General features: G+C 68.2%; 64 protein-coding genes and 1 pseudogene (2 of these 65 running past the window's edge). 20 read left to right on the top strand and 45 right to left on the bottom strand.

Annotated features, from left to right (window positions below; all coding sequences use genetic code 11):
* Positions 1-160: the start of a dioxygenase family protein gene (locus ACZ6DT_RS02985; RefSeq protein ID WP_465587712.1), read on the bottom strand. The gene continues 641 nt to the left of window position 1, outside the view; only the first 160 of its 801 coding nucleotides appear in the window; the start codon lies at positions 158-160; its stop codon lies off the left edge, out of view.
* A gap of 57 nt (positions 161-217) precedes the next feature.
* Positions 218-586 carry a MarR family transcriptional regulator gene (locus ACZ6DT_RS02980; protein ID WP_465587710.1) on the bottom strand — a complete coding sequence of 123 codons (369 nt, stop codon included), beginning with the start codon at positions 584-586 and terminating at the stop codon, positions 218-220.
* Between the two features lie 64 nt (positions 587-650).
* Here ACZ6DT_RS02980 and ACZ6DT_RS02975 point away from each other — a divergent pair, with 64 nt between their 5' ends.
* On the top strand, positions 651-1,112 hold the full coding sequence (locus tag ACZ6DT_RS02975; RefSeq protein WP_465587707.1) for a MarR family winged helix-turn-helix transcriptional regulator: 462 nt from the start codon (positions 651-653) through the stop codon (positions 1,110-1,112).
* A gap of 128 nt (positions 1,113-1,240) precedes the next feature.
* Here the strand turns inward: ACZ6DT_RS02975 and ACZ6DT_RS02970 are convergent, their stop codons facing one another.
* Entirely contained in the window at positions 1,241-2,419 is a 1,179-nt protein-coding gene (locus ACZ6DT_RS02970; protein WP_465587704.1) for a serine hydrolase domain-containing protein, read from the bottom strand.
* Positions 2,420-2,484: 65 nt separating this feature from the next.
* Here ACZ6DT_RS02970 and ACZ6DT_RS02965 point away from each other — a divergent pair, with 65 nt between their 5' ends.
* Complete coding sequence (locus ACZ6DT_RS02965) at positions 2,485-3,366, top strand: aminoglycoside phosphotransferase family protein (RefSeq protein ID WP_465587701.1); 882 nt, start codon at positions 2,485-2,487, stop codon at positions 3,364-3,366.
* On the opposite strand, the gene ACZ6DT_RS02960 is transcribed toward ACZ6DT_RS02965, so the two are convergent.
* Positions 3,358-4,038 carry a TetR/AcrR family transcriptional regulator gene (locus ACZ6DT_RS02960; RefSeq protein ID WP_465588807.1) on the bottom strand — a complete coding sequence of 227 codons (681 nt, stop codon included), beginning with the start codon at positions 4,036-4,038 and terminating at the stop codon, positions 3,358-3,360. The two genes, ACZ6DT_RS02965 and ACZ6DT_RS02960, sit on opposite strands and share 9 nt — an antisense overlap.
* A 70-nt stretch (positions 4,039-4,108) precedes the next feature.
* Between ACZ6DT_RS02960 and ACZ6DT_RS02955 the strand changes: the two genes are divergently transcribed.
* On the top strand, positions 4,109-5,224 hold the full coding sequence (locus tag ACZ6DT_RS02955) for an FAD-dependent oxidoreductase (protein ID WP_465587698.1): 1,116 nt from the start codon (positions 4,109-4,111) through the stop codon (positions 5,222-5,224).
* Between the two features lie 194 nt (positions 5,225-5,418).
* Here ACZ6DT_RS02955 and dnaB read toward each other — a convergent pair whose 3' ends face one another.
* The 12 genes from dnaB to ACZ6DT_RS02895 form a co-directional block, all read right to left on the bottom strand.
* On the bottom strand, positions 5,419-6,828 hold the full coding sequence (gene dnaB / locus ACZ6DT_RS02950) for a replicative DNA helicase (RefSeq protein ID WP_465588804.1): 1,410 nt from the start codon (positions 6,826-6,828) through the stop codon (positions 5,419-5,421).
* Between the two features lie 475 nt (positions 6,829-7,303).
* Positions 7,304-8,101 (bottom strand): ESX secretion-associated protein EspG, encoded by a 798-nt coding sequence (locus tag ACZ6DT_RS02945; RefSeq protein WP_465587695.1) that lies wholly within the window; start codon positions 8,099-8,101, stop codon positions 7,304-7,306.
* A gap of 97 nt (positions 8,102-8,198) precedes the next feature.
* Positions 8,199-9,584, bottom strand: a complete 1,386-nt coding sequence (locus ACZ6DT_RS02940; protein WP_465587693.1) for a PPE domain-containing protein — start codon at positions 9,582-9,584, stop codon at positions 8,199-8,201.
* A gap of 3 nt (positions 9,585-9,587) precedes the next feature.
* Positions 9,588-10,181 carry a DUF3558 domain-containing protein gene (locus tag ACZ6DT_RS02935; protein ID WP_465587690.1) on the bottom strand — a complete coding sequence of 198 codons (594 nt, stop codon included), beginning with the start codon at positions 10,179-10,181 and terminating at the stop codon, positions 9,588-9,590.
* Positions 10,181-10,585, bottom strand: a complete 405-nt coding sequence (locus tag ACZ6DT_RS02930) for a hypothetical protein (protein WP_465587687.1) — start codon at positions 10,583-10,585, stop codon at positions 10,181-10,183. The genes ACZ6DT_RS02935 and ACZ6DT_RS02930 overlap by 1 nt, the downstream gene beginning before the upstream one ends.
* 163 nt (positions 10,586-10,748) lie before the next feature.
* On the bottom strand, positions 10,749-11,204 hold the full coding sequence (gene rplI, locus ACZ6DT_RS02925) for a 50S ribosomal protein L9 (protein ID WP_276365379.1): 456 nt from the start codon (positions 11,202-11,204) through the stop codon (positions 10,749-10,751).
* Positions 11,205-11,216: 12 nt separating this feature from the next.
* Positions 11,217-11,465 carry a 30S ribosomal protein S18 gene (gene rpsR / locus ACZ6DT_RS02920; protein ID WP_005168122.1) on the bottom strand — a complete coding sequence of 83 codons (249 nt, stop codon included), beginning with the start codon at positions 11,463-11,465 and terminating at the stop codon, positions 11,217-11,219.
* A gap of 77 nt (positions 11,466-11,542) precedes the next feature.
* Positions 11,543-12,058, bottom strand: a complete 516-nt coding sequence (locus ACZ6DT_RS02915; RefSeq protein WP_465488208.1) for a single-stranded DNA-binding protein — start codon at positions 12,056-12,058, stop codon at positions 11,543-11,545.
* A gap of 16 nt (positions 12,059-12,074) precedes the next feature.
* Positions 12,075-12,395 (bottom strand): 30S ribosomal protein S6, encoded by a 321-nt coding sequence (rpsF, locus tag ACZ6DT_RS02910; RefSeq protein ID WP_177242327.1) that lies wholly within the window; start codon positions 12,393-12,395, stop codon positions 12,075-12,077.
* Between the two features lie 102 nt (positions 12,396-12,497).
* On the bottom strand, positions 12,498-13,388 hold the full coding sequence (locus ACZ6DT_RS02905) for a hypothetical protein (RefSeq protein ID WP_465587683.1): 891 nt from the start codon (positions 13,386-13,388) through the stop codon (positions 12,498-12,500).
* Between the two features lie 101 nt (positions 13,389-13,489).
* Positions 13,490-14,377: a hypothetical protein gene (locus tag ACZ6DT_RS02900; RefSeq protein WP_465587681.1), complete on the bottom strand. Its 888-nt coding sequence runs from the start codon at positions 14,375-14,377 to the stop codon at positions 13,490-13,492.
* Positions 14,378-14,501: 124 nt separating this feature from the next.
* Complete coding sequence (locus ACZ6DT_RS02895) at positions 14,502-15,347, bottom strand: hypothetical protein (RefSeq protein ID WP_465587678.1); 846 nt, start codon at positions 15,345-15,347, stop codon at positions 14,502-14,504.
* Between the two features lie 174 nt (positions 15,348-15,521).
* Between ACZ6DT_RS02895 and ACZ6DT_RS02890 the strand changes: the two genes are divergently transcribed.
* From ACZ6DT_RS02890 to ACZ6DT_RS02880, 3 genes are all read left to right on the top strand, one after another.
* Positions 15,522-16,301, top strand: coding sequence for a deoxyribonuclease IV (locus ACZ6DT_RS02890; protein WP_465587675.1), 780 nt, complete (start codon positions 15,522-15,524; stop codon positions 16,299-16,301).
* A gap of 143 nt (positions 16,302-16,444) precedes the next feature.
* Entirely contained in the window at positions 16,445-16,954 is a 510-nt protein-coding gene (locus tag ACZ6DT_RS02885) for a hypothetical protein (RefSeq protein WP_465587672.1), read from the top strand.
* Positions 16,955-16,998: 44 nt separating this feature from the next.
* Positions 16,999-17,334: a hypothetical protein gene (locus ACZ6DT_RS02880; RefSeq protein WP_465587669.1), complete on the top strand. Its 336-nt coding sequence runs from the start codon at positions 16,999-17,001 to the stop codon at positions 17,332-17,334.
* On the opposite strand, the gene ACZ6DT_RS02875 is transcribed toward ACZ6DT_RS02880, so the two are convergent.
* Together ACZ6DT_RS02875 and ACZ6DT_RS02870 are read right to left on the bottom strand one after the other, a co-directional pair.
* Entirely contained in the window at positions 17,291-18,838 is a 1,548-nt protein-coding gene (locus ACZ6DT_RS02875) for a glycosyltransferase family 87 protein (RefSeq protein ID WP_465587666.1), read from the bottom strand. The two genes, ACZ6DT_RS02880 and ACZ6DT_RS02875, sit on opposite strands and share 44 nt — an antisense overlap.
* Positions 18,839-18,944: 106 nt before the next feature.
* On the bottom strand, positions 18,945-20,024 hold the full coding sequence (locus ACZ6DT_RS02870) for an ROK family transcriptional regulator (protein ID WP_465587663.1): 1,080 nt from the start codon (positions 20,022-20,024) through the stop codon (positions 18,945-18,947).
* Positions 20,025-20,079: 55 nt separating this feature from the next.
* On the opposite strand from ACZ6DT_RS02870, the gene ACZ6DT_RS02865 reads away from it, so the two are divergent.
* Positions 20,080-21,129 carry a Gfo/Idh/MocA family oxidoreductase gene (locus tag ACZ6DT_RS02865; protein ID WP_465587660.1) on the top strand — a complete coding sequence of 350 codons (1,050 nt, stop codon included), beginning with the start codon at positions 20,080-20,082 and terminating at the stop codon, positions 21,127-21,129.
* A 70-nt stretch (positions 21,130-21,199) separates the two neighbouring features.
* On the opposite strand, the gene ACZ6DT_RS02860 is transcribed toward ACZ6DT_RS02865, so the two are convergent.
* From ACZ6DT_RS02860 to ACZ6DT_RS02850, 3 genes are all read right to left on the bottom strand, one after another.
* Positions 21,200-23,740 carry a transglycosylase domain-containing protein gene (locus ACZ6DT_RS02860; RefSeq protein ID WP_465587658.1) on the bottom strand — a complete coding sequence of 847 codons (2,541 nt, stop codon included), beginning with the start codon at positions 23,738-23,740 and terminating at the stop codon, positions 21,200-21,202.
* A gap of 160 nt (positions 23,741-23,900) precedes the next feature.
* Positions 23,901-26,270 (bottom strand): transglycosylase domain-containing protein, encoded by a 2,370-nt coding sequence (locus ACZ6DT_RS02855; RefSeq protein ID WP_465588801.1) that lies wholly within the window; start codon positions 26,268-26,270, stop codon positions 23,901-23,903.
* Positions 26,271-26,784: 514 nt separating this feature from the next.
* Positions 26,785-27,198, bottom strand: a complete 414-nt coding sequence (locus ACZ6DT_RS02850; RefSeq protein ID WP_465587656.1) for a DUF5318 domain-containing protein — start codon at positions 27,196-27,198, stop codon at positions 26,785-26,787.
* Between the two features lie 248 nt (positions 27,199-27,446).
* On the opposite strand from ACZ6DT_RS02850, the gene ACZ6DT_RS02845 reads away from it, so the two are divergent.
* A complete protein-coding gene (locus tag ACZ6DT_RS02845) occupies positions 27,447-27,992 on the top strand; it encodes a PadR family transcriptional regulator (protein ID WP_005168208.1) in 546 nt (181 codons plus the stop codon).
* A gap of 63 nt (positions 27,993-28,055) precedes the next feature.
* Positions 28,056-29,138, top strand: a complete 1,083-nt coding sequence (locus tag ACZ6DT_RS02840; RefSeq protein ID WP_465587653.1) for an inositol-3-phosphate synthase — start codon at positions 28,056-28,058, stop codon at positions 29,136-29,138.
* Positions 29,139-29,246: 108 nt separating this feature from the next.
* Here ACZ6DT_RS02840 and ACZ6DT_RS02835 read toward each other — a convergent pair.
* Positions 29,247-29,495 (bottom strand): annotated as a pseudogene (locus ACZ6DT_RS02835) (HAD family hydrolase); the annotation flags it as partial.
* A 41-nt stretch (positions 29,496-29,536) separates the two neighbouring features.
* Between ACZ6DT_RS02835 and ACZ6DT_RS02830 the strand changes: the two are divergent.
* The 3 genes from ACZ6DT_RS02830 to ACZ6DT_RS02820 all read left to right on the top strand — a co-directional run bounded on the left by ACZ6DT_RS02830 (position 29,537) and on the right by ACZ6DT_RS02820 (position 31,800).
* A complete protein-coding gene (locus tag ACZ6DT_RS02830; protein ID WP_465587650.1) occupies positions 29,537-31,039 on the top strand; it encodes a recombinase family protein in 1,503 nt (500 codons plus the stop codon).
* Between the two features lie 24 nt (positions 31,040-31,063).
* Positions 31,064-31,231, top strand: coding sequence for a hypothetical protein (locus tag ACZ6DT_RS02825; RefSeq protein ID WP_465587647.1), 168 nt, complete (start codon positions 31,064-31,066; stop codon positions 31,229-31,231).
* Positions 31,232-31,341: 110 nt separating this feature from the next.
* On the top strand, positions 31,342-31,800 hold the full coding sequence (locus tag ACZ6DT_RS02820) for an NUDIX hydrolase (protein WP_465587644.1): 459 nt from the start codon (positions 31,342-31,344) through the stop codon (positions 31,798-31,800).
* 3 nt (positions 31,801-31,803) lie between these two features.
* Here the strand turns inward: ACZ6DT_RS02820 and ACZ6DT_RS02815 are convergent, their stop codons facing one another.
* The gene (locus ACZ6DT_RS02815; RefSeq protein ID WP_465587642.1) at positions 31,804-33,144 is read right to left on the bottom strand and encodes an XRE family transcriptional regulator; all 1,341 of its coding nucleotides are present in this window, start codon (positions 33,142-33,144) and stop codon (positions 31,804-31,806) included.
* Between the two features lie 342 nt (positions 33,145-33,486).
* Between ACZ6DT_RS02815 and ACZ6DT_RS02810 the strand changes: the two genes are divergently transcribed.
* From ACZ6DT_RS02810 to ACZ6DT_RS02780, 7 genes are all read left to right on the top strand, one after another.
* Complete coding sequence (locus ACZ6DT_RS02810; protein ID WP_465587639.1) at positions 33,487-34,101, top strand: hypothetical protein; 615 nt, start codon at positions 33,487-33,489, stop codon at positions 34,099-34,101.
* Complete coding sequence (locus tag ACZ6DT_RS02805) at positions 34,088-34,456, top strand: hypothetical protein (protein WP_465587637.1); 369 nt, start codon at positions 34,088-34,090, stop codon at positions 34,454-34,456. The genes ACZ6DT_RS02810 and ACZ6DT_RS02805 overlap by 14 nt, the downstream gene beginning before the upstream one ends.
* A gap of 30 nt (positions 34,457-34,486) precedes the next feature.
* A complete protein-coding gene (locus tag ACZ6DT_RS02800; protein WP_465587635.1) occupies positions 34,487-34,870 on the top strand; it encodes a hypothetical protein in 384 nt (127 codons plus the stop codon).
* 143 nt (positions 34,871-35,013) lie between these two features.
* Entirely contained in the window at positions 35,014-35,763 is a 750-nt protein-coding gene (locus ACZ6DT_RS02795; RefSeq protein WP_465587633.1) for a DNA glycosylase family protein, read from the top strand.
* The gene (locus ACZ6DT_RS02790; protein WP_465587630.1) at positions 35,741-37,204 is read left to right on the top strand and encodes a B12-binding domain-containing radical SAM protein; all 1,464 of its coding nucleotides are present in this window, start codon (positions 35,741-35,743) and stop codon (positions 37,202-37,204) included. The genes ACZ6DT_RS02795 and ACZ6DT_RS02790 overlap by 23 nt, the downstream gene beginning before the upstream one ends.
* Positions 37,201-37,842, top strand: coding sequence for a dTMP kinase (gene tmk, locus ACZ6DT_RS02785; protein ID WP_465587628.1), 642 nt, complete (start codon positions 37,201-37,203; stop codon positions 37,840-37,842). Before ACZ6DT_RS02790 ends, tmk begins: the two co-directional genes overlap by 4 nt.
* 102 nt (positions 37,843-37,944) lie before the next feature.
* Positions 37,945-38,376, top strand: coding sequence for an NUDIX hydrolase (locus ACZ6DT_RS02780; RefSeq protein WP_465587625.1), 432 nt, complete (start codon positions 37,945-37,947; stop codon positions 38,374-38,376).
* An 8-nt stretch (positions 38,377-38,384) separates the two neighbouring features.
* Here ACZ6DT_RS02780 and ACZ6DT_RS02775 read toward each other — a convergent pair whose 3' ends face one another.
* The 17 genes from ACZ6DT_RS02775 to ACZ6DT_RS02695 form a co-directional block, all read right to left on the bottom strand.
* Positions 38,385-39,002: a hypothetical protein gene (locus tag ACZ6DT_RS02775; RefSeq protein WP_465587622.1), complete on the bottom strand. Its 618-nt coding sequence runs from the start codon at positions 39,000-39,002 to the stop codon at positions 38,385-38,387.
* Positions 39,002-40,045 carry a hypothetical protein gene (locus ACZ6DT_RS02770; protein ID WP_465587620.1) on the bottom strand — a complete coding sequence of 348 codons (1,044 nt, stop codon included), beginning with the start codon at positions 40,043-40,045 and terminating at the stop codon, positions 39,002-39,004. The genes ACZ6DT_RS02775 and ACZ6DT_RS02770 overlap by 1 nt, the downstream gene beginning before the upstream one ends.
* Positions 40,046-40,058: 13 nt before the next feature.
* The gene (locus tag ACZ6DT_RS02765; RefSeq protein ID WP_465587617.1) at positions 40,059-40,361 is read right to left on the bottom strand and encodes a hypothetical protein; all 303 of its coding nucleotides are present in this window, start codon (positions 40,359-40,361) and stop codon (positions 40,059-40,061) included.
* A complete protein-coding gene (locus tag ACZ6DT_RS02760) occupies positions 40,348-40,698 on the bottom strand; it encodes a hypothetical protein (protein ID WP_465587615.1) in 351 nt (116 codons plus the stop codon). Before ACZ6DT_RS02760 ends, ACZ6DT_RS02765 begins: the two co-directional genes overlap by 14 nt.
* 3 nt (positions 40,699-40,701) lie before the next feature.
* Positions 40,702-41,010, bottom strand: coding sequence for a hypothetical protein (locus ACZ6DT_RS02755; RefSeq protein ID WP_465587614.1), 309 nt, complete (start codon positions 41,008-41,010; stop codon positions 40,702-40,704).
* Positions 41,011-41,012: 2 nt separating this feature from the next.
* Entirely contained in the window at positions 41,013-42,026 is a 1,014-nt protein-coding gene (locus tag ACZ6DT_RS02750) for a glycoside hydrolase family 25 protein (RefSeq protein WP_465587611.1), read from the bottom strand.
* Between the two features lie 4 nt (positions 42,027-42,030).
* The gene (locus ACZ6DT_RS02745) at positions 42,031-42,417 is read right to left on the bottom strand and encodes a hypothetical protein (protein WP_465587609.1); all 387 of its coding nucleotides are present in this window, start codon (positions 42,415-42,417) and stop codon (positions 42,031-42,033) included.
* Positions 42,418-42,487: 70 nt separating this feature from the next.
* Complete coding sequence (locus ACZ6DT_RS02740) at positions 42,488-43,237, bottom strand: hypothetical protein (RefSeq protein ID WP_465587606.1); 750 nt, start codon at positions 43,235-43,237, stop codon at positions 42,488-42,490.
* A complete protein-coding gene (locus ACZ6DT_RS02735; RefSeq protein ID WP_465587604.1) occupies positions 43,237-44,370 on the bottom strand; it encodes a hypothetical protein in 1,134 nt (377 codons plus the stop codon). Before ACZ6DT_RS02735 ends, ACZ6DT_RS02740 begins: the two co-directional genes overlap by 1 nt.
* Positions 44,370-45,569, bottom strand: coding sequence for a hypothetical protein (locus tag ACZ6DT_RS02730; RefSeq protein WP_465587601.1), 1,200 nt, complete (start codon positions 45,567-45,569; stop codon positions 44,370-44,372). The genes ACZ6DT_RS02735 and ACZ6DT_RS02730 overlap by 1 nt, the downstream gene beginning before the upstream one ends.
* A gap of 15 nt (positions 45,570-45,584) precedes the next feature.
* Positions 45,585-46,469 (bottom strand): phage tail family protein, encoded by an 885-nt coding sequence (locus ACZ6DT_RS02725; protein WP_465587598.1) that lies wholly within the window; start codon positions 46,467-46,469, stop codon positions 45,585-45,587.
* On the bottom strand, positions 46,469-48,865 hold the full coding sequence (locus ACZ6DT_RS02720) for a phage tail protein (protein WP_465587596.1): 2,397 nt from the start codon (positions 48,863-48,865) through the stop codon (positions 46,469-46,471). Before ACZ6DT_RS02720 ends, ACZ6DT_RS02725 begins: the two co-directional genes overlap by 1 nt.
* A gap of 184 nt (positions 48,866-49,049) precedes the next feature.
* A complete protein-coding gene (locus tag ACZ6DT_RS02715) occupies positions 49,050-49,595 on the bottom strand; it encodes a DUF7426 family protein (RefSeq protein ID WP_465587593.1) in 546 nt (181 codons plus the stop codon).
* Positions 49,595-50,116, bottom strand: coding sequence for a phage tail tube protein (locus ACZ6DT_RS02710; protein ID WP_465587591.1), 522 nt, complete (start codon positions 50,114-50,116; stop codon positions 49,595-49,597). Before ACZ6DT_RS02710 ends, ACZ6DT_RS02715 begins: the two co-directional genes overlap by 1 nt.
* A gap of 18 nt (positions 50,117-50,134) precedes the next feature.
* Positions 50,135-50,647, bottom strand: a complete 513-nt coding sequence (locus ACZ6DT_RS02705) for a hypothetical protein (RefSeq protein ID WP_465587589.1) — start codon at positions 50,645-50,647, stop codon at positions 50,135-50,137.
* Positions 50,648-50,671: 24 nt separating this feature from the next.
* Positions 50,672-51,100, bottom strand: a complete 429-nt coding sequence (locus ACZ6DT_RS02700; protein WP_465587586.1) for a minor capsid protein — start codon at positions 51,098-51,100, stop codon at positions 50,672-50,674.
* Positions 51,097-51,441 (bottom strand): hypothetical protein, encoded by a 345-nt coding sequence (locus ACZ6DT_RS02695; protein ID WP_465587583.1) that lies wholly within the window; start codon positions 51,439-51,441, stop codon positions 51,097-51,099. The genes ACZ6DT_RS02700 and ACZ6DT_RS02695 overlap by 4 nt, the downstream gene beginning before the upstream one ends.
* Before the next feature lie 114 nt (positions 51,442-51,555).
* On the opposite strand from ACZ6DT_RS02695, the gene ACZ6DT_RS02690 reads away from it, so the two are divergent.
* Positions 51,556-51,804 carry a hypothetical protein gene (locus ACZ6DT_RS02690; RefSeq protein WP_465587580.1) on the top strand — a complete coding sequence of 83 codons (249 nt, stop codon included), beginning with the start codon at positions 51,556-51,558 and terminating at the stop codon, positions 51,802-51,804.
* A gap of 40 nt (positions 51,805-51,844) precedes the next feature.
* On the opposite strand, the gene ACZ6DT_RS02685 is transcribed toward ACZ6DT_RS02690, so the two are convergent.
* The 5 genes from ACZ6DT_RS02685 to ACZ6DT_RS02665 form a co-directional block, all read right to left on the bottom strand.
* Positions 51,845-52,174: a hypothetical protein gene (locus tag ACZ6DT_RS02685; RefSeq protein ID WP_465587577.1), complete on the bottom strand. Its 330-nt coding sequence runs from the start codon at positions 52,172-52,174 to the stop codon at positions 51,845-51,847.
* Positions 52,165-52,590, bottom strand: coding sequence for a head-tail connector protein (locus ACZ6DT_RS02680; protein WP_465587575.1), 426 nt, complete (start codon positions 52,588-52,590; stop codon positions 52,165-52,167). The genes ACZ6DT_RS02685 and ACZ6DT_RS02680 overlap by 10 nt, the downstream gene beginning before the upstream one ends.
* 70 nt (positions 52,591-52,660) lie before the next feature.
* Positions 52,661-52,885 (bottom strand): hypothetical protein, encoded by a 225-nt coding sequence (locus tag ACZ6DT_RS02675; RefSeq protein WP_465587572.1) that lies wholly within the window; start codon positions 52,883-52,885, stop codon positions 52,661-52,663.
* On the bottom strand, positions 52,885-53,889 hold the full coding sequence (locus tag ACZ6DT_RS02670; protein ID WP_465587569.1) for a major capsid protein: 1,005 nt from the start codon (positions 53,887-53,889) through the stop codon (positions 52,885-52,887). Before ACZ6DT_RS02670 ends, ACZ6DT_RS02675 begins: the two co-directional genes overlap by 1 nt.
* A gap of 17 nt (positions 53,890-53,906) precedes the next feature.
* Positions 53,907-54,468 carry the 3' portion of a hypothetical protein gene (locus ACZ6DT_RS02665; protein ID WP_465587566.1) on the bottom strand. 116 nt of this gene lie beyond the right edge of the window, so 562 of the gene's 678 nt are visible here — the last part of the coding sequence; the start codon falls outside the window, past its right edge; it ends in the stop codon at positions 53,907-53,909.

The following is a 54,468-nucleotide window of genomic DNA, read 5'->3' as shown; positions in this document are numbered from 1 at the left end:
TGGCGCCGAGGGTCAGCGGTGCCTCTTCCCAGTGCGCGGAGACGACGAGGATCGCCTTCGGCTTTTCGAGATCCGCGGACCAGCCGGCGAGCTGGCGGGTCCAGGTGGCGTCGTCGGCGAGCGGCGGCGCGCCGTGGCTGAGGTAGAGCACCGGCGTCATGTCAGCTCCAGGTGTTTGAACTTTCAACTACCAGGATAGACGACACCCTGTTCCGCCTTATTCCCGCGCGAGGTTCGCCGCCATCCGTTCGAGCACGCCGACCGTCGTCCGGTAGTCGTCGTCGCTGATGCCTTCGGTCGCGCGTGAGCGGAACTCGCCGACCCTGGCCTTCAGGCGGAGATGCGCCTCCCGGCCAGCGTCGGTGAGGGCTCCTTCGGCGTCGACCCAGCCGCGAGTGCGCAGGTCGGTGACGGTTTTCGCCAGCTCTCCGAACGGCGACAGCGCCTCGTCGACAGAGGCTCCATCGTCGATCGTGTTCAGCACCTGCCAGTGGCGACGGGTCAGTGCTTCGGTGGTGAGGACCTCCTCCAGGGAGGATTCGAGGGCGTGGTGAAGGTGGGCGAACCAGAATCCGATGGGCTTCATGGATACTCCTTCATGTAGACGGCAACTACATGTAAAGATACATGCACTTGGGTGAGGACGGGCAATGACGGACGCCGTGGCCGACGTGGAACGCGCGATGATCGCCATCCGGCGGAGCCAGGCGAGGCGATCGCTGTCGAAACTCGCCCGCGACCGCGCCGAAACGATGCCGGACCAGGCGATACAGGGACTCCTCGACGCCGTCGAGGCGGCGGAGGAGAGGGGCGAACCGGGCACTGTCACCAGCCTCGCCTCGGCGCTGACCGTCGACCAGCCGCGCGCGAGCCGTCTGGTCGCACGCGCGGTCGAGGACGGTTTTCTCCGGCGCGAAGCCGATCAGCGTGATGGTCGCCGCGCCGTCCTCGTGCTCACCGACGCCGGCCGCGCCGAAGTGACGCGTATGCACGAATTCCGCCGCTCGGTGTTCGCCGAGGCGATGGCGGACTGGCCGGACGAAGACCGCCACGAGTTCGCCCGGCTGCTGACCGCGTTCGTCCGGGACTACGGCGCGCTCGGCGCGAAGTAGTCGACAGGTTGCCGTCGGGGTCGCGGAACAACAGCGACCGGTTCCCCCACGGCATCCTGTTCGGCCGCTTCGTCGACGACCTCACTTCACGGCCGGCGGTCCTCGACGAGGAGACGGCCCCATAGTGCTCACTTGCCGCAGAACACCGTCTTGAGCAGCTTGTTCAGCGCTGCCGGGTACGACGGCACCGGGTCCTTCTCGGAATCGCCCGCGGTGATCGACGCGGTCAGCGTCTTGCTGCCGTCCGGTGTGCTGTACATCAGCGATCCGTAGCCGTTGAGGCCACCGTTGTGGTTGAGGACGGTGCCGACGCAGCCCGGCCCCAAGTCCTGTGTGAACTGCCCCAGACCGTAGAAGCCGTAGAGGCTTTCGCTGCCGGGGTGCGTCTCGCGCATCTCGGCCATCAGCCCCGCCGGGAGGAGCTTTCCGCTCTGCAGCGCGGAAAAGTACGTCTGGAGATCCTTGGTCGTCGAGATCATGTCACCGGCGCTGGAGATCCAGGACGGGTTCTGACGCGTGACGTCGATCGTCTTCCACTGGCCGGCGTTTTCATAGCGGTAGTACGCGTGGGCGTACGGCTTGGGCATCCCCGCCCACGCTCCCGGCGACAAGGTGTCACGCAGCTTGAGCGGCCGCAGGATCCGCCGGTCCAGCTCCTCGGCGAAGGGGCGGCCGGTGAGCTTCTCGACCAGCAGCCTGGCCACCACGTAGTTGGTGTTGGAGTAGCTCCAGCCCGCCCCGGGCTCGAAGACCGCGGGCTTGGCCACCGCCAACCGCACCAGTTCTTCCGGCCGGTAGGTGTGGAACCGCTTGTCCACCCACTCCTGGCCCGCCCACGGAATCCCCGGCGTGACCGTCCCGTCCGGGTGGTACTGGCCGGTGTGGTTGAACAGCCCGCTGGTGTGCTGCAGCAGCATCCGCACGGTGATCCGCGAGTCCAGCCCGAACCGCGGCAGGAACCCGGCGACCGGGGTGTCGAGCCCGATCCTGCCCTCGGCCACCAGTTGCAGCACCAGGGTCGCGGTGAAGTTCTTCGACGTACTGCCGACGCGGAAGTGACCGTCGGTCGGCGGTTTCGCGGTCCCGCCCAGCTCGCGCACCCCGGCACTGCCGGTCCATTCACCCCGCTCGTCACGGACGCGCAGCTGCATCCCGCCGAACCCGGCGTCGACGAACTCCTGGACGGCGCGCCGCAGCTCCGGCCGGTCCTGCCCGGCGGAAGCCGTCGGCACGGCCAGTCCCGTCAGCAGTGCGGCGGCCAGCGCGGTGAGGCCGATGCGGCGGAAGGTCTTCAAGGTCTTGTTCATGGTGCCCACGTTGGCGGACCGCGCTGACACGGGACGGTCACGGCACTGACATGGGAGTCTCGACCATGGACGAATTCAGGTTCGAACAGGCTCTCGTGCGGGCCTTGCTGCGAAAACAGCATCCGGATCTCGCGGAGCTCGAACTCCGCGACGTCGACGGTGGCTGGGACAACCAGCAGTGGCGCCTCGGGCCGGAGCTGGGAGTCCGGCTGCCGCGCACCGAGCGTGCTCCCGGCCTCCTGCGCAACGAGCAGAAGTGGCTGCCCGTGCTGGCCGATCGCCTGCCGCTGCCGACGCCCGTCCCGGTGCGCGTCGGTGAACCATCGGCCCTGTTCGAGCACCCCTGGACGATCACCCGCTGGGTTGAGGGTGAGCCCGCGGATCAAACGCCGATCAGCCGCCACGACGCGGCCGAGATCCTCGCGGGTTTCCTCAAGGCGCTGCATCGGGACGCACCGGCGGAAGCCCCGGTCAACCCCACCCGCGGCATCCCGCTCGCCGCGATGCGCGACGGTTTCGACCAGGGGCTGGAGTTCATCGACGGCGATGCGGACATCGAGGCCGCCAGGGAAATCTGGGAGAAGGCAGTCGCTGCGCCCGCTTGGCACGAGGCACCGGCCTGGCTGCACGGCGATCTCCATCCCGCGAACGTGATCGTGCGGGAGGGGACGCTCTCCGGGGTGATCGACTTCGGCGAGCTGTGCGCGGGTGATCCCGCGACGGACCTGTCGGCGGCCTGGATCCTGCTTCCCCCGGGCGCGGCGAGCCGGTTCTTCGACGCCTACGAGGTCGCGGACGAGGCCACCGTCGCACGGGCTCGCGGCTGGGCGGTCCTGCGCGCACTGCACCTGATCGGCATCGGACACAACGGCAGGCTCGGCCTCCCCGGCGGCAAACCGGCTTGGGAACCGGCGGGTCGGGCGGCGCTCGAACGCGCTTCAGCTTGAGAGGCGGGCTTCGATGCCGTCCAGCAGAAATTCGAGGCCGATCCGAAAGGTCTCGTCGGCGTCCAGGTGGACGGCGTCGCGCACCACCGCGGCCAGCGCGGGGAGCTCGCCGGTGGCGAAGGACCGCTCCAGATAGGGCCCGAGCGCGGCCTGCCAGCGCTTCTCGTCCATGCCGGTGGCGCGTTCCGCGCGCCGCTCGGCGATCTCCCGGCGTACCGCGCCGATCGTGTACGCGTTGACGGCGGAGACCACCGGCATGACGGCGTCCACGCCGAGGTCGCCCAGCGCGGACATCACGGCCTCCCCACTGGCCAGCGCGTGCGGGCCGAGCTGGGGGCGGCCACCCAGGAGATCGGCGAGCCATTCGTGCTCGTGAACGGTGCGCCGCATGGCTTCGGCGTGCGACCGCAACACCTTCCGCCAGCCGTTTCCGGCGGGCCGGATCTCGGCGTGGGCGGCGTCGACCATCAGGTCGAGCAGCTCTTCCTTGCTCGCGATGTAGCCGTACAGCCGCATCGGGCCGACGTCCAGCGCGGTGGCGATCTTGCGCAACGAGACCGCGTCCAGCCCGTCCGCGTCGGCGAGCTCGATCGCCGCTCGCACGATCCGCTCCCGGCTCAGCGGGGCCAGGGCCGGCCGATCCGGCGGCTCCGGCCGCTCCCACACCACCATGCCGAGGACAATACAACGCATCGTTCGATACGGTGTATTGACCAATACGGTGTATCGAAGGAGGACGACCATGTCCATCGTCATCGTCGGGGCGGGCCTCGGCGGCCTCACGCTCGCTCGCGTTCTGCACGTCAACGGCATCGACGCCGTCGTCTACGAACGGGAACCGTCACGCGACGCGCGTGGCCAGGGCGGCATGCTCGACATCCATGCCGACACCGGTCAACGGGCGCTTCGTGAGGCCGGGCTGAGCGACGCCTTCCACACGATCGCCCGCCGCGAGGGGCAGGACATGACGCTTCTGGAGCCGGACGGCACCCTGCTGGTGCAGGAGGACACACCCGACGACGCGCCGTTCGCGCGACCCGAAGTCGACCGGGCCGAGCTGCGGGACCTGCTGCTGGACTCGCTCCCCGAAGACACCGTGCGCTGGGGGAACGCGTTCGCGTCCGCCACCGGCGGCGTGCTGCACTTTGTCGACGGGACCAGTGCGGCGTACGACCTGCTGGTCGGCGCCGACGGCGCGAACTCCCGGGTCCGGGCGCTGCTCACCGATGCCCGCCCGGCGCATCTCGGCCACAATCTCGTCGAGCTCTGTATCTCCGACATCGATCGGACCCATCCCGACCTCGCGGCGATGGTCGGGCGCGGCACCTACTGGGCGCTCGGCGACGGGAAATCCCTGGCCGCGCAGCGCAACGGCGACGGATGCGTCCGCGTCGGCCTGAGCTTCCACAACACCGCCGAGGACTGGCTCGCCACGAGCGGGATCCCCTTCGACGACCCGGCCGCCGCCCGGACACGGCTGATCGAGGAACTCGACGGCTGGGACGCCCGCTTCACCGCGCTCATCGCGGCCTGCGACGACATGGTCGTGCCCCGGCCGATCGCCGCCCTTCCGGTGGGCCTGACCTGGCAGGCGAATCCCGGCGTCACGCTGCTCGGCGACGCAGCGCACCTGATGCCGCCGGTGGGGGAAGGCGCCAACATGGCCCTGCTGGACGGCGCTCTGCTCGGCCTCGCACTGGCCGCGCACCCCGACGACTTCCCGACCGCCGTCAAGGACTACGAACACGAGATGTTCGAGCGCACGAGCGCCGCCGCCCGGATGTCCGCACGGGTCCACGAACTCCTGACGGCGCCGGATGCCGGGCAGAAGATGCTCGCGTTCTTCCAGCCGGAGTGAGGCCGGGGAAGCACGCTGTGCGCTGAACCGCTGTCGCGGTGAGCCTCACGGTGAGCGGAGTGAAGGCATGGACCCGGGTCGGCCGCGTTCGACACCGCGCCGGGCAGCGTCTCACGATCACCTCATGAATGAGATCGAGATGAAGTCATCCACGAGAAAAAGTGCTCAACCGGGAAACCCCGCAAGCCCGTTCGCTAGTCGTGCGAAAGGTCGACGAAGCGGCTGTAGTGCAGCTGGTGCGCGACGGTGATCGTCGCCGTCGGCCCGGCACGGTGCTTCGCGATGATCAGGTCCGCCTCGCCGGCACGCGGGTCGTCCCGCTCCCAGGCGTCGGGGCGGTTGACCAGGATGACGAGGTCGGCGTCCTGCTCCAGCGAACCGGACTCACGGAGGTCGGACAGCATCGGGCGTTTGTCGGTCCGCTGCTCGGGACCACGGTTCAGCTGGCTGATCGCGATCACCGGGACCTCGATCTCCTTGGCCAGCAGCTTCATCTGCCGCGAGAACTCCGAGACCTCCTGCTGCCGCGACTCGACGCGTTTGCCCGAGGTCATCAGCTGGAGATAGTCGAGGACGACGAGCTTGAGATCGTTGCGCTGCTTGAGCCGCCTGGCCTTCGCGCGGATCTCCATCATCGTCATGTTCGGCGAGTCGTCGACGAACAGCGGCGCCTCGGAGACCTCGCTCATCCGGCGCGCGAGCCGCGTCCAGTCGTCGTCGGACATCTTGCCACCGCGCATATCCGCCAGGCGGATCCGGGCCTCGGCCGAGAGCATGCGCATGACGATCTCGGTCCTGCTCATTTCCAGCGAGAAGATCACGCTGGTCAGACCGTGTTTGATGGACGCCGAACGCGCGAAATCCAGGCCCAGTGTCGATTTTCCTACCCCGGGACGCGCCGCGACGATGATCATCTGGCCGGGGTGCAGGCCGTTGGTCAGATCGTCGAAGTCGGCGAAGCCGGTGGGGATGCCCTGTGACTGCCCGCCGCGCGAGGCGATCGCGTCGATCTCGTCCATGGTCGGCTGGAGCAGTTCTTCCAGCGCGACGTAGTCCTCGCTGGTGCGCCGTTCGGTGACGTCGTAGATCGCGGCCTGCGCGCGATCGACGACCTCGTCGATGTTCGCGCCGTCGGCCGCGGCCGCGCCGTAGCCGTACTGCACGATCCGCGTGCCCGCTTCGACCAGGCGCCGCAGCACCGCCTTCTCGGAGACGATCTCGGCGTAGTACCCGGCGTTCGCCGCCGTGGGCACCGTCGCGATCAGGGTGTGCAGGTACGGGGCGCCGCCGACCCGGCCCAGTTCGCCGCGGCGTTCCAGTTCGGCGGAGACGGTGATCGGGTCGGCGGGTTCGCCGCGTCCGTAGAGGTCGAGGACGACGTCGTAGATCGCCTGATGCGCGGGCCGGTAGAAGTCGTCGGGCCCGAGGGCTTCGATGACGTCGGCGACGGCGTCCTTCGACAGCAGCATGCCGCCGAGCACGGACTGCTCGGCCGCGATGTCCTGCGGAGGCTGGCGGTCGTATTCGCCGCCACGCGGACCGGGGTCGCCGGGACCCGGGTCGGATTCCGTGTACATCGGATTGCGGTCGTCGGTCAGCGCCACCGCTGCTGCCACCTCCTCAAGACATCGAACACGCGTTCGATTATGCCAGAATTTCCCCGGTCGGTCCGCCCGCGTCCACCGGCCGCCCTCCCTCGGCTCCCGGCGCTCCCCTGTGCACTTCTCCTGCCGGACGACCACCACGGTGCGTACTGGCCCGGCGGGCACGGTAGGCCCCCCGAAAGGACCAGCGCAATTTCGCCTGGGGACCGCCCTGTGGATAACCTGGGGATGACTGGGGGCATCTCTTCACAGGTAGCCCAAAGCCTGTGTACAACTTGTGGGCAACGAGGGAATGGTCTGACAAAAGTGCTGGTCAGCGCCTGTGGAGACACTGTGGAGAACTTTATTCAACTCCATCCGGCGTGTCGGGTAAAACTCGTCGTTCGGCGTGTCGCACGCGGCCGCACAGGAGTGCCCTGTGGATGAATGCCACGGAGAGTGGAGGGATGACCCATCGGGTCGGTAGCGGTGGATTTCAGGACGCGAACAACCTGCCCTGTGCGCTCCGTAGTCGTTCTGCGAGAACCTGCTGGTCGGCGGGGGTGAAGGCGATCCTCGGCTCGCCACTTCCCGGTACCTCTTCGGTCAGCCACCGGCCTTCGGTCGTATCGATGTAGTTCACCGGGCGTTCGATCCGCTGTCGCGCGCCGCTCCGGCCCCGAGCCGCGACGTAGAGGCTGCCGCTCCCCAAACGGCGTAACGCGAGGATGCGGCGAAGCTCGTCGGCCTCCTGGCTTCCGGCACTCTGCCGTCCGCTGCGAAGCACCTCGAAGCCTTCGTCCTGCGCCGTCGACGACGCCCGCGAGGCCTCGACCTGACTCTTCGGGACGGCGATCGGGCGGCCGCGTCCCGGCACGAGCTTCGGGATCTGGTCGAGGAACTCGGTGAGCAGTTCTTCGGTGCGCACCGACGCGAGCGCGATGCCGTCGTGCTCGCTGTGCCGGGCGAGCACGAACCCCTCGCCGCCGGCGCTCCCCGCGAGCAGGGTGAAGCTCAGCGCCTTGCCCTCGAACCCGCCGTCGATCCAGCCGTAGTACTCGAGCGACGGCCTGGCGATCGCTTCGAGCGTCGCCTTGAAGCCCGGGTGCAGCCCCCGCGCGCCGAAGAGGCCCTGGCTCGCCAGCTCCTCGTTGGTCCGCTCGTCCTCGGCCCGCTGCGCTTCCTCGTCGTACCAGGTCGGCGTTTCCGACAGGATCGTATGCGGTTCGCCGCCCCGTCGGCGGATCAGCGTGATGAGGGTGCCGGTCGTGATCGTGACCTGCTTGTCCAGCACCGGAACTGCCCCCTAGTCGTTCTTGTTCGTCCAACCCGGAACAAGACAAGCCGGGCGCGGCCCCAATCTTGGCACGCGCCCGGCTCGCTCGTGCCGACTACTCGCCGATCACCGGCGGTGCGGTGAGTTCGTCGGTCCCGAAGATCTCGTTGGGATCGTCGCCGACGAGGAATTTGGCGCTGCGTTCCTCGTCCTCGGCGCCCTTGCCCTTGGCGCCACCGGCTCCCATACCGCCCATGCCGCCCATCATTCCGCCGGCGCCGCGACCCGCTCCGGCGCCGGAACCGGAACCGGCGCCACCGGCTCCCGTACCGGCGCCGCCCATCGCACCCGCGTTGCCGGGCAGGGCCGCGCCGCTCCCGCCACCGGGACCGAATCCGGGACCGAAGCCGCCGTCCGGACCGAAACCGCCCGCACCGGGGATGTCGGTGCCGCCGAAGCCTGCGCCACCGCCTCCCCCGCCACCGGGGCCGAAACCGCCGCCACCGGCGCCGGGGATCTTCGGTGGGGTGTAGCCGGAGGCGCTCGTCCCGTCGTCCCAGGACGGCGGCTTGTAGTTGCTGCCGGGGATGTTCGGGTTGTACTGCCCGCCGGGCAGGTTGGAACCCGGAAAGCCGGAACCCGGCAGGTTCGAGCCGGGCAGGTTCGAGCCGGGCAGGTTCGACCCCGGCAGGTTGCTGCCCGGGAAGTTCGACCCTGGCGGGTTCGAACCCGGCGTGCCGATGCCCGGCATGTTCGAACCGGGGACGCTCGGCATCCCGCCGGGCGGCATCGAACCGGGCGGCGTCGAGATGCCCGGCATACCGTGGTGCCCGTTCCGGTCGCCCTGACCGTTCCCGTTGCCGTCCTTGTCCCTGTCCTTGCCGTCGCCACCGCCGCCGTTGACGTCGACGTTCGTGTTCTGCCCCTCCATCTTGTTGTAGGTGGGCATCTTCTTGCCGTTCTCGGAACTGGCCTTGAAGTACTCGTTGAACGCGTCGACGTTCGCTTGACCCTTTTGGTTGTAGTCCCGGATCGCGCGGTCGGTGTCGGTGGTCCACGGGGTGATGGAGTTGAGCAGGTTGTTCTTCGGCGGGTCCTGCGAAACCGGCTGCACCTTCGCCTTCACCGTGGTGAACGCGGTGTTCTGCTCGCCGAGGTACTTGTCGGAGTCCACCAGCTTCTTGCCGGAGTCCTCCATCCAGGTCCGCAGCGGATGCGCGCCGGACTGCTGCGCGGCTTCGGCGCTCTTACCGGTCCAGGCGGCGTCCATCTCCTTCGACAGGTTGTCGATGGTGGTCAGCCTGTCCTGGTAGCCGGCCTTGAGCCGGGTCGCCGCGGCCTGCCCCTCCTGGATCGACCCGGTACCGGGACCGGTGACGATCTTCTCCCAGATGTTGTAGCAGTCGATCTTGCGATCGCCGCCCGACGCTTCGAAGTCGCCGGATTTCGTGGTCGCCAGGTTGTAGGCCGAATACCCGGCGATGATCGGCAGCAGGAACACGCGTCAGCCCTCCTTCAACGTCTCGATCATCGCTTCCCCCACTTTGAGCGCGACCGGGCACGGATCGCTCGCGCCGGGCCCGTTGTCGTACTGCACCAGGATGTTCACGGCCAGCTGGTCGGTCACGCCGACGAAAAGGCCGCATTTGCCGTTCTTGCGGCCGTCGAGCGCCGCGGCGTACACCGCCGGGTACCCGGCGACCTCGGTCGGCTCGAAGTACTCGTCGTTGGCCTTTGTGTCGTAGACGTCGCTGAGGCCGTTCTTGTTCGCGAGCACCGGGCTGATCTCGATCTGGTTCAGCCGGTCGTCGGCGGCGAAGATCGAGCAGCCGGGTCCGACGCTCGTCGTCCGCGGCTCGCCTTCGCCGAGACCGAGCTCGGACCGCTTCGCCGCGGAAAGCGCGGAACAGGCGTCGCTCTCGATCGACGAGGTCTTCAACGGGCTCGACACCTTAGGCGCGGAGCCGGACGAACCGCTCGACGCGCTGGGAGAGCCGGTCGTGTAGGACGGCTCCGACGAGGCGGTGCCGTTCTTGGTGCCCGAACAGCCGGCGACCAGCGCGCCCGCGGCCAGGAGGAGAACGAGGGAACGTCGCATCACACGGCCTTGTGCTTGTTGAGCGAAGCCTGCGTTTCGGCCTCGTTCGTGGCGATCTTCTGTTTCGCGGCGGTCAGCTGGTCGATGTAGTTCTTGACGTAGTCCTGCATCTTCTGGTTCTGCTCCAGGAAGGCCTTGCCCGAGGGGTTGGCGAGCTTCTCCCAGTCGCCGCTCGCGAACTCCTTGCCGGGCGCCTTGACGTTCGCCATCAGGTTCGCGTCGTTGAAGTCCCGCTTGAGCTCGATCTGCAGGTCCGTCCACTTCTTGATGATGGCGTCGATCTTGTCCTTGTCGAAGGTGAACCCGCCACCGCCTCCGCCCGACGACGGCTGGTCAGGATTGGCCGGCGCGGACACCGTGACCTTCTCCTGCCGGTTCTGCTCGGCGTTGCTGTCGTAAGCCATTGGTTCCAGATCCCCTTTTGAGTCCCCGTGCCTCGACGTCGAGTCTCGATACCGCCCCGACCCCCGTCAATCCTAAGACGTGACCCGGCCGGCTGGGGTTCCGCGCAAAGCAAAGGGCGGGACCTCTCCGTGATGGAGACGTCCCGCCCTTGCCGAAGCGGTGTTACTTGGCCTTGACCTCGAGCCGCACGTCGACGCGCACGTCGGGGTGCAGGCGGGCGCCGACCGAGTGCTTGCCCACGGTCTTGATGTGGTCCTTCAGCTCGATGACGCGCTTGTCGAGCAGCGGGCCACCCGCGGCCTTGATCGCGTCCACGATCTCGGCGGTGGTGATCGAACCGAAGAGCTTCTTCGAGCCCTCGGCCGCCTTGCCGCTCAGCTGGACGGCGCCGAGGCCCTCCAGGGTCGCCTTGATCTCCTTGGCGTGGTCGAGGTCGCGGATGCGACGGCTCTCCTGCGCCCGCTTGATCGTGCGCACGTTCTTCTCCGCGCCCTTGGTGGCCACGATGGCGTAGCCGCGGGGGAGCAGGTAGTTGCGCGCGTAGCCGTCCTTGACCTCGACGATGTCGCCGGGCCCACCGAGGTTGGCGACGTCGGTGGTGAGAATGATCTTCGCCATTGACGTGCCTCCTTAGCGTGCGGTCGAGGTGTAGGGCAGCAGCGCCATTTCGCGGGAGTTCTTGACCGCGATGGCGATGTCACGCTGGTGCTGGCTGCAGTTGCCGGTCACCCGGCGGGCACGGATCTTCCCGCGGTCGGAGATGTACTTCCGAAGCAGGTTGGTGTCCTTGTAGTCGATGTTCTCCGGGCGGCCCTTCTTCTCGGCCTTGCAGAACACGCAGACCTTCTTCTTGGGCTTGCGGATGGGTGGCTTGGCCACGGTATTTCTCCTGGATTTCTACGTAGTGGTTGTCTCGAGGCGTCTCGCGGAGCTCTCGCCCGCGGTGGATCGCCTGATCAGAAGGGCGGCTCGTCGGAGAATCCGCCGCCGCCGCCACCGCCGCCACCGGCGGGCGGGGCGGAACCCCACGGGTCGTCGGCGGGCGGGCCGGACTGGCCGCCACCGCCGCCGCCACCGAAGCCGCCGCCTCCACCGCCACCGGTGCCACGGCTGACCTTGTTCACCTTGGCGGTGGCGTAACGCAGCGACGGGCCGATCTCATCGACCTCGAGCTCGACGACGGTGCGCTTCTCGCCTTCCTTGGTCTCGAAAGACCGCTGCTTGAGGCGCCCCTGCACGACGACACGCGCGCCACGCGTCAGCGACTCGGCGACGTTCTCGGCCGCCTGACGCCAAATGTTGCAGCGCAGGAACAGGGCCTCGCCGTCCTTCCACTCACCGGACTGCTTGTCCAGTGTGCGCGGGGTGGACGCGACCGTGAAGTTCGCGACCGCCGCACCGGAGGGGGTGAAGCGAAGCTCCGGGTCGGACGTGAGATTGCCGATCACCGTGATGACGGTGTCTCCAGCCATCGGGAAGTCCTTCGGCTCAGGCCTTGGCGGCGACGGGCTTGGCCGGCTTGATCTCGCGGCGCATGACCTTGGTGCGGAGCACGGTCTCCTGCAGCGAGAGCTGACGGTCCAGCTCCTTGACCGCTTCCGACGTCGAGTTCAGGTCGAGGAGCGCGTAGATGCCCTCGGCGTGCTTCTTGATCTCGTAGGACAGCCGGCGGCGTCCCCAGACGTCGACCTTCTCCACGCTTCCGCCCGAAGTACGGATCACGTTGAGGAAGGTGTCCAGGGTCGGGGCCACCGTACGCTCGTCGAGCGTGGGGTCCAGGATGACCATTACCTCGTAATGGCGTGACACAACCACTCACCTCCTATGGGCTCGCGGCCACGGACTGTCCGTGGCAGGAGGGTTTGTCCAGGTAAGCGTACCTGGCGGCGTTGTACCGGTCCCGAAGGGGCGTCAGGAGACGCGGCGCAGGACCCAGGTGCGGACCAGCGCAGCGGTCACGCCGGCGAGCACGAGCACCGCGAGCAGCATCGGCAGCTGGACGTCGCCACCGGGCAGGCCGTCGGTCGCGAGCGCCTCGGCGTTGCCCGCGTTGCGGACGTCGGGACCCTGTCCGGCCTGGCCGTCGGTGCCGTACTGCGGGGCACCCTCGCCGGGAAGCGGGCTGTTGGCCGGGTAACGCACGCCCGGCGCCACCGCGACACCCGGCTGCGCGACCGGCAGGCCGCCGTAGTCGCGCGGCGGGGCGTAGCCGGTGCCGTTGCCGTTGCCGCCGCTGGGCAGCAGGTTCGTGCCCGCCGGGGCGCCGTTGGTGCCGCCGCCGTTGCCGCCCTGCTGCGGGGCGATGGTGCCCGGCGCCGGCAGGGTGGGGGCGACGTAGTTCGTCGCGACCGTGGTCAGACCGCAGCTGCCGGTGACCTTGTGCGCGATGGAGTCGAGGGTCTTCTCCGGGTTGAGCCCGAGGCCCCAGGACTTGGTGTTCTTGACCGCCTGCCGCACGGCCGCGCCGATCGTCTTGCCCTCGACCGCGCCGCCCGCGGCGTTCGGGACCGTGCCGACGCTGATGGTGTTGACCTTGGCGATGTCGTTCGCGGCGACGTCGTAGAGGGCCAGCGTGCCCGCTTCCCTCGCCCCGGCGCGCACCAGTTCCTTGACCGAGGTGCCGGTGATCGCGACGGTGTCGCCGATGCCGCCGTTGACGGTGCCGCTGCACGCGTTCGCCAGCGTAGTGGCCGCCGCCGAGGCGGTGCCCGCCGTCAGGAGCGCGCCACCGGTGACCATGGTCGCGAGTGCGGTGACGGTGAGCGCCTTGCGGGTGGTCTGCCAGATGGTGTTCTTCCGCACGAGCGCGATCCTCCGGGTCAGTGGGGGCGTGTGGCAGTGCAGGGGGATTCACTGCAACGGGGATAACGAGGGAGTGACCAGAAAGATACTAGGCGGTAGGACTAACTTGAAGCGGCCATTCGGCGTAGGACCCAGGTGCGGACGAGGCCGGCGCTGACTCCGGAGAGTGCCAGAACGGCGATCAGCAGCGGCAGTTTCCCGTCCTGAGTGAATCCGTCGCTCACGTTCGGTAATGCTTCGGCCTGTCCCGCGGCCTGGACGTCCGGATTCCCGTTCTCGTTTTCGGTCGTGACGCCGAACTGCGGCGCGTAACCCGGGATCTGGCCGCCGTACCGGAGGCCGGGCGACGGGCTGAAGAGACCGGCCGTCGCCATCGGGATGGAGCTGTAATCGCGCATCGGGGCGTAGCCCGTGTTGACGCCCCACGGCAGGCCGCCGAAGTTCGGGGTGAAGGTGCCGGGCAGCAACGGGCTGTTCACCGCCGGGATGCCGCCGGTCGGAGTGCCGCCCGGCGCCGGAGCACCGGGTCCGCCCGTCTGCGGGCCGCCGCTGCCGGGTGTTCCGGGGGCGGGTTTCCCTGGCTGGGGCTGGGTTCCGGGGGCGGGCTTGCCGCCGCCGGTCAGTGCGTCGTGGGTGCCGGTGACGGCGCCGTTCAGCGCTTCCGCGGCGGGTTCGCCGACGACCGGGACCGGCGCGACGACGGCGTTCACCACGGTCACCGTCACCTTGCAGACCGTGCCGAGCAGCGCGTTGATCGTGCCTGTGAGCACCCCGGAGACCGGGCCCGCCTGGCCGAGGTTGAGGGGAATGCCGAGCAGCGGCGTCTTGCCGAGAATCGTGTCACCGGGCTTCGCGGTCACCGATCCGCCGCAGGGCGCGGTCTTGGTCTCGGCGGCGGCGGCCGTGCCGGGCATGGCGAGGGCGGCCGAGCCCGCGAGAATGAAGGCCGACGCACCCAGGGCGGTCGCCCTCCGTGTCCGTTCGCGCATGCCTTCGACTCCTCCCTCATCGGGGTCACCTACCGGCACAACGACACTAAGGGAGACGAGTAACGCCCGCTCACTCGAAGGAGTCAGGCATTCGAGTGGAAGCGGGCGTCACCGAGGGTGAGAATCAGGCGGGCTTACCCCGCAGCCAAGCACGGACCAGGGCCGCGGCGACGACGGCCAGCGCCAGCACCGCGAGCAGCAGCGGCAGCTTGGCCGGGGCGGCAGGCGCCTGCACGGCCTGCGCGCTGCCGGTGTCCTTCTCGTCGACGGTGGGCGGCGGCACCTCGCCGGGGACGATCTCGGTGATCACCGGCGCCTGGACGAAGCTGCCGGGGAGCAGCGCCGCGTTGCTGAGCACGCCGGCGATCGAGTCGCCACCGATGCCGGTGGAGGAACCCGGACCGGTCTGGATCGGGAGTTCGCTGTCCGGGCCGCCGGGCTGACCCGGCCCCGGCCCCGGTCCCGGCCCCGGCTTCGGGGGTTCCGGCGTCGGGGGTTGGGGTTCCGGCTTGGGTGGTTCCGGGTTCGGCGGTTCGGGCTTGGGCGGTTCGGGGATTTCCGGGATCGGCAGCTCGTCGGCGACACCTTGCGTCAGGTTGCCGACGGCGTTCACCGCGCCCTGCGCGGGCTTGCAGACACCCTGCGCGACGAGGTCGCCGACCGCGTTGTCGGTCAGGCCGGTCGTCTTGACCAAGTCACCGACGGGCAGTGAAAGCAGCGGCTTCCGGCCCTCGGCTGTCTTGGCCTTCGAGGCCAGGCCGACCGTCAGTGTCTCGGGCGAACCGAGCGGTGCCGCCGCGTCGAGAACGAGGCCGTTGCCGGACTTTCCGTTCTGCAGCGTCGCATCGCATTCGCCGGACAGGGTCGGATGCGGTTCCTCGGTGGCCGTCGCGGTCATCGGGAACGCGAGTCCGGCCGTGACCGAAAGCGCGAATCCCCAAGCCGTGATCCGCCCGGCAGTCTTCCCCATCGAGTTCGTCCTCCGCCCCTCAAGACCCAACGCGATTTAACGGAACGCGCTCACGCTACCCCACGAGCGTGACCGACCGGGGTGCGCCGGGAGGAATCACCCGGGGGTAATTCCGCCTTCCTCCCCACCACCGCCCTCAACGGAGGAGCTTCGCTCCGCGTAGATTCCTCCAACATGAAAATCGGTGCTCATGTCCGCGACGACGAACCGCTGACCGCGGTCGCCGAGCGCGAAGCCGAAGTCCTCCAGTTCTTCCTTTCCGATCCGCAGGGCTGGAAGGCTCCCAAACCCCACCCGCACGGCGAAGCGATCAAGGAATCGCCGGTCGAGGTGTTCATCCACTCGCCTTATCTGATCAATGTGGCGTCGATGAACAATCGCATCCGCATCCCGTCGCGGAAGAACGTCACCCAGCACGCGAACGGCGCCGCCGAAATCGGCGCGAAAGGGCTCGTCGTGCACGGCGGCCACGTCGGTTCGGGCGAAGACGTCGAAGAAGGCCTTGTCAACTGGCGCAAGCTTTTCGAGCGTGAACAGGAAAAGGGCGGCTTCGCCGTGCCGATCCTGATCGAGAACACCGCGGGCGGCGACAACGCGATGACCCGCGACCTCGACACGATCGCCCGGCTGTGGGACAAGGTCGGCGAATTCGGCGCGGGTTTCTGTTTCGACACCTGTCACGCGTACGCGGCGGGCTGGGACTTGACTGAGGCGGTCAAGAAGGTCAAGGCCATCACCGGCCGGATCGACCTGGTGCACCTCAACAACTCGCGTGACGAGTTCGGTTCCACCCGGGACCGGCACGCGAACGTCGTCGGTGGCGACGGCACGATCGATCCCGAGGTGCTGGCCGCCGTCGCGGCCGAGGCGGGCGCGCCCGTGATCGTCGAGACCCCGGCCGACGGTCAGGCCGCGGACATCGCCTACGTACGGGAGCGCGTCGCCTCCGCCTGACCCCCACTACCGCATTCAGTCCTCTGGATGCGTGCGGTGGTACTCAGGCGGGAGGTCGTTCCCTCCCCGGCGGGAGGGCCGGGCCCGCCGATCGCGAAAGGCTCGACCTCGACCGGGAAACACCCGGTGCCGAAGGGGAAGCCATGAACATCAAGTCGAAGATCGCCGCGGTCGCCGTGCTCGCCGTCGCCGCGGGAACGCTGGGGGCGACGCAGGCGAACGCGGCGCCGGGGCCGGGAGCGACCGTCGTCGGATCGGCGGGCGGACCGCTGACGTTCCCCGGTTACGAGGGTGAGCCGGTCCGATTCGATTTCGCCGCTTTCGGGGAACCGGGGAAATCGTCGGGCCGGTTCCGCGTCAATCACCTGGCCAAGGACGGGAAGCTCGTCGCCGATTTCGACGGCAAGGTCGACTGCGTCTCACGTGACGGCGACCTCGCCGTCTTGACCGGCGTGATCGAACGCGCCGACATCCCCGGGTTCCCGGTGAACCTGGTCGGCCGCCGCGTCGGCTTCTCGGTACGGGACGTGCCGCGCGGCCACGACCGGATCGGCTGGAGCTGGGCGTACGGCTCGTTCGAACAGGACGTCCTGCCCTGCACCGGGCCGGTGCCGTTCTTCGAAACGAGCACGGGCGGCTACCTCGTGCGCTGAATCGGCTTGACCCTCACGCCACGGGAGGGTCGAACCTGGGTCGCATGAAGAATCGGACCGGGTACCGGGCGGAGGACGGCGAGCACGTCGGCTACGTCGTCCCCGCGCCGGAAACCCGTTGGCAGGCACTGACCGTTTTCGGCTACCCGCTCGGCGGGCCCGCCGCTTTCGACGACTCCGTCGCGTTGCTGGAGGCCCAGGGGCCGGCCGTGCTCGCCGAGCGCTGGTCGGTCAAACGCGGCGAGGACTGGTTCGCCTGCCGCCTGGTCGAAACGTCGCCCGAGGCCGTCGTCGTGCGAATCGACGACTTCGGGGCCGAGGACTTCGGCGCGTACGTCAGGCTGGAACGTCCTGGGCCTGACGTGTTGAAGCGCGTTTGACAGTGCGCGTATCGGGAGCGCCGTCGAGGAAACCGCCGATCGGATCGTCGTCCCCGGCGGCGCGGACCGGGTCTCTGCGCGGCTGGTAGATCTCCCGGATCACCAGCGCGCAGAGGCCGACCACCGCGAGGTCGCGGACGACGACGGCGCCGAGGAACCAGTCTTCGGGCAGTCCTTTGTTGTCGACGCCGAGGTAGTACATCATCCGCGGCGCCCAGACGAGCGCGTCGAGGATCATCCAGCCGAGCAGCAGCCGCCAGCGCGGGATCGCGAGCACCGCCAGCGGCACCAGCCACAGCGAGTACTGCGGGCTCCACACCTTGTTGGTCAGCAGGAACGCGGCCACCACGAGGAACGCGAGCTGGCCGAGCCGCGGACGGCGCGGCGCCTTCAGCGCGACGTACCCGATGCCGGCGCAGGCGGCGGCGAACAGCACCGCGACGACGGCGTTGAGCACGACCGGTGTCTGGCCCGCGGTGAGTTTCCCGTCGAAACCGGCCCAGCCGGAGAGGTGGGAGATCACGTTGTAGAGCGAGTCCGGGTCCATCGGGCGCATCGTGTTGAGGCGGAAGAACTCCCACCAGCCGGTCGGCGCGGCGAGCGCGAACGGGACGTTGACCACCACGAACGTCGCGACGGCGAGCCCGGCGGCCAGCGCCCACTGTCTGACCTTGCCCGCGCGCAGGCACAGGAAGAACAGCGGGATGAGCAGGAAAAGCGGGTACAGCTTCGCCGCCGCGCCGAGGCCGAGCAGGAAGCCCGCGACCTCGGGCCGTCGCCGGGCCCAGGCGAGCAGCGCGGTCGCGGTGAAGGCGGTCGCGATGGCGTCGAAGTTGGTGAAGACGTGTACCAGCACCAGCGGCGAGATCGCGACCAGTGCGGCGTCCCACGGACGGCGTTTCAGCGATCGGCCGGTCGCCCACACCGTGACGAGCCACGCCAGCGCGAGCCAGAGCGCCGAGATGTCGAAGTAGACGGCCACCGGGAGCGCGCCGGGTAGCCAGCCCGATTCCGCGACCGAAAGCCAGGCCTCGGTGAGCTTCGCGTTGATCCACTGGAACAGCCCGGTCGCGACCGGGTACTCCATGTACCGCGTGGTCTCCTTCGCCGTCCCCGCGTCTTCGGTCCACGAAGTCACGTACGGGAAGGTGTCCGGATCGTTCAGCCGCTCGGAACTGTAGAGCGGGATGATGTCCGAGTAACACATCGCGACGAACGGGCGGCCTGCCCGCCAGTCGAGCTGATGGGTCCCGGAATCATCGGTGTACTGCTGGATGCAGGACGCCTTGCCGAACCACGAGAGCAGCAGCGCGAGACAGGCCAGCAGCAGCCCGACCCGCTGCGGCGACCAGAACCAGTGCCGTCCCACGGCCGCGTGCTCGCCGAGCGGGCCGCCGATCGGCCGGGTGGCCGCGGCCACGAGCGGTTCGTTCCAGCTCGGGATGACCCGCTCGCCGGGGGTGAGGGAGAGCGGAGCCTCGGGCTGGGTCGTCTGGTCGGACACCTGGCGGATGTTAGCGCCTGTCCGGGTGACCGCCCGGTGATGTCGCCGCTCGGCGGCTTCGGGCCTGCCTGTGCCGAGGCAGGTGACTCGTGTGTCGTCCGTCTGATCACGCGAAAACGCCGTCGCCGCTGTCGTAGAACCCGCCCAGCACCTCGGCGGCCGCGCCGAACGCGACGACGTCGTCGCCCATCTCGTCGAGATCGACCTGGATTCGTTGCCAGTGCGGCAACGGCAGGAGTTCCCGCAGTCGCGCGGCGACCGTGTCGCGGTACAACTCGGGTTCCGCGCGGATCGAACGTCCGGTCAGCACGATCCGTTCGAGGTCGAGCACCTGGACGAGGTCGGCGAGCCCGATCCCCAGCAGTTCCGCCGCTTCCTCCGTGGTCGCCGCCGCGTTGTGCAGCACTTCGACGCAGCCGCGGCGGCCGCACGCGCAGGGTGGTCCGTCGAAGGCGAGCGTGGTGTGCCCGAACTCGCCCGCGTTGGTCCGCGGCCCGCGGTACAGCCTGCCGTCGATCAGCAGGCCGACGCCGATCCCGGTGCCGACGAGCACGACGGCGGTCGCGGTCTGGTCGCCGCCGGTCCACTGCTGGGCGAAGGCGGCGGCGTTGGTGTTCTTGTCGAGCCGCACGGGCAATCCGGTGCGCTTCGCGAGCAGGTCGCGCAGGGGGACGTGGTGCCAGCCCGGCATGTTCGTGGCGTCGCGGACCACTCCTTCGCGGTGGTCGAGCGGGCCGACGGAGCCGACGCCGAGGCCGAGGACGCGTTCACGCTCGACACCGTCGAGCAGCGCTTCGGTCGCTTCGCCCAGGGCGGAAACTGCCTGGTCGGGGGTGAATCCGGGTGACAGTGGCCCGCCGCGCGACGCGACGATCTTCCCGGTCAGGTCGGTCCTGAGCACTCGGAACGAGTCCCGGTCGAGCTGGGCGCCGAGCGCGTACCGGGCGTCCGCTCGGACGCGCAGCAGTGTGCGCGGTTTGCCGACCCCGGACGCGGGCTGGCGTTCTTCCTCCAGCAGGCCGGCTTCGAGCAGTTCGGGGACGATCTTCGAGACGGCCTGCTGCGTGAGCCGGGTGCGTTCGGCGAGTTCGACCCGGCTGAGGCCACCCGCGCGCAGAATGTGCGTGAGCAGCAGCGCCCGGTTGTGCTGGCGCAGGCCGCGCAGATTGACCCCGGTCTCCGGCATAGCGCGCATCCTGCCATGACTGGCCGATTACGCAACAGTGTTGTTTAATGGCCTCATGGCTGACTTGCGAGTGGGGATCTTCGGATACGGCACCGGCGGGCGCGTCTTCCACGCCCCGTTGGTCAACGCGACACCGGGGCTGACCCCGGCCGCCATCGTCACCTCGAACCCGGACAGGGTGGCGCAGGCAGGCGCCGATCATCCGGACGCCGACGTGCTGCCGGACGCGGACGCGTTGTTCGCGAAGGCCGGCGAGCTGGACCTGGTCGTCGTCAGCACGCCGAACCGCACGCACGTCCCGCTCGCGCTTTGGGCGATCGAGGCAGGACTGCCCGTCGTCGTCGACAAGCCCTTCGCGCCGACAGCGGCCGAGGCTGCGAAGGTCGTCGAAGCGGCGAAGGCCAAGGGCGTCGGCCTCACGGTGTTCCAGAACCGGCGGTTCGACTCGGACTTCCTCACCATCCGGAAGGTCCTCGACGCGGGCCGCCTCGGCGACGTCTTCCGCTTCGAGTCGCGCTACGACCGCTGGGTGCCGAAGCCGCGGGAAAACTGGCGCGAGCTCGGCGATCCCGCCGAGGCGGGTGGGCTGCTTTACGACCTCGGCGCGCATATCGTCGACCAGGCACTGCACCTGTTCGGCCCGGTCGCCGAGGTCTACGCGGAGGTCGACAAGCGCCGTGCCGGGGTGTCGGTCGACGACGACGTCTTCGTCGCCGTCCAGCACACCAACGGCGTGCGCTCGCACCTGTGGGCGTCCGCGCTCGCGGGGACCCGGAACCCGCGATTCCGCGTGCTCGGCGACAAGGCGACCTTCACCAAGTACGGCCTCGACGTCCAGGAACCGCAGATCAAGGACGGGCTGCGCCCGGGCGACCCCGGCTGGGGCGTCGAACCGTCGTCGGACGCCGGCGTGCTCGGTGTGAACGACGACGTCGAAACCGTGCCCACCGAGGTCGGCCGCTACGAGGACTTCTACGCGCAGGTGCGTGACGCGCTGCTCGGCAAGGGTGCTTTCCCGGTCGATCCCGCCTCCGCCGTCGAGGCGCTCCGGGTCATCGAAGCCGCTCACCTTTCCGGTGCCGAACGGCGCGTCGTCACCCTCTAGGCTCTCGCAAGTACATGAAGGCCCCCTTCGTTGCGTCTAGCGCAAGGAAGGGGGCCTTCATGTACTTCGGCTATTCGTTGTCGCCTCTGCCGCCCCCGCGGCCGGGACCGTTGTTGCCGCCTTCTTCGCCGCCGTTGTTCTCACTGGACGGAGGTGGGTTCCGCGAGCTGGGCGGCTGTTCTTCCTCGTTCCGCGAAGACGAAGGCGCGGTCGACGGTCCGGTCGACGGCGTGCCGGTCTCGGTCGAACCCTCGTCCTCGCCCGGCGGGGTCTGCGTCGACGGGACGGTGTTGTTGTCGTCCCCGCCGATGATCTTGACCTTGCCGAAGCGCTCTCCCGGTTTCCCGTTCAGGTACAGGGAGATGAACTTCTGCCAGATCGGCCCGGCGATCGTCGAACCGAAGATCGCCTTGCCGTTCTTGCCCTTCAGCGGCTTGTCACCGTCGCCGCCGACCCACACCGCGGCCGAGATCGACGGCGTGTAGCCGACCATCCAGGTCTGCGAGTTGGAGTCCTTCGCCGACGCGGGCTCGCCGGGCCGGTAGGTGTGCTGCTGGGTTCCCGTCTTGCCCGCGCACTCATGGCCGTTGGGGCACTTGAGCTTCGAGAACGGGATGACACCCTTGAGCGATTCGGTGACGTTACCGGCGATCTGCTTGCTCTTGTCGGCGTCGCCGGAGAAGGCGGGCTTCGCCTCTTCCGGAGCGGAGTACGCGGCTTCGTCCTGCGAGTTGGTCACCTTGGCGACGAAGTGCCTGGTCCGCCGCTGGCCATCGCCCGCGAAGGTCGCGTACGCGGCGGCCATGTCCTCCGGGCTGACGGCCGTCTTGCCACCACCGAGCGCGATGTTGTTGTCGGCGAACAGTTCGGAGGCGCCCTCGGGGGCGGGTTTGATCCCGGCGTCCTTGGCGGCCTGTGCCACCGGCGCTGGCTTGGTCACGTTCACGACCATGTCGTAGAACACCGTGTTCGCGGAGCGCTGCATTGCTTCGGACACCGTGCACTGCGCCGAACACGAGCTGCCGGGACCGGCGTTCCGGATCGTCTGTTTCCCGAACTGCCGGTTGTTGGAGCCGTCGAACGTCGAGTTGATGCCGCCCTTGCCCAGCTGCAGGTACGCGGTGAGGTCGAACGGCTTCATCGACGATCCGGGGTTCTGCGGCGTATTCGCCCAGTCGCGGCCCTTTTGGTCTTTGCCGTCGGGCCCCTTCACGATGGACGGGCCACCGTAGTACGCCTTCACCCCGCCGGTCTTGGGGTCGATCGCGACGAGCGCGTTGAGCAGGTTCTCGTCGGTCTGGCCCTTCATCCCTTCGGCCACCGCCTGCTCGGCCGCGGCCTGCGCCTTCGGGTCGATGGTCGTGTAGACCTTGTAGCCGCGCCGGTAGTAGACGTCGGCGGTGATGCCGTTCGCGGCGAGCTCGTCCTTGACCTTGTCGCGGATGAACGGGTTGACCACGCCGGCCTGCTCCTTGTCGGCCTGCGGCACCGGCGTCGGGAACTGCAGGTTCGCGCGGTCCGCGGCGGAGAGGAAACCGTTCTGCACCATGCGGTTCAGCGCCACGTTCCAGCGTTCGTTCGCGACCTTCTCGTTCTCCGAACGGCCCGGCTGCTGGATGAGGCCCGCGAGCAGCGCCGCCTCGGACGCGTTCAGCTCACCGGCGGGCTTGGCGAAGAACGCCTGCGCGGCCGATTCGATCCCGTACGCGCCACGACCGAAGTAGATGATGTTCAGATACGCCGAGATGATGTCCTTCTTATCGTACGTCTGGTTCATTTTGAAGGATTTGGCGAGCTCGGCCCATTTACGGGCGAGCGACGATTCGTCGTCCCCGCTGGCGACCTTGATGTACTGCTGGGAAATGGTCGAACCACCGCCCTTGCCCGCGGTCACCTGGTTGTAGACCGCGCGCAGGATGCCGCCGACGTCGAAGCCCGAGTTCGTCTCGAAGGAGGCGTCCTCGGTGGCGATGACGGCCTTCTTGACGATGTCCGGGATCTGCTCCGGCGTCAGGATCTGCCGGTTGCCGCCCTTGGGGACGTCCTTGCCCATCTCGGTGTTGTCGGCGTAGTAGTACGTCACCGCCTGGCCCTGCGTGGCCGCGATGGCCTGCGGCGACGGGACGTCGACGGCGAAGTAGGTGATCACGAACGCGATCGCCGGGATGACGACGAACAGGCCGAACAGCGCGAGCAGCACTCGCCGGATGCGTCTCCACCGGCGCTTCTTGCGCTGCGCCGGGGTGAGGATCGGCTTCCCGTTCTCGTCGGTCTCCGGGGCGTACTGCTCGTCCTCGTACGGCTCTTCATAGCCACGACCGCCATGATCGACGGTGCCGTTGTGCTCGTGATGGGTGATGAGGTCCGGCTCGTGCTGCGGCGCGACCGGTGGCCGCTGCGAACGCCGCGGCGGCGGTGGGGGCGGCTGCTGCTGAGGCCCGCCCTGCCGTTGCCACGGTGCCTGCCCTGGGCCCTGCCGACCGGGTCCCTGCTGCTGCCCGTATCCCGGAGGCGGTCCGGCGGGGCGGCGGGGCGGTCCGGCCGGGCGTTGCGGACGACGTGCGGGGTCAGGGTCCTGACCTGGCCATCCGCCGTGGGGATCGTCGTTCACTGGACGTCCTCCGAACCTTCCGTGGGTGAGCGCGGTCCTGCGGTCGCAGGTCTCCTTGTAGTCAAGACGTATGGGATCGGTTCAGGTTCACCGGCGCGAAGAAAAAAGGTGTGCCGGGCGACCGCCCGGCACACCTTCGTTCATGCGTTCCACCCGGTCATCACGGGTCTTCGGCGTTCGGGAACAGCGGATCCGTAGTCCCCGGCCCCGGCCTCGTCGGTTTGGTGGGCTTGGTCGGCTTCGTCGGCCAGCCACCGGTTTCCGTCGTCTCCGTCGGCGTGGTGGGCGTCGTCGTCGGAGTCGGGGTGGTCGTGGGCGTCTCGGGCGGCGTCGACGTCTCCGGCGGCTTTTGGGCCGTCGTGCGCGGCACGTAGCGCGCGTCCTTGCCGATCGGTCTGACGCTCTCGAACTTCTCCGACGGCTTGCCGGTCATGTACCGGGACATGAAGTCTTCCCAGATCGGACCGGCGATCGTCCGGCCGTAGATCGGCTTGCCGCTTTTGTCGTGCAGCGGCTTGTTGCCGTCGCCGCCGACCCACACCGAGGTCGAGATGCTCGGCGTGTAGCCCACCATCCAGGTCTGCGCGTTGCGGTCGCGGTAACTCGCCGGGTCGGTTTCCTTGAAGTCGTACTGCTGCGTCCCGGTCTTGCCCGCGCACTCGTGACCCTTCGGGCATTTGAGCCTCGAGTACGGGATGACCTCTTCGAGCGCGTCGGTGACGTTGCCGGCGATCTGCTTGCTCTTGTCGGCGTCGTCACTGAAGGCGGGTGCTCCCTTGGGAGCCGTTTCGTCGAACTCGACCTCGTCCTCGGAGTTGGTCAGCTTCGCGACGAAGTGCTGCTTCTGCCGGACACCTTCACCGGCGAACGTGGCGAAACCGGCCGCCATGTCCTCCGCGGTGGTGACCGTGCCACCACCGCCGAGCGCGATGTTGATGTCGGGGCTCAACTTCGCCTTGCCACCGTCGGCCTCCACCATCACGCCGGCTTCCTTCGCGGCCTTCGCCACCGGGTCGACCTTCGTCTCATTGCGGACCATGTCGTAGAACACGGTGTTCGCGGAGACCTTCATCGCCTCGGCGACCGTGCACTGGGTGCCGCAGTTGGAGCTCTCGCCCGCGTTCCGGATCGTGCGACCGTCGAACTTGCGGTTGTTGGAGCCGTCGAAGGTCTCGCCGAGCCCCTTGCCCATCTTGAGGAACGCGGTCAGGTCGAAGGCCTTGAACGCCGATCCGGGGTTGTGCGGCACGTTCGCCCAGTCGATGGCCTGGACGTCCTGGCCCTGCGCGTTCTTCGTCCAGTCCGGGCCACCCCAGTACGCGACCACGCCGCCGGTCTTGGGGTCTATCGCGACCAGCGCGTTCAGGATGTTCTCGTCCGTCTGGCCCTTCATCCCCTCGGCGACGGACTCCTCGGCCATCTTCTGCGCCTTGGGGTCGATCGTCGTGGTGACCTTGAAGCCACCCTGATGCAGGCGGTCCTGGTCGTAGCCGCGGGCTTCGAGTTCGTCGATCACGCGGTTGCGGATGTGCAGGCTCAGCGTCCCGGCGTCGTCGGCCTTCGCCTGCGCTTTCGGGATCGGCTTCGGGAACTGCGCGGCGGCGCGTTCACCCGGGTCGAGCCACTTGTTCGCCACCATCTGGTCCATCACGAAGTTCCAGCGTCGCTGCGCGTACGCGTCGTTCTCGGACTTGCTCGGGCCCTGGATCAGGCCACCGAGCAGAGCGGCCTCGGTGGAGGTGAGCTCTTTCGCGGGCTTCTTGAAGTAGGCCTGGGCGGCCGCTTCGATGCCGTTCGCGCCGCGGCCGAAGTAGATGGTGTTGAGGTAGGCGGTGATGATCTCCTCTTTGGACATCTGGTTGTTCATCTTGAAGGATTTGGCCAGCTCGGTCCATTTACGGGTGAGCGTCGGCGCCTCGTTGGCGGTGGCCTTCTTGATGTACTGCTGGGAGATCGTCGAACCGCCGCCCTGGCCGCCGGTGACGTTGTTGTAGACCGCGCGCAGGATGCCGCCGACGTCGAAGCCGGAGTTGGTTTCGAACGACGAGTCCTCGGCGGCGTACACGGCCTTCTTGACCGAATCCGGGATATCGCCGGGCTTCAGCAGGTACCGGCTGCCGCCGCTGGCGGGCGCGATCTTGCCCATCGGGCTGCCGTCGGCGTACATCAACGTGATCGGCTGGCTCTGCAGGCTCGCGACGCTTTCCTGCGTCGGGACGTCCACCAGGAAGTAGGTGATGACGAAGGCGATCGCGGGCACCACGACGAACAGGCCGAACATCGCGTAGAGGACGCGGCGGATGATCCGCCAGCGTCGCTTCTTGCGCTGCTTCGGCGTGAGGACCTTCTTGTCGTCCTCTTCGTCTTCGGCGGGCGCCCCGTCGTCCACGTCGTAGGGGTCATCGCCCTCGGCGCCGAGGGCGGCGCTTTCGTGACGATCGTCATACGGGTCTTCGGTGCCGTTGTGCGCGTGATGCGTGATGAGGTCCGGCTCACGCTCGTACTGCTCGGGTTCGACCGGCCGGACCAGCGCGGTCGGCTGATCGGCGGGAGCCGGGGGACGGCGGTTGCCGGGCGGAGGCGGCGGCGGGCGGTGGCCGGCCGCGCCCTGAGGGGAATGCCGGTCACCGGCGGGGCCTCCGGCAGGCACCGGCGGCGGGGGTCCCTGCCTGCGCGGGGGCATGCCGTTGGGGCGGCGCGGGGCCGCGGGACGGCGCGGTTCGCCCGCGTCGTTGTCGGACGGCCACTCGGGCCCGCCGCCGTCACCACCCGGCCACCGCGGTTTCGGCGGGTTCGGCTGATTCGCTGAGCGTGGCGGGGTCGAGCGGGGAGTGCCGTTGGGAGGTGTCCGGCGCTGGGGACGGCGCTGGGGTTCTTCGCTCGGCCAGCCGGGTTCGTCGGCTTCGCCCGGCCATTGGGCACGGCGAGGTGCATCAGGCTCCTGGCCTGGCCAGGAGCGGTTGCGGTCGTCGTTCACGAATGGGCCTCCCAGACCGGCGCTTCGGGGAACGCCGCTCTGTGCTCAACTGCGTTTTCGATACCTGTCACCGACCCGCTGTCCTCTGCGACCGGGTCCGTGGCCGGGTGGTTCCCGGATCTCCTGTTCCGAGGACGTAGGAGCGCACCAGGTGGTTCCAGTGACAGCTCCCGCAGACCTCGACCTCGTAGACGGTGAACTCCGCGAAGAGCCCATCCATCCGCATCAGTTCTTCGGGCGTCTTGGCCGATCCGGCGGCGTGCTTGAGCTCGTCGCCGTACACCCAGGACACCAGGGTCAGTTCCTCCCGATGACAGACCGGGCAGTCCTGCTCACCTGGTCGTCCGTGGAATTTCGCGGCCCGCAGGAGGTACGGGCCCGCGTCGCAGACGTCGTATGTGCCGACCCGTCCGGAGTGGACGCCCTTCAGCAGCGAGCGCCGCTGTAAGGCGTAGTCCACGACCTGCCGCTGGTTTCGCACGTCAACAGAGTACGGGCTCTTGCTGTGTGGTCCACGCCCTGTTGTCGGCGGGACGGTCCGTGCGCGCTCGGACACGCCGAAGATTAGATAACTCTCCGATGAATTTCGGCCGGATTTCCGGCTACCCGATCGGGGTTAGCTACGCCACTTCGATGTATCGGCGCGATATAGTGGGCCGGTAGGTTGACCGAGCCGGTCTCGGTGGCCAACGCGACCGGTCGCGGTTTGTTCCCGGAAGGGGGTGCGGTGTGCTCGAGCTCGCGATCTTGGGGCTGTTGCACGAGACCCCCATGCACGGTTACGTGCTGCGCAAACGTTTGCATGAGACGCTCGGGATGTTCCGGACGTTCTCGTACGGCTCGCTGTATCCGACCTTGCGTCGGCTGCTCCGCGCCGGTTACCTCGTCGAGGAACTCGAAGAGGTGGAAGACCGGGCATGGGCACGCCGGGGCAAGCGCGTGTACAAGCTCACCGCCGAGGGCAAGGAACGGTTCGCCGAACTGCTCGGTGACGCCGGGCCGCAGACGTGGGACGACGAGGGCTTCGGCGTCCACCTGGCGTTCTTTTCGAGGACACCGGCCGACGTCAGGATGCGAATCCTGGAAGGCCGTCGTCGTCGGGTCGAGGAACGCCGAGAAGGGCTTCGGACGGCAATGGCGCGTGCCGAGGAGAAGATCGACCGCTACACCCGTGAACTGCACCGGCTCGGGCTGGAGTCCAGTGAGCGGGAGGTGCGCTGGCTCAACGAGCTCATCGCGCACGAACAGGCCGAGCAGCGTGGACCGGAGACCTGAGGCGCTCTGGAGTGCTCGCTGCGCACTACCTACAACTGTTGAACTAATGAAGGAGAAACCGGCATGGGCGAGAACCGCCGCGTTCGGGTGGCCATCGTGGGCGTCGGCAACTGCGCGGCCTCGCTGGTCCAGGGCGTTCAGTACTACCGCGACGCGGATGCCGGCACGCGCGTGCCCGGTCTGATGCATGTCGCGTTCGGCGAGTACCACGTCCGCGACATCGAGTTCGTCGCCGCGTTCGACGTGGACGCCAAGAAGGTCAGCCGCGACCTGTCCGAGGCGATCTTCGCCAGCGAGAACAACACCATCAAGATCGCCGACGTGCCGCCGCTGGGCGTCACCGTGCAGCGCGGCCACACCTACGACGGACTCGGCCGCTTCTATCGCGAGACCATCGAGGAGTCCGACGAGACCCCGGTCGACATCGTCGCGGCACTGCGCGAGGCCGAGGTCGACGTGCTCGTCTCGTACCTGCCGGTGGGTTCCGAAGAGGCCGACAAGTTCTACGCACAGGCGTGCATCGACGCCGGTGTGGCGTTCGTCAACGCGCTGCCGGTGTTCATCGCCTCCGACCCCGAGTGGGCGGAGAAGTTCCGCGCGGCCGGTGTCCCGATCGTCGGCGACGACATCAAGTCCCAGGTCGGCGCCACCATCACCCACCGTGTGCTGGCGAAGCTGTTCGAAGACCGCGGCGTCCAGCTCGACCGGACGATGCAGCTCAACGTGGGCGGGAACATGGACTTCCTGAACATGAAGGAGCTGGAGCGGCTCGAGTCGAAGAAGATCTCGAAGACCCAGTCGGTCACGTCGCAGGTCGACCGCGAACTCGGCAAGGGCAACGTCCACATCGGGCCGTCCGACTACGTGCAGTGGCTCGACGACCGCAAGTGGGCCTACGTCCGGCTCGAGGGCCGCGCCTTCGGCGACGTGCCGCTGAACCTGGAGTACAAGCTCGAGGTGTGGGACTCGCCGAACTCGGCGGGCATCATCATCGACGCCGTGCGCGCCGCGAAGATCGCGAAGGACCGCGGCATCGGCGGCCCCATCCTGTCGGCTTCCTCGTACTTCATGAAGTCGCCGCCGGAGCAGTACGACGACGCCACCGCCCGCGACGAGGTGGAGAAGTTCATCGCCGGCGAGGCGTGACCCTCCAGTAGCGCGCCATGAACGGTCCGTTACTTGCAAATTTCGCAAGGAACGGACCGTTCCTTGCATCGGAAGGCAGGGTCACGCGACCGGCGACCGACCCCGCCTTCAGGCCTTCGCGTCCTGAAGGGCCGCCGGCAGGTCCGTGATCGACCCGACCACCGTCGTCTCCGCCAGCACCGCCGGATCCGGCGGAAAGTGCGGATTCGGCACCGCGTACACCGTCATCCCCGCGGCCAGCGCCGCGCGAAGCCCGTTCGTCGTGTCCTCCACGGCCGCGCAGTTCTTCGGCTCGACGCCCAGTAGCTCGGCCGCCCTCAGGTACACGTCGGGCGCCGGTTTCCCGGTGCCACTTTGATGACATACCTGGGCACATGGCTCTCCGACTTCCCCCAAAGATGACCTTGCCCGACTCGCTGCTCGACCGCCTGTTCGCCCTGGCGAAGCGCGACGGCAAACCGAGTTTCATGTACGCGCGGATCTCCATGGACCGAGTCGGCGCGGGTATGGGCGTAGTCCGCCAGCTTGAAGACCAATGCGACCTGTTCGAGCGTCTCGGGCTGAGACTCGCCGGCGTCTACGCCGATAACGACATCTCGGCCTACTCGGGCAAGAAGCGTCCGGACTACCTCCAGATGCTTGATGACGTCGCGCAGCAGCGCGGTACAGCGGTGACGGCTTGGCACACTGACCGGCTTCACCGATCCCCCGTCGAACTTGAGCACTACATCGCGGTGTGTGAGCCGGTCGGGTGCATGACGTACACAGTCAAGGCGGGACATCTCGACCTGTCGACACCCGCAGGGCGAATGGTGGCGCGTCAGCTTGGCGCCGTTGCCCGCTTTGAGAGCGAACACAAGGCGGATCGCATCCGTGCTGCGATGCACCAGAACGCCATGAACGGCCAGTACAACGGCGGGTTGCGGCCGTTCGGCTTCGAGCCGGACGGCGAGACCGTCCGCTATGAAGAAGCGGCCGAGATCATCTCGGGGACCGAGACCGTGCTCGCGGGCGGCAGCGTTCGCGGCCTCGTCATGGATGCGAACAGGCGGGGCGTCTTGACCTCGCAAGGCAACAAATGGGATACCCCTGGTTATCGGGACATGCTTCTACGACCCCGGAACGCCGGTCTCTCGGTCTACCGCGGTGAGATCGTCGGTAAAGCCGTCTGGGCGCCCATCGTGCCCGTGGACACCTGGTACGCGCTCCGTGCGCTGCTTACGGACCCCAGACGGCTCACGAACGCCGGAAACAACCGTGTGAAGTGGCTCGGTACTGGCCTCTACATCTGTGGCGTGTGTGAGTGGCCAGGAATGAAGATCGGGCGTGGTGCGCGCTCCGACTACCGCGGGTATAAGTGCGGCAGCCCACACCCGAAGAACGGGACCCGGCACGTCGTCCGGCACGCTGAGTCGCTCGACAACTTCGTCGAGAGGCTGCTCGTCGCCCGTCTCTCACAGCCGGATGCACGCGACCTCCTTGTCGCGAGCGATCGAGCACAAGAGGTCGATACGGTCGCAATGCACAACGAGGCGAACGTGCTGCGCCAGCGACTCGACGAGCTCTCGGCGATGTTCGCCGAGGGCGCGATCACCGGGGCGCAGTTGCGTACCGGCACGCGCAAATCGCGTGATCGGCTTGAGGCAATCGAGCGTGACATCATCGCCGCGGCGCAGGTCGACCCGCTCGCCGGTGTTGCCGGCGCGCCGAACGTCGCCGACGTCTGGTTCGGCACCAAGCCGGACCGGTCCGACGGGCTCAGCATCGGTCGGCGCCGAGCCATCCTCGACACGATGGTCTCGGTGACCGTGCTCAAGAGCCCGCCTGGTCGTCACGCGAAAGGCTTGTACTTCTCGCCCGAGACGGTGCGGACCGAATGGAAAGAGCGCGCCGCGGCGTGACACCTCGCGTGTGATCGTCGATGTATGACGAGCAGCACGCAGACGGCGGAGCGCGCCGAGGTCGACGAGCACATCGACCGGCTTGTCGCCGAGGCGCCTCCGCTTAGCTCCGAGCAACGCGACCGGCTCGCCGTCCTCCTGAACCCGACTCGGTCAGCTAGCTCACACTGCGGCGCCGAAGGTCCGCCGTAGCATCTACCCACGTGGCTACGGAACCCAACGGGTATGAGCTGACGCGCTGGAAGATCCACGGCGAGCGCCTCGTCGACGACACACGGCGAGACTGCGTGAGCATCGCCTCGGTGGAACTGCCCGACGGCGTGAAGTTCGAGCAATGGGTGTTCCGCATTCGCCCGGCCGCGATGATGGCCGTTCTCGACGATCAAGACCGGGTGCTCATGCTGTGGCGGCACCGTTTCATCATCGACCGGTGGGTGTGGGAGCTGCCCGGCGGCTACGTCAACCCGGACGAAGATCCCGCATTGACCGCCGCGCGCGAGGTCGAGGAAGAGACCGGCTGGCGCCCGCTCGACGTCGAGCCGCTCGGATTGCTGCAACCCATCGTCGGCAGCGCGGACGCCGAGAACCGGCTGTACGTGGCTCGACGATCCGAGTACATCGGTGAGCCCGCGGATATCAACGAGGCCGAGCGGGTCGCTTGGATTCCCCTCGACACAGTCCGAGACCGGATCTTGAAGGGCGAGATTGTCGGTGCGGCATCTCAGGTCGCCCTACTGCACATCCTCGCCTTCTACCGTTGAGCACTACGCCGGCGTAGGAACGCCTACGGCCTTCATCTGTGCGTAGACGGCCACGACTCGGCGGTCGGTCTGGTGCGGAGCAAGACGCCGGCCGACGTCAGCGAGATAGGCGCCACCTCTGATCGACCGAACGTTCTCGCTCATCCGCACTGCTTTCGCCGCCTCGGCACACGCTTCCTCAACGCGGCCTTGGCCGGCCAGGATGGACGAGAGAAGTGCGGTGTTGAACAACCGGCCGCGGTCGTACCCGTCGCTCATGGTGAGCGACCGACGGGCGAACTGCTCAGCTTCCGCGAGGTGGCCGAGGTCGCGGAAGGTATGCGCGAACTTGGCCGACAAGTAGGCGTTGTCGAAGTAGCTCAGCCAAGCCGGCCCGGAATTAGGCACGAACCGCTCGAAAGCCCGTTCGGCCTCACCGAGCGCCGCGAAGCACGCCCCGGTGTTGCCCTTGAGTGCCTGGCCGTGAGCTTCCAACACGGCCGCCTCGGCTTGCAACGCGACCAGGCCGGAACGCTTCGCCGTTCGCCTAGACGCGAGCGCCATGTCGACCGCGACGTCGCGGGACCGGTTGAACGCCGCGTGGTGCGACATGGCGGCGAGCATCTCGGCCTCGAGCGCATCGTCGCCGGCGTCCTGCGACAGCTTCAACGCGTCGCGCAAGTGCCGTTGCCCGTCCGCTGCGTTACCGACGTCGTAAGCGCTCCACCCCGCGACCTGGTGCAGCTCAGCGGCGGCGGCGAACAGTTCGTTTCGAGCGGCTGTCGTCCTGCTGGTGTCGTTCAGCATCGGCGTCACGCTTGAGGTCAAGTAGCTGGTGATCGTGGTCGTTCCGCGGCTGTGTCCGCCACCGAACCGGTTGTCGAGCTGGCGGAACGTCTCCGTCATATGACGGACGATCTCGGCGTCGGTGCTTCTGGGCTTGGCCGATGCGGACGCGGCCGCCGGAGCCGAGCCGAGCAGGGACGCGCCAATCGCTGTGACACCTACGCTTGCGGTCTTGAAGAACTGTCGCCGTTGCACGTCACCGAGGCTAACCGCGACTGTCGGCTCGGCCGATTCTTCGGGCGTATGGGAAACGCTGAACCAGAGCAGCGAGCGCGGCACGTGTAGAGCCCTTGCCCACCGCTCGAGCTTGTGCAGATCGCTCGGAGGTTTGGCGTCGGGAGCCTCGAGGCGGCTCACCTGCGCTTGCGTGAGACCGAGCCACAGGCCGAGCGCGGCTTGTGAGACGCGGGGCTTGTGTTCTTGGCGGTAGGCCGCGAAGAACCAGCCGAAGTGACGCGCCTTGAGCGCGGTGCGGATGCTGTCCGCTTCCCAGAACGGTTCGGGCTGGGGTTGCGCCACGTGGGAGATGAGCCGACGAGTACAGGAGCCGCAGTAGTCGCTTACGCGGTCGCGAGCCAGTCGTGCGCTGCACGCTTCACAGGTTCGCGCTGCTCTCCGCACCGTGGTCACCCCTCGTTCATCGTCCACCGCGCAGTGTATGGGACTGACCACGCTATGTCGCGGATTCCATACGGATGATGTATGGAATCCGGCGTTAAGGCGCTGTACCTGCCGGATCTCATGCGTCGTTGTCGTTTTCTGCGGACCGTCTACGGCGGACGCTCAGTGCATGTACGAGGTAGCTCACGGTAACAACGCCACGTCGCGCTACGTTGCGGCCCTGCTTGATGGGGTCGCCGCGTGAGCGCCGGCGAGGTTGCCGTGCGCGCCGTGATCGGGGCCGTGGCTGGCGCTGCTGTGGTTGCCGCCTTGGTCCCGTATCTACGTCACGTTCGCCGGCACCGTGCACGCTTTCTCGACGAGCAGCGGTCGGCCAAGTCGCGTAACGGCCGGAAGCCGGCAGGCATGTCCGGCGATCCCCTCGAATTCGTGGCGGGTGCGGAGAGAAAGCCCCTCGGCCCTCCGCATCCGCCACGCTCCAACGCTGCGGCCGCTCGCCAGAAGGTTGCAACGACTGGTGAGGTTTTCGCGCACGCGGCGGCGTCAATTCCTGAGCGTGACCGGGTGATGGTATGGCGCGAACTTACCGACGAAAGTCGGCCATTTCGGGTTGCCTACCGGTGGGCGACAAGTTTCGGCAAGCTATTTACGCTTGGCGTCCTTTTCTTTATAGCTTCCATCGTTGCCATTCTTGGTGACTATTCACGTGTCGTTCTGGTGGCAACCTTGTCGGCTAGTGCGATCCTCGTCGGAATTCCGGCGGTCAAGTTGCACCGTATCGCTTGGCAGGCACTCAACCTGTCGGCAGGCGTGTACGTAGTTGCACTTAAGGGAGAAAATCATGTGGACGAGTGAAGATGCTCTTAAAGAGTTGGTCTCCCGCAACTTTCGGGCCTTTAGCCTTGCCGGTTCGCCGGGGCAGCCGGAAATGATGTTGTTCTCGCAGGGCTGGGAAGAACCGTATATGGACGAGGTTATCGTCAGGGGTGAGGATGACGCGACCGCGTGTAGGCGGCGGCTTGCGGACGGCGTCGACTTGCTCGAGCGCAAAGACTACGTCTGGTACAAGGATGGGTCGGTGGTCGAGGTTGTCGACGAACTGATTTTCCGCCTTCCGCACCCGGCTAATCCCGTCGCCCCAAGGCTGGTGATTCCGACTCCGGGAACGCTTTGGCTACCGCCTGGTGCCCGGACCGAAGTCCATTCGTAGTGCTACTCGAATTCAGACTGTGGGGCTCTTATGTCTTTTGTGACTATTGCTGGCGCGGTTATCAGTCTTACGCTCATGGTGTTGGTTGCTCTTTTTCTGCGCGTCTATGTTTTCTCATCGAGCACGGGGCGGCACGCACTCGGTGTCGATGTCGATAAGGGGGAACGTTATGTCGATATTGGCCGTGTCGATGTTGGGGAAATAGTCTATGTGCCAGTCGCCGATGACATCATTGACCAATACGGACTTGGCTTGGACGTTAACGACGACTTCCCAAGTGGTTCGAGTCTGGTGCGCCCGTATCTCGAATACTTCCACCTGAAAAGTGAAAAAACTGTCGAATTTGCTGCCATCAAGTGGTTTGGCGACGACGAATTCGAGAGCGTGAGCGGACAGCTTGAGCTCGTCGCATGACAGGCACACGGTGCGACGTCGCGCGAGCACCGCCCGCGCGAGAATGCCGGTTACCAACACGAGAAGGGCCGAACGTGCCGCAACCGAACATGATGCTTGACCACCCCGGATGGCTGCGTGGCGACGACGGGTGCGCTCGGCGTGTGCTCCGGTCGGCTGGCTCGGTGTGGTCGGTGATCTGTACGCCGGAGCCTGCCGGCGGGCATCTGGTCGACGTCGTTCGGCTTGCTGGCGACACGGACGTCGCCCCGGTCGTCGACACGATCGACCCGCGAACACTGGTGGGCGACGCGACGGTGTGCGAGCCGCTGCGGACCGATGGCCCGGTCGCGCGCGTGCGGACTTCGGATGTGTGGGAAGCGCTCGGCACGGCGGTTACCCGCCAGGTGATCAAGGCCGGGACCGCGCGCGAGAACTACCGCCGGTTCTGCGAAGCCTACGGCGAGCGGTACGACACCGCGGCCGGTCCGGCGTGGTTGTTCCCCTCGCCTGAGACTGTGCTCGCCTTGTCCGACGCTGAGTTCGACGTGCTGCGCATGAAGTTCTTTCGCGGCGCCCTGCGTTCGGCCGCCGAGGCAAGCCTCAAGGCTGCCGAGGACTGGACGGATATGACGGGCGAGCAGCTCGTCGCCGCGGTGCAGGGCGTGCGTCGGATCGGCCCGTGGACGGCCGGCGCCGCGGTCGCCGACGTCACCAACGACTACAGCCTCTATCCCTTCGCTGACCTTGCGGTGCGCACCTGGGCGGGCAAGCTCGCCCCTTCGGTCGACTGGCCGAAACCCGAACCTGAGTTCGGGCGGGTGTGGCAAGCGATGGCCGGCGCGCAGTTGTCCGAGTGGACGCTGCTCACCCTCGCTTGGGGAGTTCGACATGCAACCGGAGTTGCTCTCTGACCTGATCGCCGGCGCCGATCTCCGCCGAAAGATCGATCTGCTGTTCGTCAACGCGCCGTTGCGCGACTACGACGAGCGCCCGCGGGTGAATGACTTCACGTTGCCCGTGCTCGGCATGGCCTATATCGCCACCTACGCGGCCGCGAAGGGTTTCAACGTCGGCGTGCTCGACGCCGAGGCGCACGGGCTCGGCGTTGAACAGACTGGCCGCCTGGTGAACGCAGCCGCGCCGCGGTGGGTCGGGTTCAACCTGCTGGCGCCGACGTACGAGATCAGCGCACGGATTGCCGAGCGCCTCGACCGCGACATCATGCTCATGCTCGGCGGCCACCAGGCGAAAGCCATGCCGGCCGAGATCCTGCTCGACCAGCGGATGAGCCAGTGCGAAGCCCTGGTGATCGGCGAGGGCGAGACCCGGGTCGCCGTCCTGCTTGACGACCACCGCCGACGGACCGAGCTGCCCGGGGTGATGTGGCTCGACCCGATCATGCGCACCCCGGTCACGGGCGGCATGGGCCTCAAGAACGGCCACCACTTGGCGCCGGACATCAACGGGTTGCCATTCGTCGACCGCGGCTACCTCGCGCAGGACCCGCACCACGACGTCGGCCGTCTCGAGGCGAACATGGTCGGCGCTCGCGGCTGCCCCTACGACTGTTCGTTCTGCGGCGCGGCGGTCTCGGCCAATCCGGACATCACCATCCGGACCCGCGAACCGCACAACATCCTCAACGAAATGGACCAGCTCCGCGGCACCGGCGTGAACGCCTTCCGGTTCGTCGACGACCTGTTCCTCGGCGTCCCGCGCGTCATCAAGACGATGATGACCGCGTTCACCGCCGACCACGTCGGCGACTGGGCGCAGTGGGACGCCACCGGCCGAATCAACGTGCTGCACCGCACGAGCGACGCCATGCTCGACACCCTCGCCGCAAACGGCCTGCGCGAGGTCGCGCTCGGCGTCGAGTCCGGCAACGCGCGGATGCTCGAGCGGATCGACAAGCGCATCACTCCGGACATGGCGCGCACTGTGGTGCGGCGGCTCGTCGAGCGCGGGATCAACGTCAAGGGCTATTTCATCCTGGGGTTTCCGACCGAGACCTGTGCCGAGATCGACGACACCGTGCGGCTCGTTCACGACCTGTGGGACATCACCGACAAGCATCCGGGCCGGTTCCGGGCCTCGGCGTTCGAGTACCGCCCGTACCCCGGTACGCCCGACTGGGCCGAGCTGATGAAGTCCGGCGACTACACGGCCGAGGCGCTGCTCAACTACAGCGCCGTTGACCTCACCGCGGCCGGCGTCGACGAGTCGATGCGCGAGCGCGACGAGTTCAATTTCTCCGTCAACATCCAGTTGAGCGAGGCGCCCATCGACTACATCCGGCGCAACCTCGTCACGATCTCCCGCGCGCAGTACGACCGGAAGGCGGCCGCGTGAGGCGATGGAACCGCGGGGCGTTCGTCACCATCGACGGCCCGGCCGGCGTCGGCAAGACCACGACAACCCGCCTGCTACGCGAGTACCTCGGCAGGCGCGGGTTCACGGTGCACGCCACGACGCAGCCGTCGCACGGCGTACTCGGCGAAACCGCCCGGCGCAACACCGACACCTACCGCGGGCACACGCTCGCGTGTCTGGTCGCCGCCGATCGGTATCACCACCTCGAGCAGGAGGTGCGGCCGCACCTCGCCGCGGGGTCCATCGTCGTCTGCGACCGCTACGTCGCCTCGTCCTACGTGCTGCAATGCATGGACGGCGTCCCGCTGCCCTTCGTCGAGGCGATCAACGCGGCGGCCGACGTGCCCGACCTCGCCGTCATCTTGCAGGCGCCACCGGACGTGACGGCGGCGCGGGTCGCTGCCCGCGGCGCGCACGACCGGTTCCACACCGGCGAGGACAGCAGCCGCCGGGAAAGCGAGCTGTACGAAAAGGCCGCGGAACGGCTCGCGCGGTGGCGGTATCCCGTCCTCGCCGTGGACACCGGCGGAGCCTCACCGACGAAGGTCGCTACCTATCTCACGGACCGAATCGCCGAGCTGGTGGAGGGTCCCGCCGCCGAAGTGGCAACGGCGTAGCCTGCCTGCGAGCCCGCCGGCGCGGGCGGGCTCGCAGGTTCAGCACCCGCCACCCGTGAGGATCTTCACCGGATGCCCAACGGCCAACACACCATCATTGACGTGCATGTTCTGCTCGTCCGCGGCGATGATCTCTTGCTCATCCAGCGCCGCGGAACGTACGGCGGCGGGATGTGGCACCTCCCCTCCGGCAAGCTCGACGCCAACGAGTCGCTGCCCGCTGGCGCGGCGCGCGAGGGCAGCGAAGAGGTCGGCGTGCTCATCGACCCGGCCGACCTGCGTCACGTACACACGTTGCACGTCGCCGGGTCCGGACCCGTGCCGCGGCTGGGCGTGTTCTTCGAGGCCCGCCGCTGGTCCGGCGAGCCGTACAACCGGGAGCCCGACAAGTGCTCGGCCGTCGAGTGGTTTCCGCTCGACAACCTGCCCGACGACGTGATCCCGTATCCGCTCGCCGGTATCCGCGCCTACCTCGACGGTGTCCCTTTCGGCTTGCTCGGCTGGGCCGACCAGCCGCGGCCTGTGCTCGCCTGACCGGCTGTTCAGCGCAGTGAGCCCCAGAACTTCTGATTTGCCCTGGTCCACGCGGCATCGTTCAGGTTGAGCGTCAACGGCAACGGGGCGACCTGTCCGGAGCGGTACACGCTGTAGGGGGTTTCGTTGAGCAGCGCGGACGCGCCGGCGCCGGTGGCCGGTGTGGTCGAGGCGAGCCTCGGCGCGGTCCCGCTGCCGGTGGTGAGTCCGGCGAACGCGACGGCGTCGCCGCGGTTGACGGCGACCGTGCCGAGGTTGACCGACTTCATGCCGGCGGTGGCTATCCAGCTCAGCCCGGACACCGTGACCTTGCGGTCGAGGCTGGACACGTTCGGCCCGACGTAGACGCCGAAGTCAAACCCCGTGAGCCCCGTGTGCACGGCGTAGACGCAGAACTTCGCCAACGTCGAGGCGAGCGAGCGCGACGCGATGGTCGCCCACACGGTGAGGTAGCCGGGCGAGAGGGTCTCGCCCCAGATGGCATCGGCGCGCCGGAGCGTCGAGACCTGGTCGCCGTAGAGCGTGGTGTCGGTGGCTTGCGCTTCGGCGGTGGGTAGCTGCCCCATCGTGGCGACGTCGACCCCGTCGACCGGGGCCGGTCCGCGGTACTCGAGTGCGCCGGCCACTACCCGACCACCACCACGCGGTAGGCGCCGGCGCCGCCGAACGACAGTGCGACGTTGTCGGCGTCGGTGAGGTCCACGCCCGTGAGCACGAGCGCCGGCGTGGTGGTGCTGATGTCGTAGACCGAGACGTCGACGAACTGATTTCCGAGCCCGTGCCGGATGGTGACCGGGCCGGCCGCGGCTGGCGTGACGTCGGCGATGACCTTGCGGGCGACGACGGCCGTGTCGACGACGACCGCGTCCGCGGTGACCACGATGCCGGGGCCGGCGCCAACGGCGATCGTGTCCGCGCCGACGGCGAGCAGACCGGCGCCGGCGAGGGTGAAGCCGTCCGACCCGGTGCCGTAGACGGCCCACGTCTGCCCGGTCACTCCGGGCGAGACGCTGCCGTTGGTGGTGAGCAGGTAGAGCCGGTCGCCGTTGGTGGCGCCTTCCTCGACGGCGACGACGGCGCCGCCGCGCAGGTCTCCGGGGTTGTCGGCGTCTGCGGTGCGCGCCCATGCGCCCGCCTTGGCGAGGTAGATGCCGTTCTCGACGGGGTCGGCCTGGGCCTTGACGAGCACCCGGTCGTCGGCGTTGGGGGTGATGCCGTCGACGGCGGCGAGCCCGGTGCGGGTGATGGGGCCGGTGGTGGCCAGGCGTACGGCGGCTTTGAACGAGACGCCGGCGGCCGCGGCGGCTACGGCGTCTTGGAGCTGCCCGTACGTGGCGAGGTCGCCGGCGGCCGAGCCCGGGGCGGCGTTGGTGATGCGCTGGGCGCCGGCGTTAACGGGCGCGGTGGGTGCGGCGAACTCGTCGAGCCGGTAGCCCGTGACGGTCGCGCGCAGGTCGGACACGGTCGAGGCCGGCTGGTTGCCGGTGTGGTTGGCGCGGGCGGTCGGGTCGATCCAGTTGCCGGCGGCGTCGCGGATCTTCAATCGCCCGTTGTGGTAGATGACCTGCGCCTCGGCGCCGGCGGGCAGGCTGGCGACCTTGTGCGCGACCAGGTTGCGGGCTTCGTTGAGCCCGTGGTCGGTGTGGGTGCCGAACTTCAAGTCGGCCATGGTCGGGGCTCTCCTAGCTCAGGTAGGCCACGCCGGAGCACGGCGCGGAAAACTCGATGCGGACGTGTTCGGCGGCCGGGTAGGTGACCACGCCGAGCAGCGGCTCGCCGGTGGACTCGATGACGTGCACGCCGGCGGGGGTGAACGAGAGCGGATGGAAGATGTTCCAGACCGCGGCCGCGATGGTCTGCTCGTGGCGGTGGCCGAACTCGAGGACGTCGCCAGGTTCGCCGGGCGGGGCGGTGTCGACGGGGGCGCCGATGGCGAGCCAGTCGAGCGCGACCGGCGGGCCGGCTTCGGGTTCAAGGGCTGTCACGGGTCACCCCCCGAGACACGCGCACGGTGCCCTCGACGATCCGGGCGACGCGGCCGGTGGGGTCGATGAGCAGCACGTCGTAGATGCCGGCGAGCCACGGCCAGGCGCGCGAGGTCGCCGCGGTCACCGTGAGCGTGACCCGCGAGTCCGCGGTGCTGGCGTTGCCGGCCGCGGTTGACCACTCGTGCAGCACGTCGCCGGCGTCGATCCGCTCTCGGACCTGCGCGCGCACCGTCCACCCGGAAAGGTCGAGCGGCCGGCCACCAGAGGTGACCGGCCACGCTCGACCCCACTCGGCGCCCTTCTCGATCACGACGTCGTCGTGCAGGGCGGGCACGGGTTACTCCTGCGGGTAGGTGGGTGGACGGGTCGAGCCGAGCAGGAATCGCGCGAGCCAGCTCGGCACCCGCGGCTCGAGCCAGCGCAAGCCGGCGTAGACGGCGCCGAGCACGATCGGCACGGCGGCCGTCTGACCGAGGTTGTTCGCCGGCTCGGTGAGCCACGCGGGCAGGCCGAGCGCGACCAGGTAGGCGACGCCGGCGGACCAGAGCGCGGGAACGACGGTGCGCACCCACGACGTGACGCGGTCCGAACGGAGCCACGCGGCGAGCCGCTCGCCGAACTGGCGCTGCGGGGTGGGTTCGGTCATGGTCACTTCGCCTTCTGCGGGAACGAGTAGCCAAGACGGCCGTTGGTGACGTTGCCGGCGGCGTCGCGCGAGCGGTATCGGAGCGCAATGCCCTCGATGCCGCTGGGCACCTGCCAGTAATTGCGCTGCCGGTCGGCGAGCCGGCCGCCCGTCGGCGCGGTGCCGGTCAGACCCACGAGCTTGAGCCCGCTGCCGATGGTGACGACCTCGTATTCGACCTCACCCCACGCGGCAAAGATCGTGAACCAGGCGTCGCCGACCACCGTCGAGTTGACGTTGCTCTCGAACGGAAGCGCAACGTAATTCCAGTCGGCAGAGTGGGGCAGGGACACAGGAATGGCGGGCATATCGACCTCTTTCTCTGAATGGGATGAGGAACCGAGCAAGGCGGCGAACTGCTCACGGGTGCCGTCGAAGGCGTTCGCGTCGACCGGTGCGTGCCCGGCGACGGTGGCCGAGCTGGTGAACTGGAGCAGCGGCGCGGACAATCCGCCGTAGCCGAGCCAGAAACGGCCCGGGATGCGCTGGAAAATCTGAGCCGGGGTGCCGCCGTTGTAGTCCAGGTAACGGGAACTCCACAGCGGAGGCAGGCCGTCGAGAGCGGGAGAGCCCCAGGTCTGCCAGTACCAGCGGGGAAGGTAGATCAGCGGCGAGCGGTAGCCGGCGGCGAGCACCTTGCCGTACAGCTCACGCACGAGCGCCAGAGATGGCGCGCTGACTACCTTGCCGTTCTGCTTGATGGATTCGACGTCGAGAATCAGCGGGACGTCTTTCGGGACAACGCTTGCGATGTTGGCGAGCTGCGCGGCAGCCGAGGAATCGCTACGTACGAAGTGGTAGGCGGCCACGATCAGGCCGGCGTCACGGCCGGCGGCGAGGTTGCGGGCGAACTGCGGGTCGCGCCACGTATTGCCCTCAGTGGCCTTGAAAATCGCGTAGGCGATGCCCTCGCGGGCGGCGCGCGCGAGGTCGAACGAGCCGCCCTGATGGCGGCTGATGTCGATGCCCCAGAGCATCGGATCACCTCTTTTCCTTTGCTGGTTTGGTGTTCGGGGTGTCGGCGACGGCGTTCTCGACGCGGTCGATTGCGTCGCGCAGACTCGCGCCGGAGTTGGGGCGTAGTTCGTGCTCGACGCGGTCGACCCGCTCGACCAGGCCGCGGACGTCGTCGCGGGTGTCGGCGCCGGCGGTTTCAATGGAAGAAATGCGTTCCATGACGCCGGGGCGGGCGGGGACGCCGTCGCGTTCGGGCTCGCCGAACCAGTCGTCGGCGAAGTGCACGAGCCGACGCAGGCCGCGACCGGCGTTACGGGCCGCGGTCCAGATACGGCGGATGATCAGATAGGCGGCCACAGCGACACCCGCCGTCCCGGCGATGTCGAGCGCCGTCAGATCGGCGAGATTCACGGGGCGGTTTCCTTGCGGTGTCAGGGCATGACGAGATGGCCGCATGTCGCGGCCAGTGGAGCGGGAAGAGTTAGAGGAAGTAGCAGCCGAGGACTTGACAGGCCAGGACGCCGGAACCGGTGGCCGAGGCGGTCACCTCGACCTTGACCCAATCGCGGCCGACGAACTCGGCGACGCTGTAGCGGCCTTGCCTAGTGACGACAACGCCTCCGTTGATGTTCCACGCGCCGACTTCGGTTCCGTCGAGCTTGAGCCGGTAGGTGACGTTGGGCTGGTCTACGGCCCATCCCCAGACGCCATCGATGCTCATCCATGCGTGCGAGACCGAAGCGCGGCCTTCCCACAGCGTGGTTTCCCCCGCGAGCTTGCTGACGTTGATGCTCATGTATCCGGAGGCTTCGCCGATGTCGGGATTGTCGGTGTAGGTGTGCGGGATGAACTGCGCGTAGAGCGGAACAGGCAACCACGGCCGGGCGAGGCCGACTCCGGTTTCGGCGCTGTCGGAGACGATGATGCGGCCCGACGAGTCGGTCATCGCCCAGTAGTCGCGGCCGTACTGCGACGCGCCCGCGGTGTACATGAGGGTTGCGCCACCTTCGCGGCGGAGCACAAACCGTTGTTTGCCTTGGGAGTCCGGGCCGACGTAGAGGATTTCGACGCCGTCGGAGTCGGTCATCTTGATGTAGCTGTCGTCGGCGAGGGTCAAGCCGCCGCGGGTGATGATGGCCGAGGACAAGCCGACTTTCTTGCGGACGGCGGCTAGTTCGCGTTCCAGGGCGAGGACGCGGTCGATGATGTTGGAAGGCTGGTTGACCTGCATTAGGCGGCGTCCTCGATGAGCGGGCTCATGGTGATGGTGACGGTTTCGGCGGCTTCGCTCGGCGCGTACTGCGCGTCGACGATCCGCATGGCGGTGTCCAGGCCGCGGCGGATGAACTCATCGCGGATGGCGACACGGACGTCGTCGCCGGTGTCCCACTCCCCGACGTAGGGCGCGGTGTTGCCGCGGATGGTAAGCGTGGGCAGGGCGACGGGCAGCCGGGCGACGAGCTGGTCGGCGTCGGCGTGGCCTTGCAGCGTGTTGGCGTCGGACACGCTGGTGTAGCCCTGTTCCGATTCAAGCAACGGCCAGTGCTGCGTGTACTTGTCGACGTCCTCGGCGACGGCGATCGGGGTTCCCTCGGCCATGCCGTCGCCGCTGGCGAACGTGCGGGTTGCCATGCGGGTTGCGTCCGAGGGCCACGTGTAGTTGACGATGTTGCCGCCGGTCTCCCACACGTGCGCGGTCCCGGTCTGGCCGAGCCGCGGCGTGCCCACGCGCATGACGCGCCGGACGCGACCACCGGTGCCGGGGGCGACGCCGAACATGATGTCGGGGCCGTTGATCACTGCGGCGAGCTGTCGCAGAGCTTCGCCGACCGAGGTCAACTCGTGTCCGGTGTAGGTGCGGTCGCGGTAGATGAACGATTGCGAGTCGTCGAACTCAATGCCGATATCGCCGCCGGCGTGCGTCTGCGCGAGCTGCACCAGTGCGCGGGCGAGGTCGTTTTGCTCGACGTCGTTCGCTGCCATCTTCAGGCCGGCGACGTGGTCCAGCGGGAGCGGTGCGGCCGGCAGTACCGGGAGTACTTTGCGGTGATCGAAGTAGCTCCACCAGTCCGCGCCGGCGACCTCGACCTTGTGCGAGCTGCTGTCGTACTTGCGGGTCCAGATAATTCCGCCCCACATGGGCCGGTCGTCGCGCATTACGTAGAGCGCGCGGCGGGCCGGCATGGTCAGCTCGTACGGGTCGCGGCGCGTGCTCGAGGGATGCCGGGTCAGGTCCCAGGTGCCGGAGAACTTCCCGGAGTCGTTCAACGGCTTGTTGTACTTGACGCCGGTGAGCGGCAGCTCGTCGAGCACGCGGCCGCTGCGCAGGTCGGCGACCAAGTAGGCGTAGGTGGGCAGCCGCATCAGGGACCCCGCCATACCGCGGTAAAGCCGCTGATGAGGTCGCCGGACGATTCTTTGGTGACCGCGCTAGGTGCACCGGAGTAGCCGTAGCACCGGATTTGCGCGCCTTTGTCGAGCCACCTCGAGGTAGAGGCCGAGATGTTGTTGCCGCCGCCGGCGGTGCTGTCCTTGGCGAACAGGTTGCCCGAGGACGAGCCGCCGATCATGGCGTACTTGTCGGTGTTCACGATGGTGTACCGCAGGTTCAGCGAGAGATCCCACCACCCGGGTTCACCGATGGTGAACACCCCGCCGTTGAGCGTGATGCCGACCGGTGGCCGGTTGACTTGCGGGAAGGTGAGCAGGGTCGGGGCGTTCGAGGTCGGTTGGTTGGTGGTGATGGTCCAGTCGCCGCCCGGCGTCGCGCCGCTCATGAGCGCGGCGTACAGCCACTTCTCACCGTTCCAGCGGTAGAGCCCGCCGGTGCCAGCGAGTACGACGAGTTGACCGGGGTATGGGTTGGTGATGTCGGCGAGCACGGCCGCGGTCACCTGCCCGCGCACCCGCCACGCGGCACCGTCGTACACCTCGGTCCACCCCTTGTCGAGCCGGTAGACCGCTTGCCCGGCGTAGGCGGCGACCGCGTTGCGTTCGGTGACGCTGCCCACGGGCAGCAGGCCGCCGAGGGTGACCGTCCACCCGGGCGGTAGCGGGTCGATCATTGCGTCGGTGATCTTGTCCGCGCCGGCGGTCACCCGGACACGGGCGAGGGTGAACCAGTCGCGCGAGCCGTCGACGACGGGGTCGCCCGGCGTCGCCGAGGCGGTCCCGCGCACGAGCCGAACCTCGAACTTCGTCGCAGTGTCGAGGTAGAACGCGTCGGACTGCTGCGCGATCACCAGGTCGTGACGGTCGTTCGCCGGGTCAGCCGGTACGGCGAGCACGTCGAGCGTCTTCGGGCTGTCCAGCGACACCAGGTACGAGCCGATGCCGCGCGAGGCGCGGATGCTGCCTTGGAACGGCTCGACGACGATCGAGCCGCTTGCCGTTCCGGCCGCGTGCACGCGGCCCGGGGTGCCGGGGCCGGGCCGGATGCCATCGCGCGCGGTGATCCCGCTTGGCCCCGGGATGAGCAGTGCGGACACCGCGAGCCGGGCATCTTCGGTGGTGATCAGTGGTGCGGTGTCGGAACCGACGGCCCACGAATTCCGTTCAGGCATGGGAAAACCTCCGTTTCACATCGCGGTGTTGTGCACGGTCACCGACAGGCGCGAGTCGGAACTCGTTGCGGCGGAAGCGAAAACGGCCTGTACTGCGCGGCCGGGCGGGAAGCTGAACCATCCGCGGGTGAACAGGCGGTCGGAGGCCGAGACGTTGCTACCGACGAACAACACGGTTCGGGCGAGCGTGTCGACCTCGACGACTTGGCCGGCCGGAATGATCCAGTCCGGATCGAACTCGAGCGCCTGCCCGGTGTCGCGTCGGGTGATCGAAGGACCGCGGACCGGGCCGGCGATGCGCCAGACCGGCCACGCTTCGGCCGTGCCGGTGTTGGTCCAGGTGATGACGCCGCCGCGGGCGGCCGCGCCGAACGGCATCGGGAACCGCACAGGGAAGCCAAGCCCGCCGGTGCCGACTGCGCCGAGTGTGGTCGAGGCGGTGTAGCCGGGCAGCTCGAGCAACCGCGGATCGGTGGCGACCCACTGCACCGCGCCGGCGACGTAGCCGGCGTCGTAGGCGAGCCCGGTCGGCACCGACCGGCGCGTGCACCGGGCGAGCGCCTGCCAGGTCCGGCCGGCGAGTCGGATCACGAGCGGTTCCTCGTCGGGGTTCTCGGTCGGCGTGGTGGCCACTCGCAGCAGGTCAACCGCAGCGGTGAACTGCTCGCGCGTGGCGCGCCGCGCCGAGATCACGAACGAGTAGGAGATCGTGCGCGACTGTGCGAGCAACTGCCCCGGGAACGCGCCGTGTTGTCCGGGGCGGTCGACGTCGCCGCCGCGCATCTGCGGCAGGTCGAGCCATCCCTCGAGGGCGCGCCACCCGTAGGCCGTACCTGCACCGAGCAGGGTGCCGCGCCACTCGAGTTGTCCATCGCGGGTAATCAGGTGCCCAGCAGCCACTACCCACCCCCGCGGCTCAGCCAGTCCAGCTCGCCGGCGATGTCGGCCGGCGACTGCGCCGGTGTCGCGTGGAACTGGTCAATGTGGACGGTCGCCCGGGTCCCGGTCGCCGAGTACGCGCCGGCCGCACCAGCGGCGCCGGTGCCAGGCGTTCCGGCGAACGCGAGCGCCGGTGTGGTCAAACCGGCCGCCATCGTGTCCGACACACGGGTCGCGAGATCGGACGCCGAGCGCAGCGCGACGCCGGCCGCCTTGTCGATGCCGCCGGCCAGACCGGGCGGAATCCACCGGCCGATACCAGCGAAAACGGTCGACGGCGAGTTGATCCCAAGAATGTCTTTAGCCCATCCCGGGAGCAAGTTGCCAAAGAAGCCGAGAACCTTGTTTTTAAGCCAGCTCGCCGCATTCTGAATCCCGTTCCACAAACCGGTGAGCAAGTCACGTCCGGCGTTCAGCAGAAGCGAGCCGAAATTGCCGAGCCCGTCGAGCACGCGCCCCGGCAAACCGCGTAGCCAGTTGACCAGCTCGGCCGCCTTGCCTATCGCGGCCCGCGTCAGATCCCCGAACCAGCCCGCCACCTTGCCCGGCAGGGAGCCGAGCCACGCGACCGCGTCAAGGACCCAGTTCACCGCGGTACGGACCCCAGCCACGATGGTGTCCCAATGCTTGATGATCAGACCGGGAAGTGACCAGTTCAAAAACAGATCGACGATAAAGTCGACGGCGCCGGAAATGAAATTTCCGATCCAATCGAGAGCGGCGCCAATCGCGGACTTGATCGTGTCCCAATTCGAGATGATCAACACGGCGAGAAGCGCGACGGCCGTTGCGATCAAAATAAACGGGTTGGTCATCATCGCGACCCGCAAGGCGTTAAAAACCGTCGTCGCTGTGCGAAACGCGGTCGAGAGGCCACCTATCAACGTCGTGAGCGGACCGGCAGCCACGGCGACGGTCGCAAACCCGATCGCCAGAGGGCCGAGCCACGTCATGTTGTCGGACAGGAAACCGGCCAGCATCGCCAGAAGCGGGCCGGCCACCTGGAGCGCCGCGGCGAGAACTGTGCCGATCTGGCTCGCGAGCGTGGCCAGACCGGGAGCCAGGGCGACGACGGCCGGCTCGAGCGACGTCACGGCCGAGGCCAGTCCGCCGGCCAAGCTCTGCGCGACCGCGGCGACCACCGGTGCCAGGGCGGCGAGCACGCTGCCCAGCGGGGCGACGGCGGGCGCCAGCGAGGCGAGCGCGGCGCCGAGCTGCGGGCCGAGCGTGGCTATCGCCGGGCCGACGTCGGACACCAGAACGCGACCGATCTCGGCGAACACCGGGGCCAGGCCGCGGCCGGCTGCGGCGATGCCGCCGAAGACCTGGTGTAGCAGGGTGGCGCCTTCGGCGGAGTTGAGGAAGTCCCGCACGGCGCCGGTTGCCTGCACGAGCACGTCGAGGGTCGACACGCCGTTCGTCGACATCGCCGAGAAGACGGCCGAGATGATGCCGCCGACGTTGCCGGCGAGCTGGCCGAGCTGCTGTAGCGCGTTGAGCCCGTTGCGCATCCACGCCTCGAGCTGCCCGGACTCACGAGCCGCGGAGATGAACGCGGCGAACCGCTCGGCGGCCGAGCCAGCGCCGGTGGTGAGGTCGGCGAACACCGTCGACCCGACCGTCGCCACGTCGCGGAACACCTGCGCGAGCGGCTGCACGGTCTGGCCGAGGTTGGCCACCGCAGTCGAGGAGTTGTCGAAGATCGTCGCGACGTCGCGCCCGGTCTGCGCCTCGCGCAGGAACGCGGCCAACCCAGCAGCGCCGACGCCGAAACTCGAGGCGACGTCGGTCATGCCGCGCTTGAGTATCGGCATGTACTGCCCGCCGAGCTGGCGCACCACGTCGCCCATCTCGGCGAACAGCTCTTGCTGTACCGAGCGCTTGACCGCGTCCCACGCCGGCGCCAGGGCGCGCACGGCGTTCGCCGTGTCGCGTGCGGCTGGGGCGAGTTTCGCGGTGGCCTCGGCGAACGCGGCCGGGTCGTCCATCGCCTTCAGGGCGTCGCCGAACCCGGACAGCCCCACCTTGAGCGCGACCAACGCGGCCCCGCCCGCGACCGCGGCGCCCGGCAGGATCAGCAGCGCCCCCGACGCGGTCGCGAGCCCACCGCCGAGCGCCACGAGCGCGCCACCGGCGAGGTTGGCCGCACCGGCGAGCGCACCGACCTTGAGCGCGCTCGCACCGGCCGAGATCGCCATGTCGCGCGCGGAGCGACCCGCGCGCGTGAGCGCGTTGTCGTAGACGTCGGTGTCTCGCGCCGCGGCGGCGAACCGGGCGCGGGCCTGCGCGAGCTTGCCGGCGACGCCCTTGTCGTCGATGCGCAGATACCCGACAAGCTCGCCGATGGTGAGCGCCACGCGACCACCCCCCGCCCGCTGCTCAATCAGGGGCGGGGGCGGTCAGCCTCCGGGTACAGCGCGCGGCGTAGCCGGCTGGCGTCGGTGGAGAACAGACCGGCGATGCGGATGCGCAGCCAGCGCCACGAGCGGGCGCGCAGCAGGCCGGGTGACTCGAGGTCGAGCCCGTAGACCTCGTGCAGGTCTAGCTCGACGAGTGACCAGCGCGCGAAGATGTCCGACCAGCGCGGGCCGGCGCTGGCGCCGCCTTCCGTGTCCGGGTCGTACCACTCCCGGATGCCTGTCGCGGGGTCGATCGGGCCGCCGCGCGACGGCTCGCCCGATTCCCCGCCGAGGCTTCCGGGCGACCACCGGCGTTCCAGTACGCCTCGGCGGCCTCCGGGCTCTGCGTGTGGTGCAGAAACGCCGTCATGCCGGCGACCTTGAACCGCGGCCACGCGACACCGTCGGCGACCATCTCGTCGTAGGCCGGGCCGAGCGACTTGCGGTACATGTCGATTTCCTGCGCGTCGGACAGCAGTTCGCCGCCCGGTTCGGGCACCGACAGCTCGCCGGCGTCGGGGTCGTCCTCGTGCGCCTTGACCGCGGCCGCCACACCGAACATCCAGTCGTGCAACCGCTGCAACCGCAGACCCGTCTCGGCGTCGACCGGCGGTACGGCGTAGACCTTGCCGCCGATGGGCAGCTCGAGCCCACCGTCGAGCAGCTCGTCGAGATCCCGATACGCCATCACTTACCCCCGCTCGTCGACGCGGCCGCGGCACCGCCGGCCGGCGGCGTGGTCACCGGGCTGGCGATCTCCAGCGGCTCGCCCTGGCCCAGCAACGAGAAGTTGAACGGCTCGAGGTCGGTGGTTTCGCCGCCCTTGGTGAACTCCGACACCTGCGCCCATCCCTCGGACGCGTCTGGCGAACCGTCGCGACGGAACCACCGTACGTGCACGTCAGCCTCGAAACCGACCTTGCGCGCGGCCTTGCGGATGAACTCCTGTCCGGGGTCGGGGGTGTAGGCGCTCGCGCTGGTGTCCTGCTTGCGCTTGCCCTCGGCCTCGATCTTCCATTTCCGCTGCGTGATGACGTCCGCGCCCCACCCGGGCGCGTCGTTGGTCGAGTCGTCCTCGGTGTTGTCGTCGGTGGTCTCGGAGAAGTTCGACAGTCCGCGAACCGGTGTCCACTGCGGGGCAGTGGCGCTGCTCGCGGCCGTGTCGACCTCGAGCGCCCAATCGCTGGCGAGCATGGAACGTAAAGGCATAGACGACTCTCCGATCAGTTAATTGAAAAGGCCGAGATCTTCTCTCATGGCCATGGCCATTCGGTTTTTTTCTTTGTGAAGTAGGCGAATCGCTTCGAAGGCTTCTTCCCTGGTTGCCTTGCCCGCGTGATAGTCGAGGCATGGGTTCTGGGTCGAGAGTAATAGATCACAATACTCGGTGAAGCGGTCAAACACTTGCGAATCGGCGAGAACCAGCATTCTGGATCTGAATTTGCTTAGCTGTTTATATTGCTCGATGCTGATGTCATAGTGTTTAAGTCCTTCTTTGGTCCTGTCGTCTGAGAGTACGGACTCAGCAAGATTTTCTGCTGCGTCGTGTGCGAGTTCGACAATCTGACTGTAAATCTCAAGTCGCGTATCTCGCCAGTGGGCAAGGCGGCGGTATGTTTCTTCGCGCACCAGCTTCTTGGACTCTCGCCATGCGTTGACTAATTGACCGGCGATTATGCCGATCATTCCTAGGAGGCCGACGCCGATAGGGACCCAAAGGGGAACTTGGGTGTTTGACATCGGGCGAACATATCGCTCTTAACTCTACTTTCGGTACCGCGTCGGGTGATGCGCCCGAATCCGGTAGGTGTCGGTGTGCACGTGGCGGCCGTTCTGGTCGATGCCGCTGGGGTTCGAGGTCTCGCGCGTGACCAGGTGGACGCCGAGGCCGAGTTGCTGCTCGCCGGCGCCGGCGAGCGCGTCGAACGCGGCGTCGACGAGGTCGAACAGGTCGCGCGGGTCGTGGCCGGCGGAGCGGAAGCGGATGCGCAGGCCGTACTCGGCGTCGGCGTCGGTGTCGTGGTTGAGCGGGTAGAGCAGCAAGGCGAGCGCGCGCGGCGGGTCAGCGGGCAGGCCGCCGAACACGATGCCGGTCTCGGCGGCCGCGTAGCCGGCATCGGCTCGGTAGGTTCCGACGCCGGCCGCGGCGAGGTGGCGGGCGATGAGGTCGCTCAGTTCGGCGACGAACCTCATGAGCGGGTGGCCTTGCGGATCTGCGCGGCGATGATCTGGCGGGCGACGTCGATCTCGTCGTCGAGTGCGGTCTCGAGGTACTTCGCTTCGCCGTCTTCGTGGTGCCAGGTGGTCTCTTCGTGCTGGCGCACGGCGTACTCGGTGTCGAACGAGACAGCACCGGTGAGCCCGTCGGTGGTCGCCGTGCCGGTGTTGCGAAGGGCGCCGGTGTCCTTGGGCGCTCGGTTTGCGGCGACGCTGCGGACGTGCTCGGCGGCGAGCTTGACGCCCTTCTCAGCGCCGCGGGTGAAGTCCTCAAGGACGTGGTCGCCGGTCCAGTGAAGTTCGGTCTTGAGCCGCATGGGGCCTCCTCTGACTGTGAGCCGCACCTGTGACCACAGGCGCCGTCTGATCAAGCGTCGATTCAGCCTTTCGAGGTATCGACACTGCGGCTGTTTGGCTCTATAGATTGCGCCATGCGCATTCTCGGAAAAATTGCCATCTCCTTTGCGGCGGTTGCGGCCACGCTGTTACTGGCCGCTCCTGGGGCCAACGCTGGCCTCCTCGACGGCAGCCTCAATAACCTCGACCTGCTAGACCATGTCGCCGCCTTGAACACGAACATCAATTCAGACCCACAGACCGGCGAGATCAACAACGTGAACACACGCGCCGGCCTGCTCAAAGACACCGCCTCTTTCGAGTTGGGCGTCGCGAGTAGGTGAGCTGGTACGGAACCCTCAGGTAGCGGAGACTCACCACCCGTCAGGTGAGGGTGATCTCGAGGTCCGCCGGCGCGCTGGGGTGGTCGAACGTGCTCGAGGTGATCACGGTCGCTGTGCGCTCGGCCGGCGTACCGGGCCACACGGTGACCTCCGAACCAGCCGGTATCACCGGTCCGGGCCTGGTGATCACGGTCGTTTCGCTGATGGTCTCGGCGCCATCAGTCGCCCGGACCAGGCGCCGACGGTCCTCGACGTAGGCGCGGCGGAGGGTGAACGGCCGGCCGTAACTCGGCCCGTACGCCCCGCTGCCGGTGTAAGGCTTGACGGTCACGGTGTGCGGGAGCAGGAACGCGGGCATGGTCAGCGCCACCGGGCGGCCTCCTGCTCGACCGGACCGTCGCCGAGCAAGCCGGCCGCGGCGAGTATCTGCATGGCCTCGGGTGCGAGCCGGGCAGCCTGCGCGGCGCCGGGTGTGCCGGCGGCCGCGGTGGTCGCCCGGGTGAGGTTCACGGACCCGATGCCGGCGGAGGTGAACCGGGCGGCCGCGCCGGAGTCGTCGCCGGTGTCTTCCCACCATGCGACAGTGGCGCAAGCGGCGTCGCGTACCGCTGCCCGCACGTCCGGGTCGGCCGGGTAGCCGGCCGGATCGGTGAGGTAGACCGCGGTGACGAGCAGCCAGTCGACGAGCTGCGACGCGCGGGCAAGTTGCCGGGTGATGCCTTCGGGTGGGGTGGTGAGGTCGAGCCAGTTCGCGTAGTCCTCGGCGGTGGCGTACACGCGCGCCACGACAGCCCCCTTTCGCTGCTGGGAATCGTGGCCGCCGCCCGGTCGGGAGCACGGGCGGCGGCCACGGCGGCTACTTCGCCGGCGCGCGGCGGGGGGTGCGCTTCGTGCCGACCGGGTCGGCCGGCGGTTCGTCGGGCTCGGCGTCGTCCTCGACTGGGATCACGGTGTAACCGTGCCGCCGGAAGTAGGCGACGGCGTTCTCGTCGTCGGTCTCTCCGCGGCCGGCGGTGAACCGGACGCCGGCGACGGTGCCGGTGTAGTCGGTGACGGGGGTTTCGATGATGTGTCGTGGCATCACTGCACCTTGATGTTGCGGAAGACGGCGGCGGATTTCGTGGCCTTGAGCGCGACGGCGACCGGGCCGAGCTCCACCTCGCCCTTTTTGACCGCGCCGGCGACGGTGAAGTCGGGCAGCCAGCTCTCGACGAGCTGCGTGCCGACGGTCGCGACGCCGTGGAAGCCGTCGAGCCCCACGCGGTAGGCGTAGAGGTCGGTGAGCCCGGTCGCCGCGGTGCCGCCCACGGTCCGGCCGAGGATCGGCACGATCGGGTTGTTCGTGCCGGCCTTGGCGCCGGCGTCGACGAGCAGCACTCCGCCGTAGGTCTCGCGGACCACCGGCCGGCCGTTGACGCCGATCAACCCGTCGACCGGGTCGCGGGTGTACATGCTCGCGCGGCGCGCGGCCGCCCGAACCCGGGCGAGCGACTTCGCGTTGCCGATGATCACCGACGGGGCGCCGTCGAGCAGCGAGAGAAACTCGTCAATGGCGTCGAGTGCCTTGTGCTCGGCGCGGGCGTTGGTGTCGAAGTCGGTCCAGTCGGTGACCTGGCCGGCGCGAAACTCCGTGGTGGAACCCACGAGCGCCTTGTCGAGCCCGTCGAAACCGTTGGTCTCGACTGCGGTATCGCCGTTGATCACGGCATCCTGAAACCGGGTGTTCGCGGCCTTGATCTTCTGCGACATGTTCAGCGACACCGCGGCGGAGGCGGCCGGGCCGACCTTGGCGATAACCCGGTCGATCTCGAACGCGCCACCGAGCACGGCCAGGTTGACCGAGTAGGACGCGGTGGTGACGTTCTGCGGCGCGTACTCGGCGTTGAGCGCGCGGAAATCCGCGGTCGGCTGGGTGATCAGCCGGCGGTACCCGTAGGTGAGGGTCGCGCCCCCACCGGAGGGGTTGACGACGTCGTCGAAGATCAGCGAGTCGAGTACCGCCGATTCCTTGCGGAACTCGTCGATCACGGCCGGGTCGTAGTCGGTCTGTGCGTTGTTCTTGGCCTCGGCCAAGGTCACGGGCATGGAACTCTCCTAGCTGCTTAGTTGCTGTAGTGGCGGGAAATGGCGTCGGTGAGCGACTTCGTGGCGGGCTTCTCGCCGGACCCGCCGGCGTGCTGCCCGCTGCTGCGTGGCGGCGCCTGGCCGGCGGCGCGCAACTTCGGGTTGTCGGTCACGGCCTTGGTGATCGCGGTACCGACCTTGTCGACGAAGTCGGCCGCGGTGGGGTCGAGCTGCTCGACTGCGGACAGGAACGCGCGCGAGTCGACCAGCGCGGCCGGGTCCGCTCCGAGTGGGCCGGCGGTCTTGAACACGGCCAGCTCGACCGCGGCGGCGCGGGCGCGCTGCTGCTCGGCGGTGACCCGCTCGGCGAGCTTGGCCGGGTCGGCCTTGTCGTCGTCGCCGGCGACCAGGCCGAGGGCCTTGCCGATGTCTTGCGCGAGTTGCTGCCGCGCCTCGTCGGCCGCTTTCGTCTTCGCGTTCGTGCGGTCCGCGGCGTTCTCGGTGCGCAGGTCGCGCACCATCTTCGCCAGCGTCGTCGGGTCCAGCGCGGCAAGGTCGTCCGCCGCTGCGCCCTGCTCGGTCGGTGCCGGCGCTGGTGCG

The sequence above is a fragment of the Amycolatopsis sp. NPDC041971 genome, assembly GCF_055588925.1.
This window is presented reverse-complemented; position numbering and strand designations above follow the sequence as displayed.

Bases quoted from the DNA above. Each gene is read 5' to 3' on its own strand.
- ACZ6DT_RS02935 (WP_465587690.1), bottom strand. From the start codon at position 10,181: ATGCGACGTTCCCTCGTTCTCCTCCTGGCCGCGGGCGCGCTGGTCGCC.
- ACZ6DT_RS02740 (WP_465587606.1), bottom strand. From the start codon at position 43,237: ATGCAGGTCAACCAGCCTTCCAACATCATCGACCGCGTCCTCGCCCTG.
- ACZ6DT_RS02960 (WP_465588807.1), bottom strand. From the start codon at position 4,038: ATGGTGGTGTGGGAGCGGCCGGAGCCGCCGGATCGGCCGGCCCTGGCC.
- ACZ6DT_RS02880 (WP_465587669.1), top strand. From the start codon at position 16,999: ATGAAGAATCGGACCGGGTACCGGGCGGAGGACGGCGAGCACGTCGGC.
- ACZ6DT_RS02735 (WP_465587604.1), bottom strand. From the start codon at position 44,370: ATGCGGCTGCCCACCTACGCCTACTTGGTCGCCGACCTGCGCAGCGGC.
- rplI (WP_276365379.1), bottom strand. From the start codon at position 11,204: ATGGCGAAGATCATTCTCACCACCGACGTCGCCAACCTCGGTGGGCCC.
- ACZ6DT_RS02980 (WP_465587710.1), bottom strand. From the start codon at position 586: ATGAAGCCCATCGGATTCTGGTTCGCCCACCTTCACCACGCCCTCGAA.
- ACZ6DT_RS02890 (WP_465587675.1), top strand. From the start codon at position 15,522: ATGAAAATCGGTGCTCATGTCCGCGACGACGAACCGCTGACCGCGGTC.
- ACZ6DT_RS02710 (WP_465587591.1), bottom strand. From the start codon at position 50,116: ATGCCTTTACGTTCCATGCTCGCCAGCGATTGGGCGCTCGAGGTCGAC.
- ACZ6DT_RS02715 (WP_465587593.1), bottom strand. From the start codon at position 49,595: ATGGCGTATCGGGATCTCGACGAGCTGCTCGACGGTGGGCTCGAGCTG.
- ACZ6DT_RS02915 (WP_465488208.1), bottom strand. From the start codon at position 12,058: ATGGCTGGAGACACCGTCATCACGGTGATCGGCAATCTCACGTCCGAC.
- ACZ6DT_RS02975 (WP_465587707.1), top strand. From the start codon at position 651: ATGACGGACGCCGTGGCCGACGTGGAACGCGCGATGATCGCCATCCGG.
- ACZ6DT_RS02870 (WP_465587663.1), bottom strand. From the start codon at position 20,024: ATGCCGGAGACCGGGGTCAATCTGCGCGGCCTGCGCCAGCACAACCGG.
- ACZ6DT_RS02730 (WP_465587601.1), bottom strand. From the start codon at position 45,569: ATGCCTGAACGGAATTCGTGGGCCGTCGGTTCCGACACCGCACCACTG.
- ACZ6DT_RS02865 (WP_465587660.1), top strand. From the start codon at position 20,080: ATGGCTGACTTGCGAGTGGGGATCTTCGGATACGGCACCGGCGGGCGC.
- ACZ6DT_RS02885 (WP_465587672.1), top strand. From the start codon at position 16,445: ATGAACATCAAGTCGAAGATCGCCGCGGTCGCCGTGCTCGCCGTCGCC.
- ACZ6DT_RS02825 (WP_465587647.1), top strand. From the start codon at position 31,064: ATGACGAGCAGCACGCAGACGGCGGAGCGCGCCGAGGTCGACGAGCAC.
- ACZ6DT_RS02805 (WP_465587637.1), top strand. From the start codon at position 34,088: ATGTGGACGAGTGAAGATGCTCTTAAAGAGTTGGTCTCCCGCAACTTT.
- ACZ6DT_RS02770 (WP_465587620.1), bottom strand. From the start codon at position 40,045: ATGGCCGACTTGAAGTTCGGCACCCACACCGACCACGGGCTCAACGAA.
- ACZ6DT_RS02840 (WP_465587653.1), top strand. From the start codon at position 28,056: ATGGGCGAGAACCGCCGCGTTCGGGTGGCCATCGTGGGCGTCGGCAAC.
- ACZ6DT_RS02830 (WP_465587650.1), top strand. From the start codon at position 29,537: ATGACCTTGCCCGACTCGCTGCTCGACCGCCTGTTCGCCCTGGCGAAG.
- ACZ6DT_RS02790 (WP_465587630.1), top strand. From the start codon at position 35,741: ATGCAACCGGAGTTGCTCTCTGACCTGATCGCCGGCGCCGATCTCCGC.
- ACZ6DT_RS02755 (WP_465587614.1), bottom strand. From the start codon at position 41,010: ATGACCGAACCCACCCCGCAGCGCCAGTTCGGCGAGCGGCTCGCCGCG.
- ACZ6DT_RS02965 (WP_465587701.1), top strand. From the start codon at position 2,485: ATGGACGAATTCAGGTTCGAACAGGCTCTCGTGCGGGCCTTGCTGCGA.
- ACZ6DT_RS02970 (WP_465587704.1), bottom strand. From the start codon at position 2,419: ATGAACAAGACCTTGAAGACCTTCCGCCGCATCGGCCTCACCGCGCTG.
- ACZ6DT_RS02670 (WP_465587569.1), bottom strand. From the start codon at position 53,889: ATGCCCGTGACCTTGGCCGAGGCCAAGAACAACGCACAGACCGACTAC.
- ACZ6DT_RS02900 (WP_465587681.1), bottom strand. From the start codon at position 14,377: ATGCGCGAACGGACACGGAGGGCGACCGCCCTGGGTGCGTCGGCCTTC.
- ACZ6DT_RS02695 (WP_465587583.1), bottom strand. From the start codon at position 51,441: ATGCGGCTCAAGACCGAACTTCACTGGACCGGCGACCACGTCCTTGAG.
- ACZ6DT_RS02675 (WP_465587572.1), bottom strand. From the start codon at position 52,885: ATGCCACGACACATCATCGAAACCCCCGTCACCGACTACACCGGCACC.
- ACZ6DT_RS02700 (WP_465587586.1), bottom strand. From the start codon at position 51,100: ATGAGGTTCGTCGCCGAACTGAGCGACCTCATCGCCCGCCACCTCGCC.
- ACZ6DT_RS02750 (WP_465587611.1), bottom strand. From the start codon at position 42,026: ATGCTCTGGGGCATCGACATCAGCCGCCATCAGGGCGGCTCGTTCGAC.
- ACZ6DT_RS02800 (WP_465587635.1), top strand. From the start codon at position 34,487: ATGTCTTTTGTGACTATTGCTGGCGCGGTTATCAGTCTTACGCTCATG.
- ACZ6DT_RS02930 (WP_465587687.1), bottom strand. From the start codon at position 10,585: ATGGCTTACGACAGCAACGCCGAGCAGAACCGGCAGGAGAAGGTCACG.
- ACZ6DT_RS02895 (WP_465587678.1), bottom strand. From the start codon at position 15,347: ATGGGGAAGACTGCCGGGCGGATCACGGCTTGGGGATTCGCGCTTTCG.
- ACZ6DT_RS02690 (WP_465587580.1), top strand. From the start codon at position 51,556: ATGCGCATTCTCGGAAAAATTGCCATCTCCTTTGCGGCGGTTGCGGCC.
- ACZ6DT_RS02705 (WP_465587589.1), bottom strand. From the start codon at position 50,647: ATGTCAAACACCCAAGTTCCCCTTTGGGTCCCTATCGGCGTCGGCCTC.
- ACZ6DT_RS02955 (WP_465587698.1), top strand. From the start codon at position 4,109: ATGTCCATCGTCATCGTCGGGGCGGGCCTCGGCGGCCTCACGCTCGCT.